Source organism: Parabacteroides sp. MSK.9.14 (genome assembly GCF_019041495.1).
Taxonomy (GTDB): domain Bacteria; phylum Bacteroidota; class Bacteroidia; order Bacteroidales; family Tannerellaceae; genus Parabacteroides; species Parabacteroides merdae.
In genome coordinates this window covers 1-57,671 of record NZ_JAHPXO010000020.1, presented here as the reverse complement: position 1 = coordinate 57,671, position 57,671 = coordinate 1, and the positions used below count along the sequence as shown (strand labels likewise).

At 46.9% G+C, this 57,671-nt stretch carries 51 protein-coding genes and 2 pseudogenes (1 of these 53 running past the window's edge); 24 read left to right on the top strand and 29 right to left on the bottom strand.

The genetic code is table 11. The features are described 5' to 3' along the window. Both KTG12_RS12040 and KTG12_RS12035 read right to left on the bottom strand, forming a co-directional pair. Nucleotides 1–138, bottom strand: partial view of a DUF4924 family protein gene (locus tag KTG12_RS12040; protein ID WP_005634068.1) — the 5' end (the start) only. Its footprint begins 411 nt before the window's first position; 138 of the gene's 549 nt are visible here — the first part of the coding sequence; its start codon is at nt 136–138; the stop codon falls past the left edge of the window. Beyond that, on the bottom strand, nt 135–1,061 hold the full coding sequence (locus tag KTG12_RS12035; RefSeq protein ID WP_022321598.1) for a Mur ligase family protein: 927 nt from the start codon (nt 1,059–1,061) through the stop codon (nt 135–137). The genes KTG12_RS12040 and KTG12_RS12035 overlap by 4 nt, the downstream gene beginning before the upstream one ends. Before the next feature lie 98 nt (nt 1,062–1,159). Here KTG12_RS12035 and KTG12_RS12030 point away from each other — a divergent pair, with 98 nt between their 5' ends. From KTG12_RS12030 to KTG12_RS12015, 4 genes are all read left to right on the top strand, one after another. After that, nucleotides 1,160–2,011 (top strand): MBL fold metallo-hydrolase, encoded by an 852-nt coding sequence (locus tag KTG12_RS12030; RefSeq protein WP_022321597.1) that lies wholly within the window; start codon nt 1,160–1,162, stop codon nt 2,009–2,011. Nucleotides 2,012–2,189: 178 nt separating this feature from the next. Next, on the top strand, nt 2,190–2,576 hold the full coding sequence (locus KTG12_RS12025; RefSeq protein WP_005634074.1) for a Dabb family protein: 387 nt from the start codon (nt 2,190–2,192) through the stop codon (nt 2,574–2,576). Between the two features lie 37 nt (nt 2,577–2,613). After that, a complete protein-coding gene (locus tag KTG12_RS12020; RefSeq protein ID WP_155143478.1) occupies nt 2,614–4,938 on the top strand; it encodes a glycoside hydrolase family 20 protein in 2,325 nt (774 codons plus the stop codon). A 119-nt stretch (nt 4,939–5,057) separates the two neighbouring features. After that, nucleotides 5,058–7,526 carry a prolyl oligopeptidase family serine peptidase gene (locus KTG12_RS12015; RefSeq protein WP_155143476.1) on the top strand — a complete coding sequence of 823 codons (2,469 nt, stop codon included), beginning with the start codon at nt 5,058–5,060 and terminating at the stop codon, nt 7,524–7,526. 255 nt (nt 7,527–7,781) lie between these two features. Here the strand turns inward: KTG12_RS12015 and KTG12_RS12010 are convergent, their stop codons facing one another. From KTG12_RS12010 to ahpC, 3 genes are all read right to left on the bottom strand, one after another. Then, nucleotides 7,782–12,053: a DUF6383 domain-containing protein gene (locus KTG12_RS12010; RefSeq protein ID WP_155143474.1), complete on the bottom strand. Its 4,272-nt coding sequence runs from the start codon at nt 12,051–12,053 to the stop codon at nt 7,782–7,784. A 1,523-nt stretch (nt 12,054–13,576) separates the two neighbouring features. Then, nucleotides 13,577–15,142, bottom strand: a complete 1,566-nt coding sequence (gene ahpF, locus KTG12_RS12005; protein ID WP_155143472.1) for an alkyl hydroperoxide reductase subunit F — start codon at nt 15,140–15,142, stop codon at nt 13,577–13,579. Between the two features lie 4 nt (nt 15,143–15,146). Beyond that, the gene (ahpC, locus tag KTG12_RS12000; protein WP_005634091.1) at nt 15,147–15,713 is read right to left on the bottom strand and encodes an alkyl hydroperoxide reductase subunit C; all 567 of its coding nucleotides are present in this window, start codon (nt 15,711–15,713) and stop codon (nt 15,147–15,149) included. Nucleotides 15,714–15,989: 276 nt separating this feature from the next. On the opposite strand from ahpC, the gene KTG12_RS11995 reads away from it, so the two are divergent. Next, on the top strand, nt 15,990–16,295 hold the full coding sequence (locus tag KTG12_RS11995; RefSeq protein WP_005644453.1) for a DUF4884 domain-containing protein: 306 nt from the start codon (nt 15,990–15,992) through the stop codon (nt 16,293–16,295). A 2-nt stretch (nt 16,296–16,297) separates the two neighbouring features. On the opposite strand, the gene pflA is transcribed toward KTG12_RS11995, so the two are convergent. From pflA to KTG12_RS11980, 3 genes are all read right to left on the bottom strand, one after another. After that, nucleotides 16,298–17,020, bottom strand: a complete 723-nt coding sequence (pflA, locus tag KTG12_RS11990; RefSeq protein ID WP_122205401.1) for a pyruvate formate-lyase-activating protein — start codon at nt 17,018–17,020, stop codon at nt 16,298–16,300. A gap of 16 nt (nt 17,021–17,036) precedes the next feature. Next, a complete protein-coding gene (gene pflB / locus KTG12_RS11985; protein ID WP_155143469.1) occupies nt 17,037–19,277 on the bottom strand; it encodes a formate C-acetyltransferase in 2,241 nt (746 codons plus the stop codon). A 427-nt stretch (nt 19,278–19,704) separates the two neighbouring features. Then, nucleotides 19,705–22,434 (bottom strand): DUF6383 domain-containing protein, encoded by a 2,730-nt coding sequence (locus tag KTG12_RS11980; protein WP_155143467.1) that lies wholly within the window; start codon nt 22,432–22,434, stop codon nt 19,705–19,707. 679 nt (nt 22,435–23,113) lie between these two features. Between KTG12_RS11980 and KTG12_RS11975 the strand changes: the two genes are divergently transcribed. The 10 genes from KTG12_RS11975 (at nt 23,114) to KTG12_RS11930 (ending at nt 34,082) form a co-directional block, all read left to right on the top strand. Then, a complete protein-coding gene (locus tag KTG12_RS11975; protein ID WP_036723900.1) occupies nt 23,114–23,548 on the top strand; it encodes a DUF6078 family protein in 435 nt (144 codons plus the stop codon). A 588-nt stretch (nt 23,549–24,136) separates the two neighbouring features. Further along, the gene (locus KTG12_RS11970) at nt 24,137–25,477 is read left to right on the top strand and encodes a hypothetical protein (RefSeq protein WP_005634113.1); all 1,341 of its coding nucleotides are present in this window, start codon (nt 24,137–24,139) and stop codon (nt 25,475–25,477) included. 36 nt (nt 25,478–25,513) lie between these two features. Further along, nucleotides 25,514–26,779, top strand: coding sequence for an imelysin family protein (locus KTG12_RS11965; RefSeq protein WP_005634115.1), 1,266 nt, complete (start codon nt 25,514–25,516; stop codon nt 26,777–26,779). Between the two features lie 146 nt (nt 26,780–26,925). Further along, entirely contained in the window at nt 26,926–28,359 is a 1,434-nt protein-coding gene (locus KTG12_RS11960; RefSeq protein WP_005634117.1) for a di-heme oxidoredictase family protein, read from the top strand. Nucleotides 28,360–28,381: 22 nt separating this feature from the next. Beyond that, nucleotides 28,382–29,596 carry a porin gene (locus KTG12_RS11955; protein WP_005634118.1) on the top strand — a complete coding sequence of 405 codons (1,215 nt, stop codon included), beginning with the start codon at nt 28,382–28,384 and terminating at the stop codon, nt 29,594–29,596. 10 nt (nt 29,597–29,606) lie between these two features. After that, nucleotides 29,607–30,317, top strand: a complete 711-nt coding sequence (locus KTG12_RS11950; protein WP_005634120.1) for a hypothetical protein — start codon at nt 29,607–29,609, stop codon at nt 30,315–30,317. Nucleotides 30,318–30,332: 15 nt separating this feature from the next. Continuing rightward, nucleotides 30,333–31,487: a Rid family hydrolase gene (locus KTG12_RS11945; RefSeq protein WP_022321405.1), complete on the top strand. Its 1,155-nt coding sequence runs from the start codon at nt 30,333–30,335 to the stop codon at nt 31,485–31,487. 15 nt (nt 31,488–31,502) lie between these two features. Next, nucleotides 31,503–32,207: a hemerythrin domain-containing protein gene (locus KTG12_RS11940; RefSeq protein WP_005644460.1), complete on the top strand. Its 705-nt coding sequence runs from the start codon at nt 31,503–31,505 to the stop codon at nt 32,205–32,207. Between the two features lie 11 nt (nt 32,208–32,218). Then, entirely contained in the window at nt 32,219–32,827 is a 609-nt protein-coding gene (locus KTG12_RS11935) for a response regulator transcription factor (protein ID WP_138272867.1), read from the top strand. A 109-nt stretch (nt 32,828–32,936) separates the two neighbouring features. Continuing rightward, entirely contained in the window at nt 32,937–34,082 is a 1,146-nt protein-coding gene (locus KTG12_RS11930; RefSeq protein WP_138272866.1) for a Rid family hydrolase, read from the top strand. A gap of 268 nt (nt 34,083–34,350) precedes the next feature. Here the strand turns inward: KTG12_RS11930 and KTG12_RS11925 are convergent, their stop codons facing one another. Then, nucleotides 34,351–37,623: a DUF6383 domain-containing protein gene (locus KTG12_RS11925; protein WP_155143465.1), complete on the bottom strand. Its 3,273-nt coding sequence runs from the start codon at nt 37,621–37,623 to the stop codon at nt 34,351–34,353. Between the two features lie 1,253 nt (nt 37,624–38,876). Here KTG12_RS11925 and KTG12_RS11920 point away from each other — a divergent pair. Genes KTG12_RS11920 through KTG12_RS11885 form a run of 8 tightly spaced genes read left to right on the top strand, consistent with a single transcriptional unit; the run spans nt 38,877 to nt 42,301 of the window. Beyond that, nucleotides 38,877–39,212 (top strand): hypothetical protein, encoded by a 336-nt coding sequence (locus KTG12_RS11920; RefSeq protein WP_005809162.1) that lies wholly within the window; start codon nt 38,877–38,879, stop codon nt 39,210–39,212. A 7-nt stretch (nt 39,213–39,219) separates the two neighbouring features. Beyond that, nucleotides 39,220–39,435 (top strand): hypothetical protein, encoded by a 216-nt coding sequence (locus KTG12_RS11915; RefSeq protein ID WP_005809164.1) that lies wholly within the window; start codon nt 39,220–39,222, stop codon nt 39,433–39,435. 16 nt (nt 39,436–39,451) lie between these two features. Further along, complete coding sequence (locus KTG12_RS11910; protein WP_005809166.1) at nt 39,452–39,880, top strand: PcfK-like family protein; 429 nt, start codon at nt 39,452–39,454, stop codon at nt 39,878–39,880. Further along, nucleotides 39,877–41,160: a PcfJ domain-containing protein gene (locus KTG12_RS11905; RefSeq protein WP_036872219.1), complete on the top strand. Its 1,284-nt coding sequence runs from the start codon at nt 39,877–39,879 to the stop codon at nt 41,158–41,160. The genes KTG12_RS11910 and KTG12_RS11905 overlap by 4 nt, the downstream gene beginning before the upstream one ends. A gap of 24 nt (nt 41,161–41,184) precedes the next feature. Further along, nucleotides 41,185–41,442: a hypothetical protein gene (locus KTG12_RS11900; protein WP_005809172.1), complete on the top strand. Its 258-nt coding sequence runs from the start codon at nt 41,185–41,187 to the stop codon at nt 41,440–41,442. A 21-nt stretch (nt 41,443–41,463) separates the two neighbouring features. Continuing rightward, entirely contained in the window at nt 41,464–41,694 is a 231-nt protein-coding gene (locus KTG12_RS11895) for a DUF3873 domain-containing protein (RefSeq protein ID WP_005809176.1), read from the top strand. Then, nucleotides 41,634–41,939 carry a hypothetical protein gene (locus KTG12_RS11890; protein ID WP_080594362.1) on the top strand — a complete coding sequence of 102 codons (306 nt, stop codon included), beginning with the start codon at nt 41,634–41,636 and terminating at the stop codon, nt 41,937–41,939. Before KTG12_RS11895 ends, KTG12_RS11890 begins: the two co-directional genes overlap by 61 nt. Nucleotides 41,940–41,992: 53 nt before the next feature. Continuing rightward, entirely contained in the window at nt 41,993–42,301 is a 309-nt protein-coding gene (locus tag KTG12_RS11885; RefSeq protein WP_008645427.1) for a hypothetical protein, read from the top strand. A 102-nt stretch (nt 42,302–42,403) separates the two neighbouring features. Here the strand turns inward: KTG12_RS11885 and metK are convergent, their stop codons facing one another. The 19 genes from metK to KTG12_RS11790 form a co-directional block, all read right to left on the bottom strand. Continuing rightward, complete coding sequence (gene metK, locus KTG12_RS11880; RefSeq protein WP_005809183.1) at nt 42,404–43,462, bottom strand: methionine adenosyltransferase; 1,059 nt, start codon at nt 43,460–43,462, stop codon at nt 42,404–42,406. Then, nucleotides 43,449–44,240 carry a hypothetical protein gene (locus tag KTG12_RS11875; RefSeq protein ID WP_005809185.1) on the bottom strand — a complete coding sequence of 264 codons (792 nt, stop codon included), beginning with the start codon at nt 44,238–44,240 and terminating at the stop codon, nt 43,449–43,451. The genes metK and KTG12_RS11875 overlap by 14 nt, the downstream gene beginning before the upstream one ends. 160 nt (nt 44,241–44,400) lie before the next feature. Next, nucleotides 44,401–44,928 (bottom strand): glycoside hydrolase family protein, encoded by a 528-nt coding sequence (locus tag KTG12_RS11870; protein WP_005809187.1) that lies wholly within the window; start codon nt 44,926–44,928, stop codon nt 44,401–44,403. Then, a complete protein-coding gene (locus KTG12_RS11865; protein WP_005809189.1) occupies nt 44,925–45,431 on the bottom strand; it encodes a DUF3872 domain-containing protein in 507 nt (168 codons plus the stop codon). Before KTG12_RS11865 ends, KTG12_RS11870 begins: the two co-directional genes overlap by 4 nt. A gap of 11 nt (nt 45,432–45,442) precedes the next feature. Continuing rightward, nucleotides 45,443–46,333: a toprim domain-containing protein gene (locus KTG12_RS11860; RefSeq protein ID WP_005809191.1), complete on the bottom strand. Its 891-nt coding sequence runs from the start codon at nt 46,331–46,333 to the stop codon at nt 45,443–45,445. 8 nt (nt 46,334–46,341) lie between these two features. Then, nucleotides 46,342–46,917 carry a conjugal transfer protein TraO gene (locus KTG12_RS11855; RefSeq protein WP_005809192.1) on the bottom strand — a complete coding sequence of 192 codons (576 nt, stop codon included), beginning with the start codon at nt 46,915–46,917 and terminating at the stop codon, nt 46,342–46,344. A 2-nt stretch (nt 46,918–46,919) separates the two neighbouring features. Further along, nucleotides 46,920–47,978, bottom strand: a complete 1,059-nt coding sequence (gene traN, locus KTG12_RS11850) for a conjugative transposon protein TraN (protein WP_005809194.1) — start codon at nt 47,976–47,978, stop codon at nt 46,920–46,922. A 54-nt stretch (nt 47,979–48,032) separates the two neighbouring features. Continuing rightward, nucleotides 48,033–49,451 (bottom strand): conjugative transposon protein TraM, encoded by a 1,419-nt coding sequence (traM, locus tag KTG12_RS11845; protein WP_005809196.1) that lies wholly within the window; start codon nt 49,449–49,451, stop codon nt 48,033–48,035. Next, nucleotides 49,432–49,740 carry a TraL conjugative transposon family protein gene (locus KTG12_RS11840; protein WP_005809197.1) on the bottom strand — a complete coding sequence of 103 codons (309 nt, stop codon included), beginning with the start codon at nt 49,738–49,740 and terminating at the stop codon, nt 49,432–49,434. The genes traM and KTG12_RS11840 overlap by 20 nt, the downstream gene beginning before the upstream one ends. A 6-nt stretch (nt 49,741–49,746) precedes the next feature. Next, a complete protein-coding gene (gene traK, locus KTG12_RS11835) occupies nt 49,747–50,370 on the bottom strand; it encodes a conjugative transposon protein TraK (RefSeq protein WP_004308925.1) in 624 nt (207 codons plus the stop codon). A 31-nt stretch (nt 50,371–50,401) separates the two neighbouring features. Then, the gene (traJ, locus tag KTG12_RS11830; protein WP_005809199.1) at nt 50,402–51,406 is read right to left on the bottom strand and encodes a conjugative transposon protein TraJ; all 1,005 of its coding nucleotides are present in this window, start codon (nt 51,404–51,406) and stop codon (nt 50,402–50,404) included. Nucleotides 51,407–51,409: 3 nt separating this feature from the next. After that, nucleotides 51,410–52,039, bottom strand: coding sequence for a DUF4141 domain-containing protein (locus KTG12_RS11825; RefSeq protein ID WP_005809201.1), 630 nt, complete (start codon nt 52,037–52,039; stop codon nt 51,410–51,412). Nucleotides 52,040–52,065: 26 nt separating this feature from the next. Next, nucleotides 52,066–52,449, bottom strand: a complete 384-nt coding sequence (locus KTG12_RS11820; RefSeq protein WP_005809203.1) for a DUF3876 domain-containing protein — start codon at nt 52,447–52,449, stop codon at nt 52,066–52,068. A gap of 33 nt (nt 52,450–52,482) precedes the next feature. Continuing rightward, the gene (locus KTG12_RS11815; protein WP_005809205.1) at nt 52,483–54,984 is read right to left on the bottom strand and encodes a TraG family conjugative transposon ATPase; all 2,502 of its coding nucleotides are present in this window, start codon (nt 54,982–54,984) and stop codon (nt 52,483–52,485) included. Continuing rightward, nucleotides 54,981–55,313 (bottom strand): DUF4133 domain-containing protein, encoded by a 333-nt coding sequence (locus tag KTG12_RS11810; RefSeq protein WP_005809208.1) that lies wholly within the window; start codon nt 55,311–55,313, stop codon nt 54,981–54,983. The genes KTG12_RS11815 and KTG12_RS11810 overlap by 4 nt, the downstream gene beginning before the upstream one ends. A 10-nt stretch (nt 55,314–55,323) precedes the next feature. Then, nucleotides 55,324–55,635, bottom strand: a complete 312-nt coding sequence (locus KTG12_RS11805; RefSeq protein ID WP_005809211.1) for a DUF4134 domain-containing protein — start codon at nt 55,633–55,635, stop codon at nt 55,324–55,326. Between the two features lie 200 nt (nt 55,636–55,835). Then, nucleotides 55,836–56,552 carry a hypothetical protein gene (locus KTG12_RS11800; protein ID WP_005809212.1) on the bottom strand — a complete coding sequence of 239 codons (717 nt, stop codon included), beginning with the start codon at nt 56,550–56,552 and terminating at the stop codon, nt 55,836–55,838. Next, nucleotides 56,549–56,830 (bottom strand): DUF3408 domain-containing protein, encoded by a 282-nt coding sequence (locus KTG12_RS11795; protein WP_255419346.1) that lies wholly within the window; start codon nt 56,828–56,830, stop codon nt 56,549–56,551. Before KTG12_RS11795 ends, KTG12_RS11800 begins: the two co-directional genes overlap by 4 nt. Continuing rightward, complete coding sequence (locus KTG12_RS11790; RefSeq protein ID WP_005809216.1) at nt 56,811–57,164, bottom strand: DUF3408 domain-containing protein; 354 nt, start codon at nt 57,162–57,164, stop codon at nt 56,811–56,813. Before KTG12_RS11790 ends, KTG12_RS11795 begins: the two co-directional genes overlap by 20 nt. A 216-nt stretch (nt 57,165–57,380) precedes the next feature. Between KTG12_RS11790 and KTG12_RS21750 the strand changes: the two are divergent. After that, nucleotides 57,381–57,488 (top strand): annotated as a pseudogene (locus tag KTG12_RS21750) (IS110 family transposase); the annotation flags it as partial. Between the two features lie 2 nt (nt 57,489–57,490). Here KTG12_RS21750 and KTG12_RS11785 read toward each other — a convergent pair. After that, nucleotides 57,491–57,634, bottom strand: a pseudogene (locus KTG12_RS11785) (DUF3408 domain-containing protein); the annotation flags it as partial. Nucleotides 57,635–57,671 lie beyond the last annotated feature (37 nt).

Sequence of the window (57,671 nt, the reverse complement as noted above, 5' to 3'; positions counted from 1 at the left end):
TTGGTCGTAACGATCTACAACCGTGCGGCGGATCGAATCCATATCGAAGTTATTGGCACGTATCAGGTCTTCCACCTGCCACATGTACAACAGATATTCGGCTATATTTTCTTTTCTTTTTCGTCTTGCAATAATCATGGTTGCAAAGATACACTATATTCGGATAATGCCTGATAAAAATCCGCATCTTTTACACCTAACTGGCGGCAGGCCAGGCGGGCAGCATTCAGGTTGATCAGGAAAAAGCGATCCGGAATATAGACGGGAAAGTCCCCGTAGCGAGTCTGCAAATAGGTCTTTCCCTCTTTCTCGACCACGACATGCTGGTCGTAAGGCATGGCTGTAATGTCTTCGCGAACCTCTTGCGCAAGCTGTTTGACAACCGGATCGCCGTCGAAATAAATCAGCTTTCCCCCGCGTTCGATAGAAGAGGCGAACGTACGGAAAGTCGTATGGTAGGCCTCCGGTGTGGCGTGGTCGGTAGCGGAAGTCCACATCAGATTGGTCAGAATAGCGATATGCGGACGATAGAACTCCAGCTGGAACCGTTTCTCCAAAGCAGACGTTACATGCTCATCACCTTCGATAATCGCGATCCGAGCTTCATAACTCAGATGCACACGGTCGGGCAACAAGGGGACTTCGCTGGTCAACGCATAGTCGAACGCCAGTTTCTGCCGCTTCAGGGCGCACACAATCATCGAGATGATTGTCTTCTTTCCCCGGCTACCGGCAACAACAACCCGCGTCTTCTCTTTCGTCCGCTGAAAGATGAATTCAGGTATCGAAAGCACTAATAATCCCAGTTCCTTTGCACGTATCAATTCGGGGTTATCCTGCCGGACTGCGGCCCCTAATACCACAAAATGTATATCTTTAGTTAATCTCTCCGGGAACCACCCGTCTCCATGACAAGTACACCCCTCTTTTTCCAGTCTGGCAAGGGTCGTATCAGTCAGTCCAACACCGGATACACTTACTTCATATCCTTTTTGGTGGATAGCCAGGGCTAAGTCAAACAACAGAGGCTCGGTTACGGAGATTAAATGAACTTTTCGCATCACTCAGATTTTGCCTGCAAATGTACACAATTTCATTCACGCTTCGCATGGGTTTGAAAGAAAAAACTTCCCTATCTTTGTTGGAAAAAGTATAATTTATGGATATTCAACTTATAGACACAGGCTTTTTCCATGCAGACGGAGGTGCCATGTTCGGTGCGATTCCCAAAACTGCTTGGAGCCGCCGTTATCCAAGCGATAAACAAAATGGATGCATCTTGGCTATGCGCAGCATGTTAGTCCGCGACGGGAACGGGAAGATCGTACTCGTCGACAACGGGGCGGGCAACAAACACCTAAAACAACTCAGCTATTACAACTTCTTCGACCTGGTCGATCTGAAGGATGAACTTCAAAGGCGGGATGTTGCCTGTGAGGATGTTACAGATGTCATACTCACACATCTCCACTTCGACCATTGCGGATATACGACACAAAAAGAAGAGCAGACCGGTGGAAAGCATCTCTTCAAAATGGCCTTCCCAAACGCCATCCACTGGGTAAGCCGTGCACAGTGGGAGAACTTCCTTCACCCGAACGCACTCGAAGCCGACTCCTATTTCATCGAAAACATGCAGGCCGTCTACGACAGCGGCAAGCTTCGCCTCATCGAAAATGACACGAATCTCTGCCCCGGCATCGACCTGCGGCTGTTCGACGGACATACGCCGGGGCAAATCGCACCTTATATCACGACACCTGAGCGCACTTATGTCTTCGCCGGCGATGTCATCCCGTTAGCGGCAAGCGTCTCGCCCCTCTGGATCTCGGCATACGACACCTATCCTGTCGTTTCCTACAACGAAAAAATGCGGATGCTGGAAGAAGCCGCCTCAGAGAAACAGGCAGTCATCTACTGTCACGACGCCTATACTCAGTGTACTACCGTGAAAAAGGTGAACGACTTTTTCAAGGCAGATCAAAAAGTTTCACTTTTTTCCATAGGGTGAAAATAAAGTCTCCCGCAGGTAAAAATAAAGTTTCATCGACAGGAAACTAAAGTTACCCTTACATGAAACTACAACAAGATTACTACCGGACTAAAGAAAAAGCCGGTTGTATTGTAGGGCAGTCTGCTATTTATCTTTATCTTTGTCTGATTATAATCATAAATTAATCCTGATCATCATGAAAAAGACAATCTTCGCTTCACTGACAATCCTGACATTCTCGGCCCTGATGTTCTGTTGCAGCAATGCTCCCAAGCAGGAGAAAGTGCTTCGCCACGTTGTCATGTTCGGTTTCAAGCCAGAAGTATCCGCCCAACAGATCAAGGAAGTCGAAGAAGCTTTCTGTGCACTTCCCTCCCAGATAGACCTGATCAAAGGGTACGAATGGGGAACGGATTGCAGTCCCGAAGGATTGCAACAGGGATTGACGCACTGTTTCTTCCTGACTTTCCATTCGGATGCCGACCGAGACGCCTACCTGATCCATCCGGCGCATAAGGCTTTCGGGAAAGTATTAGGAGACAAGGCTTCTGCCGTCACCGTCGTGGACTACTGGACCAAATAAGAATTATTATTTTTCTCACTTATAACATTTTAAACGCATGAACAAACTAACAAAGTATGCATGTATCCTGACAACCCTGGCCGGAGCCGTGGCTTGTTCGGGAGGTAAAAAAGCACAAGGAGACTATGCCATTATCCCGCTTCCTCAAGAAGTGGTGACACAAGGCAGCGCCCCGTTCCTGTTGAAACCGTCTACCCCGATCTCTTATCAGGAAGGTGATGCGGAAATGGAACAGACCGCCCGTTTCCTTGCCTCCTATGTCAAAGAGGCTACGGGATATGAACCGAAAGTGATTACCGGGAATGCGGACAAAGGCATTCATCTGTCAATCGCTTCCGACATCCGGAACCCGGAAGGCTACCGCCTGCTGGTCAGCGAGAACGGCATCGAGATCGCCGGAGCATCCAACGCCGGTATTTTCTATGGCGTGCAGACCTTGCGTAAGTCTATCCCCGCCGTGGCCGAAGGAATGGACATCGAGCTTCCGGCCGCCAGTATCAACGACTATCCGCGTTTCCCGTATCGCGGTATGCACCTCGATGTTTCCCGGCACTTCTTCCCGGTAGATTCGGTCAAGAAGTTCATCGATATTCTTGCCTTGCACAATATGAACCGCTTCCACTGGCACCTGACAGACGACCAGGGATGGCGCATCGAGATCAAGAAATATCCGGAACTGACCCAGATCGGGGCGCAACGCAAGGAAACCGTCATCGGCCGTAACTCCGGCAAATATGACGGCAAACCGTATGGCGAAGGCATGTTCTATACGCAAGACGAAATCCGCGACGTGATCGCTTACGCCCAAGAACGTTTCATCACGATCATCCCCGAAATAGACCTTCCGGGACACCAGTTGGCAGCTATCACGACTTATCCGGACCTGGGTTGTACGGGCGGACCGTATGAAGTATGGACCCAGTGGGGCGTATCGGACGATGTGATCTGTGCCGGCAATGAAAAGGCAATGACCTTCCTCGAAGACGTGCTCGGCGAGGTGATCGATCTTTTCCCGTCCGAATATATCCATGTAGGCGGTGACGAATGCCCGAAAGTGCGTTGGAAGAGTTGTCCGAAGTGCCAGGCACGTATCAAGGCGGAAGGCATCAAAGGAGACAGCAAGCATACGGCCGAAGAATACCTGCAAAGCTATGTCATTTCACGCATGGAGAAATTCGTCGAAAGCAAAGGGCGCCATATTATCGGCTGGGACGAAATCCTGGAAGGCGGACTAGCCCCGAACGCTACGGTGATGAGCTGGCGCGGCGTAGACGGAGGTATTGAAGCAGCCAAACAGAAACACAATGTAATCATGACACCCAACTCTTACCTGTATTTCGACTACTACCAGTCTACCGACACGGAACACGACCCGCTTGCCATCGGTGGTTACCTGCCGTTGGAACGCGTCTATTCGTTCGAACCGACTGCCGGAATCCCGGAAGAGTATAAGAAATATGTAACGGGAGTACAAGCAAATCTGTGGACAGAATATATCCCGACATTCAGCCAGGTCGAATATATGGTATTGCCGCGTATGGATGCATTGGCAGAAGTGCAATGGACAAACGCCCCGAAAGATTTTAAGGCGTTCCTGCCGCGCTTGGTCCGCATGACCGAACTTTACGACCGCTTGGGTTACAACTACGCCAAACATATCTTCGACATTCGCGCCTCCTTCGCTACCGATGGTGACAAAGGTGAAATCGTCGTGACACTCGAAACCGAAGGTTCCGCCGATATCCATTATACACTCGACGGCAGCGAACCGACGGCAACCAGTCCGAAATACGAAGCCCCTCTCCGCATCAAGCAAAATGCAGAAGTGAAAGCCGTGGCTGTCCGCCCGACCGGAAACAGCCGCATCTTCTCCGAAAAGATCGACTTCAACAAGGCGACAGCCAAGCCGGTCACATTGAAGGTGGCTCCCAGCAGAGGATATGACTTCAACGGCGGCCCGGAACTGACCGACGGCCTGAGCGGCAACGACAACTACAAGACCGGACGCTGGCTCGGCTTCCAGGGCAAGGACTTGGATGCCGTTATCGACCTGAAAGAACCGACCGAGTTCAGCAAAGTGTCCTTCAACACGAATGTTGTGAAAGGAGACTGGATCATGGGTGCGGCAGGCGTTACCGTAAAGGTTTCGGACGACGGACAGAACTTCAAGGAGGTAGCTTCCAAGGTTATCCCGTCTTTAGGCAAAGACGACAAAGACGGCCTTTACCCGCAGAAAATCTCCTTCGACCCGGTAAAAGCCCGCTATGTCGAAGTCATCATCAAGAGTGACAAACTCCCGACATGGCACGGAGGTGCAGGTAATCCGGCGTTCTTGTTTGTGGACGAAATCAATCTGCAATAAGTAAATATTTAGGCACAGATTACACAGATTTCACGGATTCTCTTTCTCATCTCCGTGTAATTCGTGAAATCCGTGCCTAAAAAATATAAAGAAGTTTTGCTATTCTAACATATTCCCCCATGAAAAGAGACATACTTATCCTTTCTGCCCTTTGTACCTGTTGCAACCTTTTTGCCGAAGAGATCACAGTCAAGTATCTCAGGTATGCAGGTCCTTATGAAATAAAAGGTCCGTTCATCGTCGACAGCCTTGACGTGAACAGCAAGAAATTTACAGATGCCGAGTTATTAAAAACCGCCATCCCCTTCAACAATGTCCGGGAAAGCAACCTGACACTGGATGCCGCCACTACAGCCGGACAAAGCAAAAACAGCTCCGTCAGCCTCGCCTCCTTCTATCTGAACAGCGACCGCTATACGGACGGGACTCTTCAGATCAGCGGACCGGAGCATTACGAAGTATATATCGACAACGAGAAACAGACACCCGCCAACGGCGAGCTCAAGCTCACACTCGAACCCCGCCGCTACGAAGTCGTAATCAAATATCTTACAGCCCCGGACGAAACGAACCGCATTCCGAAAGTCACCTTTAAGACGGACAGCAAAGCCGTTGTCACGGCGACAACCGATCCAGAGAAGCGTTACACTTTGAGCGATGTCTTCGATGGCACACGCATTCGTTCCGTCAACCTCTCCCCCAACGGCAAATACCTGCTGACCGCCTACCAGACGACTTATTCCGGTGGCGATACCGAATCCTTCCTGCAAGTGACCGACCGGGCCACAGGACAGGTTTTAATGGAAAGCAACAACCATCATTATAGCTGGATGCCCCGCAGCAACCGTCTTTACTATACCCGCAAAGGCATGCAGGGAAAGGAACTTGTCACGATCGACCCTGCAACCCAAGCAGAGGAAGTCCTTGCCCACAACCTTCCCGACGGTTGGTTCAGCTTTGCCCCGACAGAGGATTTCCTGCTGTTCAACATCATCGAGGAAGGACCGAAGAAAGGGGAAGACCTTCAGGAAATCCTTGTGCCTGACGACCGCCAGCCGGGATGGCGTACCCGTTCATTCATCCATAAGTACGACCTGGCAACCGGAGTGTTCCAACGCCTTACCTACGGGCACACTTCGACTTCCATCAACGATATTTCCGACGACGGCCGCTATCTGCTCTTCACTTGTAGCGAACGGGAGCTGACGAAACGTCCGTTTTCGACTACTTTGCTCTATCGGATGGATCTGCAAACACTGGATACGGAACTCCTTTTGAAAGATCCGTTCATCAGCTATGCCCAATTCTCGCCCGACGGCAAGATGCTGGCAATTGCCGCATCTGGAGAGGCTTTCAATAAAATAGGGCTGAAGATAGCACCGGGGCAGACTTCCAATATGGCCGACGGGCAGCTCTTCCTTTACGATCCGGCAAGCAAACAGGCAAATCCTGTCACCAAAGATTTTAATCCATCGGTTCAAAACTTCGTTTGGAACAAAGGTGATAAACAGATCTACCTGCAGGGAGAAGATAAGGATTGCGTACGCTTGTACGTCTTGAATCCGTCAACCGGGAAAATCCTCCCCATCCCGTTAAAAGAGGATATCCTCTCGGATTTTACGATTGCCGAAACAACTCCCGAACTGGTTTATTTCGGCGAAAGCGCCTCCAACTCGCAACGCCTCTATTCCGTCAACCTGAAAAAGAAAAGTTCTGTCTGTCTGAAAGATCTTTCCGCCGGCATCTTGAAAGATATCACCCTCGGCGAAGTGCACGATTGGAATTTCCGGGCAGCTGCCGGCGACACGATCTACGGTCGTTATTACCTGCCGCCCCATTTCGATCCTAACAAGAAATATCCGCTGATCGTGAACTACTACGGGGGAACCAGTCCGACGGAACGTTCACTCGAAAACCGGTATCCGTCGCACGTATATGCGGCATTGGGCTACATCGTTTATATCATCCAGCCCAGCGGAGCAACCGGCTTCGGCCAGGAGTTCTCCGCCCGCCACGTAAATGCATGGGGACAGCGTACAGGAGACGAGATCATCGAAGGAACAAAGAAATTCTGTGCCGAACACAACTTTGTCGACGCTAAAAAGATCGGTTGCATAGGGGCATCCTACGGTGGCTTCATGACACAATACCTGCAAACAAAAACGGATATCTTTGCCGCCGCCATCTCTCATGCCGGAATCAGCGACATCACCAGCTATTGGGGCGAAGGTTACTGGGGATACTCCTATAGTGCTTTGGCAAGCGCAAACAGCTATCCCTGGAACGCACGGGATATGTACACGTTGCAAAGCCCGCTGTTCAATGCCGACAAAATCAACACCCCGATCCTTTTCCTGCATGGCACGGTCGACACGAACGTCCCGGTAGGTGAAAGCATCCAGATGTTTACAGCCCTGAAACTGTTAGGCAAACCTACGGCCTTCGTACAAGTAGTAGGACAAAACCACCAGATACTGGACTATAAGAAGCGTGCTGAATGGAATAAAACCATCTACGCTTGGTTCGCCAAATGGCTCAAGAACCAACCGGAATGGTGGAATGCCATGTATCCGGAAAAGTCTTTGTAAAAAAGTTGAAAACAAAGCCCCGAAGACGAAACCGTCCCCGGGGCTTGTTTTTTTATCTGCCTTACACCTTCACAGGCTCACAGCAGAATGAACTTTATTTCAATACTTTAGTATTATTAATATTAAACCGCTTGTTCGCCTGTCACAGGGTAATTACCGTTTGCACGGCACGCGGCCAAACATTTTAGAATTATTTGATTATAAATTACTATATAGAGGGAGTGGCCGCTGCCACTCCAAACTATTCCTCTATTCTTATCTTACGATTGCCTTTACAGCTTCTTCACCTTCAACAGCTACTACGACTACGCCTTGAGGAGCAGCAATCACAGCATTGTCGGATGTCAGAACCTGAGTGGCTACTACCTGACCCAAGATGTTGCTTACAACAACCTTCTTGCCGGCAGCGTTAGCGATTGTAACATTGCCTTCGCCTGCGATAATCGTTACTTCAGAAGTCGTGATTTCGTCGTTGGCTGTTGCACCACCAGCGTTAGTGTCGACATTGTAGAGGTCAGACTGCATAGCTGCTTCGAAGTCATTGATGATGACAGGAACACCGTTCTGTACTTTCACCCAACCACCCAGATTAGCAGACGGAGCGATACCGCCATCAAACGCTGTCTTCTTTCCATAAGATTCAGATTCGATCAAGAAGTCGTTAGATCCTTCGTTAACCAAACGGAAAGAGAACTTAGCCTGATCATGAGCATTCAGCTTCAGAGCGACTTTATGAGTTGTACCATCCAGAACTAAGTTACCAGCTGTCATATAACCCGGCAAGAATGCAAGTCTCTTGTATTTACCTTCCCAAGTATATTTCTTAACAGCGGGAACTGAGTCGATCATGTTCACCAAGAAACGACCAAATGTCGTGTCAGCAGTTACTTTACTATGCGGGCATTTCAAAGCTTCTTCTATTGTTGCATGAGAGTGAGTAGTAGCGTCGCACAGAACTGTATCACCGACTACAAAGTTCACATCCTTGGCAATCAAGTACTGTGGCATCAATGTGTTTTCGACACCTGTCGGGATTACATTGAATGCTTCAGCTTTATCGTCACCCTTACCTTCTACGCAAAGCAGGTTGTCAGCTCCTTCATACAAGTAAGCCTTAGCAGTAGAGTTCACACGGTAGAACTTCATTGCGCCGTTTTCACCCAATTCGTCAGCTGTAAACTCACGATACAGAGCAGTCGTATCAGCAACCAATGCGAAAGCAGAAGTTGTAGATTCAGTAGCCACGTTTTCAGCCTTAATCAAGCCTGTTGCATCAATCACACCGGCTTTCTTGCCTTCTGTCAGCAATGCATAGTAATGAGTTCCGTCTACGCAGTTCACTTCTTTCAAAGTGAATACAGAACCATTTTCTGCACCTTCTGTTACTACCATCATTTCAGTACCACCAACTTCAGATACCTGAACATATTTCTGGTTGTTAGCGAACTTATACGGATCGTTTACACGGATCTGATAATAAGTCTGGAAGATCGTGTCTTTTTCGAAGATAGGGGTATTATAACTACTGCCCCATTTTACCAATTCGAACTTAGTAGCCTCATCGGCAGATACACGCAGGATCGTGTCATTACCTACGGTAGAGTTACCAATTGTAACACCCAAGTCATTGCCTACATTCAAGTAGTTCAAAGTATAGTTTACATTCTTGGCATCATCGTTAAAGAAGCCCAATCGGTTACTTACGGTCTTTGTCAATTTCAGCGTATCATTAGCCAACCAAGCTTCTTCGTTGTTATAATAATAGTTAATTACGATATTACCATCAGCCAATACTTTGTAAGAACCATTATTCAGAGTAGCTCCTGTTTCTTGGTTCCAAATTTCAGGATATCCACCGAATTCATTCGTATTCTGATTTACAACCCACTTAGCGGCCGGCATGTGTTCGAAGTTCATCACATCCCATTCAGCCGGAGCAACCTTAGTCAAGTTCCAGCCGTTCAAATCACCCATCAAGCGAGCACCGTTCTTCTGTGCATCAGCACCATTTACTACATCCATGAAATAGATGCCCGGTTCCAAAACGGCATTGTGAGCAGCAGGAGAGAGGCTCAAACCGATACGGTCGTTGTATGTATAGATACCTGTGCCTTTCAGCTCTTCGGAAGAACCGATAGTGGCTTCACGACGGGCACCACCTAATACGGCAATCTTAACCAGATTGTTTTCTTGGCCTTTTGCAGAAGTAGCAAAAATATCGATTTCACTATTTGTACGATCCTTCCAATACTTAGTCGTTACGTTCTTCACGTTGTAACCATCTGCTTCAATACGCAAAGAGTCCTGAGTCGGCCAGTAGAAGAAACGGAAGTTGAAGCGACCGTTGATATCGCGAGCTGCCAAGTTGTTGACAGATTTGAAATCAGCTTCATGTTCACGAGTAGCGAATCCTAAATGCTGGATACCTGCAATTTCTTCACCGGCTGAGCCGTTCAGATAAGCTGTGTCGACCATTAAATAAGTATCCTGGCCCTTGGCATTCTTGCCGGCTTTCAGAGATAACCAGTTAAATGACTTTTCAAGACGAATGTTTTCAAACACTTCTGAAGCCTTGATAGCAGCACGTTCAGCATCCTTATGCGCATAACGAGCGTCTACCCATGTCCAATAAGCTGCCCCCTTTTCACCATCTAAAGCCATCAACTGTTCATTCAAACTTGCAATTTGTTGCGTATAGTTGAAAATAGCAGTTTCTAGCTCGACCTTCTTAGCACTAACTTCTTTCAGTTCAGCTTGAACAGAGGCCAATTCTTCTTCAAGTTCTTTCAACTCTTTCTCTGCTTCTTCAAGAGCTTGACTGTGAACTCCATAAGCTTTAAACATTTCGTCATAAGCTGTGCTGGCAGCCTTCTCAGCTTGCTTTTTCTCCTCTGCTACACCAATAGCAACATCTAAATCTTTAGAGATTGAAGCTATTGCACCTTCTGAAGCGATAACAGCTTCTGCAGCTTTTTCAAAGGTTTCATTTTCTTCAGTATTAAGAGCATTGACACCATTTGTAAAAGCCTTATCGTTTTGGTTCTTATAAGCTGAAGCAGACATTGATATATCTACACCATTATTTGCTTCTTTCAAGATAGCATACAAACGATGTCCATATTCTACAAAGGCTTCCTTCTCTGCTTCATCAGTTACCTTAGCTGCATCGAAATAAGAATTCCATGCTTGTGGTTTATCATTAGGGGCATAGCCCATATCTGAGACATAATGTACATCACTTGTTTCGTTGAAATACTTCCTCATCGCTCTTCCCCACTCTGCATATCTACTTTTCTGATCGAATGCTTTATTTTTAACATCCAGAGCAACATTCCATGCATCCGTGGCATTATTGATAGAATTTTGAAGAGCGGTCTGGGCAGCAACTGCATCTTTATATTCATTTTGAGCTGCCTCTAATTTTTCAGCCAATTCTGCAAGTTGTTTCTTGGCCTCTTCGTTTAGAGCAGAACTTGTTGCGATAGATTGTTTTTTCTGTAAAATCGCTTGTTTTGTAGCATCTTCACTTTCATTCAAAAAGTTGTAAATCCAACTTTGATTCACAAGTTCTCTACCTTTTTCAACCTTTTCAGACTCTACATTCTGGATCTTCTGAGCCAAAACATTATATTCTGATTCAGCATCAGCCAGAGCTTTCACGGCTGCTTCTACTTTTTTTTCAGCTTCATTGGCAGCAAGCATAGCCGCATCCTTTTCAGCAGCAGCATCAGCAACAGCACCATATGACAAAGTGCTTTCGCCTACAGCATCAACAGCCTCATAAGCATGGCCTTTACCTGCAGACCACAAGTTTGCCAAACCTTCTGTCACATCTTTTTCAAAAGAGAAAGATGTTTTACCATTTGTTGCATCTTGTGTCTGCAACATGCTGTTCAAATCGTTCTTTCCTAACCAAACAGGACCAGCAACAGCCGGACGAATGTTCAACTGTGCAAGCTTGTCAGTCTCACGAACATCATACTTGACAGCAGCAACCGTACCATCTGCATTCGGAATCAAAGTCATCACAGAGTCTGTCTTGAAATAGGCTTCCGGAGTTTTACCTACATTTAAGCCCTCACCGGCTTCACTTCTCATCCAAGCCCAAGCGACTGCTTCACCAGCCAAATAAGAACCTTCATAAGTCTTTCCCGGTTTATAATCCTGAATCTTTGCCGGATCAAAAGAGATAGGATAATTATAAGCCAAGTTCATAAATTTAAAGGCCACACCATTTTCCTTATTGTCTTTATCAACCGTCACATACCACAAGGATTCCCCTATATTGGCTGCGTAATAAGGGACATACTTCAAGATGAAACGATCACCTTTTTCTGTCGAAACCTTCTGCATTACCAACACATTCCAACCGTCTGTCAACTGATAGCATTTTCCGTCGGCCACACTCTCTACCCTAACATTTGTAGGTAGAGCTGACTTTGTGAACTCTAGGTTCTGTGCAGAAACTGTTCCGACTGTCGTTGCCAGTAACATACTGGCGACAAGAGTAGAAAACTTTTTGTTCATAACTTAAATTAATTTGTTAGTAAATAATGTATTAAGAATAATTTCTTCTTTTATATATTTAATGTACGCAAGACTATCTGTTAACTTTTGTACTTTGATAGCGAAAACGTTCGTTTTTTTTAGTCATTTTGGGCGGTCTTCGAAAGAGTTTGTATCGGAAAGGCGGTTTTTCGTACTCCTTAAGCTATCTGATTGATAAGAAAGAATATAGAAAAAGAAAAAATATTTGTGGAAAGGATTGCAGGTTCAAAAAGTAGTTGTATTTTTGTGCAGTAAAAATGACGAATTAAAACGAACGTTTTTTTAGTCATTTTGTTTCTGACTACTATCTTTTTTATTCCCAATAAGTTACAAGTAAAAACAAGTAACTTTCACCCCTTGAAAACGGGCTTTTTTACTGTTCTTCACGAACACACATATCATCCTTATTTATAATCACTTATAAATTTTTACTCAAGTAATCCTGCAGTAACAAACTGCCATTTTGAGAAGAAGGCTGGGGAAATGGAGTTAAAAACGGCCTTTAGGTGGCAAAAAGAAGAAAAATTATCCATAAAATAAAAGAAAGTGTGTCGTAATGAACGATACGCCATTTTGCAGGGCAACTGCACTAAAATTCAGAAATCGTATAAAATATACCAAAGAAAAAAATAGGGCCTTATCATACAAGTTTTTCCCATTTCCTCTGTCACTGTATCACTGATTTCTTTTTTATCGATTGATATTCAATCTGTTTCGTTAGTGATATATGCCCGTTTTCTCTATCACTACGGTATCACTACCCTATCACTGGCAATTTAGATGGGAAACAGGAATTACGCTTATACACATCTGTAGATTAGCGTATTATAAATAACACAAACAATAAACACCCAATTTCCATCCCTATAAATCACTCGATTATTTTATGTAAAAACGGCTATAAAATAGGTAAAGCCGGGTGGTTTTTATTGTCCGGCAAGGCACTTTTGTTGCCGGACACCCCCATGTTGCCCCCTTTTACACCCGGGTGTACCAGTTCTCTACACCCGGATGTTAAGGATGGCAACATGGGGGTGTTTACGAAATTATGTGCTTGTCTTTGCTAAAAAAAGAGAGGGCTTTTGTGGAATGAAGAACCGTATTTCGTCAATTTAACACCTATTGCATTCGTTTTTACATTTGTTTATTCGATTATTTTATATGCTTTTTCAAAGGCAAAAGAAAGCAATATATTGGTTTCCAATCATATGATAAAAACGTCCTGTTAGAGGAGTGATAGAGGCAGTGATACAGGATGTTTTCCTCTATCACTCCTCTAACGCTTGAATATTAATAGCTACAACCTTCGTAGTGATAGAGTGATAGAGGATTTGTAGAAAACTTCGTATGGAGATCACAACCTTGGAAAATTTTGATGCGGTTGCCCTGTTGGTGAAAGTCGGGGTTTTGTGCGTAAAAAAAAGAAAAGGTGTGCAATTTTGAACACACATTCATGCAGTTCAATATTGCACACCTTCGTCATTCATAACAAATACTAAATATTAACCGATTAAACCTCTCATACGGTCTTCAAAAGCAGACAGAGCTGCTTTCGCTCCTTCTCCCATTGCTATGATTATCTGTTTGTAGGGTACGGTCGATACGTCGCCAGCCGCATAGATGCCGGGAACATTCGTCCGACAATGCGCATCGATTACAATCTCACCCGGTTTGTTCGTTTCGACAACGTCGCGGAAAACGCCACTATTGGCAGCCAAGCCGATTTGGACAAAGATTCCGTCCAGGTCGATCACCCGCTCCGCATCCGTCTTACGATCTTTTACACGAAGACCTGTCACCTTATCGCCATTACCGAGCACTTCCAAAGATTGGGAATGCAAGAAAACTTCCACATTCGGCAAGCTCTTTGCTTTTTCCTGCAACACTTGGTCGGCTTTTAGCTCGTCCATAAATTCCAGAACCGTCACTTTCGAACAAATGCCAGCCAAATCTATAGCCGCTTCGATACCCGAATTTCCACCGCCGACAACCGCTACGTGCTTACCTTTATAGAACGGACCATCGCAGTGAGGGCAAAAAGCGACACCTTTTCCGATATAGTCCGCTTCGCCCGGAACATTCAACTTGCGCCAGCTTGCACCTGTCGCCACGATAAGGGCAGGAGCAGAAAAACGTTCACCGGTAGAAGTGGTCAGAAGTTTCGCCGATCCATCCAGTTCGACTTTATCCACACGGCGATGCTCCAGTATATCGACCGGATAGTCGTTGATATGTGTCAGAAGGTCGTTCGCCAACTGCTGTCCGGTAGTCTGAGGAACGGAAATCAGGTTCTCGATACCGACCGTTTCTTTGACCTGTCCTCCGATACGTTCGGCTATCACTGCGACATTCAAGCCTTTACGTGCCGAGTAGATGGCAGAAGCTGCACCGGCAGGTCCACCCCCCACTATTAACACATCATAGTTCTTAACAGGTTTTTCAACAGAGTTATCAACACCCCCTTCATTAATTCCGTATTGGGCTTCGAGTTTGGAAAGCAATTCTCCCAAATCACTACGCCCCACATTGATCAGTTTGCCATCGGCAAAAACAGAAGGGACTCCCTGTACTTTCATGGCCTCAACTTCTTTTTGGTTGATAGCGCCATCCACCGTTTCGTGGGTGATCCGGCTATTGAGAGTAGCCATGACATTGAGTGCCTGCACTACATCCGGACAATTGGTGCAAGTAAGAGAAACATAAGTCGTCAGCTTGATCGGACCATTCAAGGCTCTGATACGGGCACAGATACTTTCGTCCGGTATATTTTTACCTTTTCCATCACTATTCAGGACAGCTAACAACAAGGATGTAAACTCATGTCCGTTAGGTACTGCACGAAACCGGATACCGGTAGGCATACCGTCTTTTACAATTGTAAACTGAAGTCCTTCGCCATCCGCAACGCTGCATGACAAATGATCCGAGCATGATGCCACATCACCAAGCAGGTCTATTAGCTCCTGACGGCTTTCGTGATCGGGAGCGACTTGTATATCAAATACATATTGGGATACCAGTCCGGAGAAAATACCCGAAAGCTGGTCTTTCATTGCTGAGTCTAACATAACTTTAGATCTTACCAACCAAGTCGATACTCGGCTTCAAGGTTGCTTCGCCTTTTTTCCACTTTGCAGGACAAACTTCGTTCGGGTGAGAAGCAACGAACTGGGCAGCTTCAACTTTACGAAGCAATTCGTCTGCATTACGGCCGATACCGTTATCGTGGATTTCGGCAATCTTGATCTTTCCCTCGGGATTTACCAGGAACGTACCGCGATAAGCCATACCCTCTTCTTCAATCATCACACCGAATGCACGGCTTAAAGCCCCTGTCGGGTCTGCCAGCATCGGATATTTGATCTTACGGATCGTTTCGGAAGCATCATGCCATGCTTTGTGTACAAAGTGCGAGTCTGTACTTACGGAATATACTTCGACACCCATCTCCTGAAATTTGCCGTACTTGTCAGCCATATCGACCAATTCGGTCGGACATACGAACGTAAAGTCGGCAGGATAGAAGAAAAAGATGGCCCATTTGCCCTTGATATCTTCGCTACTTACTGTCTTGAAACTACCATTCTGAAAAGCTTGAACTTTGAATTCGGGTACTTGTGAATTGATAATTGGTTCCATGATTTTTACTATTTAATTTGTTACTACTATTTTTTGTTTACCCTACAAAGGTAAATCGTAAGATACTGATTGAAAGAATTTTTCAAATTGATAATTTTTATCTGCCGATAGACGGATTTCTATCTGCAAGCATACTTATCTACTATGACAATAGGAAGCAAAGTAATGTTTTCCGGAACAATAAAAATATACCTAATTGTAGGTAAAATACCTTTCGATCATACCATGTGATTCTTTAATTGTTAACTTTGGATGTTAACTTAAAAATATTCGAAGATGAGAAGAGCTAGTTTGTATAATACATTTTCAGCAAGTCTATTGCTCGTTTGCAACGCATGTCTTTCTTCATGTGTCTCACAAATACCCCTTACAAAGGAAAAACCGGTAAACAATTCCACTTATCAAGTCGAATATCTGTTCGAACACGAAGGGTGTAAGGTCTATCGTTTCATGGATATGGGACATTACATCTATTTCACCAACTGCGAGGGAGATGTTACCAGTATTGAAAGCGACAGTGTCCGCACAGTCAACCGGATCAGCCGTAAACCGATCATCATCAAAGAGCAGACACTCGATTAGGCTTATACGGTTATCCCGTGTTTCATAAAGATCGCTTTCGCATTGGCCAGACGCTCTGCTGAAAGCGGTTCCACACCTTTCAGCTTATAGTCCAGGCCTTGTGCCTCATATTTGTAAGCTCCCATTGTATGATAAGGCAGAAGTTCGGCTTTCTGGACCACGTTATATGAACTGATATATTCGGCCAGCTTGCTCAAGGCTTCATCATCGTCCGTCAGGCCGGGCACGATCACGTGGCGAATCCATACAGGGATGCCGCGTTTCTCCAGTTCATCAAGAAAGCGTAAAGTATTATCGAGTTTTACGGCCGTCAAACGGGGATGAAGACCGGCGTCGATCGTCTTGATATCTAACAGAACCAGATCGACCTGTTCGAGCACCTCCAATGCTTTACCGGAACAGATATAGCCGGAAGTGTCCAACGCCGTATGAATACCGTTCTCACGGCAAAGGCGGAAAAACTCTTTAAGGAATTCAGGTTGTAACAAAGGCTCGCCACCGGTCACGGTAACACCACCTTTAGCGATAAAATTCTTATAGCGCAGCACTTCGGCAAGCAACGCTTCAGGTTCCAGCAGATAAGGCGTTTCACGCTTTACCTCCCAAGTATCCGGATTGTGGCAATACAGACAACGAAGCGGACATCCCTGCATAAAAACGACAAAGCGAATTCCGGGACCGTCAACGGTCCCGAAACTCTCTAAAGAATGTATACGCCCCAACATATTAATCAATGGACAATTATAAACTGTTGTTGATGGTGCGCGAGATAACGTCGAGTTGCTGTTCGCGTGTCAGCTTAACGAAGTTGACGGCATAGCCCGAAACACGGATCGTAAGCTGCGGGTATTTCTCCGGATGTTCCATCGCATCTAACAGCAAGTCTTTATCGAATACGTTCACATTCAGATGCTGGCCGCCATCGGGCGTGAAATAACCATCTAAGAGGCTCACTAAGTTGTTCACCTGGATATCGCGTTCCTTACCCAACGTTGCAGGAGAAACGGCGAATGTATAGGAAATACCGTCATGCGCATGCTGAAAAGGCAGTTTGGCTACAGAAGCCAAAGCGGCGACAGCCCCTTTCGTATCGCGTCCGTTCATCGGGTTGGCTCCCGGAGCAAACGGCGTACCGCCCGGACGGCCGTCGGGAGTCGTTCCGGTTTTCTTTCCGTAGACCACGTTTGATGTGATCGTCAGGATAGATTGTGTCGGAGTTGCCTTGCGGTATGTCTGATGCTGGCGCAGATATTCCATAAACTTCTCGGTAATGTCGACAGCAATACTGTCCGTGCGGTCGTCATTGTTTCCGAAAGGTACATATTCGCCTTCGCGTTCGAAGTCGACAGCCAAACCACGTTCGTCACGGATCACTTTCACTTTCGTATCACGGATGGCAGCCAGCGAGTCGGCGACGATAGAAAGGCCGGCGATACCGGTTGCGCGAATACGTTCCACATCTCCGTCATGAAGCCCCATCTCGAATGCTTCATACGCATATTTGTCGTGCATGTAGTGAATGATCTTCAGTGCATTGACATAGACTTTTGCCAACCAGCGCATCATCTGCTCGTATTTCTCCATCACTTCGTTGTAATCCAGATACTCGCTGGTGATCGGTTCGAAACGGGGAGCCACCTGCACACCCGATTTCTCGTCACGTCCGCCATTGATCGCATACAACAAGCATTTTGCCAGGTTGGCACGAGCTCCGAAATACTGCATCTGCTTGCCGATTTTCATCGGAGACACACAGCAGGCGATACCGTAATCGTCGCCATAGTCCGGACGCATCAGATCGTCGTTCTCGTACTGGATGGCAGAGGTATCGATCGATACTTTTGCGCAGAAGTTTTTCCAGTTATCCGGAGCATTGTTGAACCAAAGCACCGTCAGGTTGGGTTCGGGTGCCGGGCCGAGGTTATACAAGGTATGCAGATAACGGTAAGATGTCTTTGTCACCAGCGAACGGCCGTCAACACCTTGTCCGCCCAGCGATTCAGTCACCCAAACAGGGTCGCCGGAGAACAGGTCGTTGTATTCCGGAGTACGCAGGAAACGGACAATACGCAGTTTGATAATAAACTGGTCGATCAATTCCTGTGCCTCTTCTTCCGTCAGCTTACCTTCGCAAATATCTTTTTCGATATAGATATCGAGGAAAGTAGAAGTACGTCCGAGAGACATGGCTGCTCCATCCTGATCCTTTACGGCTGCCAGGTAAGCCAGATACAAGAACTGCACGGCTTCGCGGGCATCCTTTGCCGGACGTGTCACATCGAAACCATAACCGGCACACATTCTCTCAAATGCTTTCAGCGCTTTGATCTGCTCCGTTATCTCCTCGCGGCTCTGAATGATTTCTTCTGTCAGTTCCTGTATATCGAGACGTTTCTGGAAACGTTTCTTTTCTTCGATCAGGATCTGGGTTCCGTACAGAGGTACACGACGGTAATCACCGATGATACGTCCGCGTCCGTAGGCATCAGGCAACCCGGTAATGATGGCGGAACGACGTGCCGCAATCATCTCGTCTGTATAGGCTGAAAAAACGCCTTCGTTGTGCGTCTTTCTGTATTTGGTGAAGATTTCTTTTGTCATCGGATCCAGATGATAGCCATAGGCTTCCAGACTGTTTTCGACCATGCGGATACCGCCTTTCGGGAAGATACCGCGCTTCAACGGGGCGTCTGTCTGCAAGCCGACGATTACTTCGTTTTCCTTATCGATGTAACCGGGTCCGTATGTGTCAATCCCCTGGGGAAGCTTCGTTTCGGCATCATATACTCCTTTCTCCCTTTCAACCTTAAACATCTCGGTTAGTTTGTTCCACACTTTCTTCGTTTTCTCCGAAGAGGGTACGAGGAACGTATCGTCTCCGTTATAAGGTTTGTAATTGTTCTGGATAAAGTCTCTTACATTGATCTCCTTTTTCCAGGTTTCTCCTTTGAACTGCGCCCAGTTCTCGTTTTCAAACTTCATAAGCTTATCTTGTCTATTTCGGTTTAGGCACGCAAAGATACGTCTTTTCCCCCTATCTGAAAAGGATTGTAAAGGACGAGGAATGTTAAACCGGAGAAAATACCTACAAATAGGGATAAGGGGAATAAAAACGAAGCCCCGGCAGTACGAATACCGCCGGGGCCTGTTTTTTGTCTGCCATCCGGTCTTCACAGAGGGAAAAGCAGTAGAACTTTTAATTTCATTACTTTAGTATTATTAATATTAAATCCAACCGCTTGTTCGCCTGTCGCAGGGTAATTGAAACCATAGATCAAGAAAACCTCTTACATACGGTTTCACGCAGGTTGTCTAGAATTATTTGATTATAAAATGTCATTGTGCCTGTGTAAGGGTGGTTCACTAACCACCCTTACGATAGACAGTATTGTTTTTTTAGTATCAATCGTTACTTAACGATAGCTTTTACAGCAGCTTCGCCTTCAACAGCTACAACTACTACGCCTGCCGGAGCAGCGATAGTTGCGTTGTCAGAAGAAACGACAGTGTTAGCTACTACCTGACCTAAGATGTTGCTGATAACAACTTTCTTACCGGCAGCGCCTGCGATTGTTACGTTACCTTCGCCAGCGATCACTTTCACTTCAGATGTTGCGATGCCTTCGTTGGCTGTAGGAGCAGAAGTTACTTCGATTACAAATGCTTCAGCTTCCTTAGCATCTGTACCGTAAACCAAGTTACCGTTGATTACATATACATAGTTACCATTAGCTTTCAGTACATAGTCACCGTCTTCGTTTTCAGTAACTTTGAACTTGAAGTCTTCGATATCCTTGCCAGTATACTTTTCATCGGCGATAACCAAAGTGTCTTCACCAGACAGACGTTCAGCGTCTACAAATTTGATACGTTCTACACTCTTGTAGTAAAGATTTTCATCAGCAGTAAGTTCTGCATATTCTTTCTTGCTGATTTCATCATTAGCATAAGCCTTATCAACAATTTCTTTAAACTTCTTAGCAGTTGTCATCATCTTGCCAGCGTAAGAAATGAAGAACTTCGGAGTTGCATAACCTTCAGCATTTACAGAGTCAACCCACAAAGCAGCTGTTTCTTTAGCCAATACTGCGTTGTTATTTTCGTCAGAAGCGATGAAGCCAATGCTATTAGTAGCTTCGAATGTCATGTGCTTGCTGTCAGCAGCCAAAGAAGGAGCAGCATCCAAGTCTATGATTTCGAACGGAGTAGAGTTAGTAAAGTCAGTTGTTTCTGCTACTAATTCCTCAGAACCATTGATTACACCGTATTCTTTTACTTCATCAGCAGTAGCGCCATATACGATAGCGTATGTACCTTTACCATTTTCTTTCAAGAAGAACTCGATGTCATCCTTAGCCATCTTCCAAGCTGTTCCCAAACCTAATTCATCAGCATTGATTGCATATGAATAAGCCAGACGAACTGTATCAGCCGGCAGGATACCTTTTTCTTCATTACCTTTGCCATTCAGTTCAACCCATTTTTCACCGTCATAATATTTGTAGTTGGCAGTAACAGCCTGTGCTTTTTCGTTACGGATCAATTCCCATTCAGAACCAGCATGAGGAACAACAGTTACAACATCTCCTTCTACACCAGCTTTCAAATACAGATCTGAACCGGCTTCTTCGTTAGCATATTCACCTGTTGTTACAAAGGCGAACTTCTGATTGATGTCAGACAATGTACTGTAGTAGCCGTTCAGCTTGTCATAATCTTCAACTTTCGTCAAAGTGATTGTTTCAAGACCAGACAAACCTAAATCAGAAGCAAATACTGTGTAAGTATTTTCACCTTCTGCTTCATATAGACGGATATTGTCTTGTACAAAACCCGGTTTCTGAACATTGATCAACTTAATTGTGTTAGCAGCTGAACCCGCAGCAACCAACCACTGCCCCTGTGGCTGATCGAAGTCAGCTTCAGAAACTTTATCATACCAACGTGCGCCAGTGAAATCATTCTTCAACCCCAGTGCAGAAGAATTCTTCTTGTCTGCAACTTTGGCAGTTACATTTACAATCAACATTCTTTCGTTGGCAACTTCAGTATTAGCGACACGTGTACCCTTGCCTACTGTAACCCCCATGAAAGTAGAATGGCAGTCATATTCGACAGAAGCCAACTGACGAGTTGTTTCATCATTTGTCACTTTACCGAAAGTCACATCTTTGTTGTCCAGGTCACCAACTTTTACTTTCTGAACTAATGCATATTTACCATCTCCGATGTTTGTTTCGTTCTCTTCAGCATAGAATACAGTGTTCTTGTCGTCAATTTTCTTGTCTTTAATCGCTTTAGCAGTCATTTTTGCATAGCGATAACCGATTGCGTTGGCAGCCAACTCTGAGTTGGAAACACGTTCGTTTGCTAAAACTACATATTCATCGTCTTTTGTATCTTTTGTGCCTTTGTTGTCAACCAACTTGAAACCCAAATTATCATTGGCGATTTTTTCTACGCTTACATTTTCAAACACATCCATGTCATCCAATGTTTCCGGGAACTCGATTGTGAAGTTTTCGCCAAACTTGCTCGCAAAAGCTTCTGCTGTAATTTGGTCGTTGTAGATTTCGTAGAGAGCTACCTTCTTCTTGATAACGGAAGTAGATCCATCCGTATGATGCTCAGAACTTTGTAATAAAGCCAATGACCAATCTGCTGTGCCATCGTTCTTCAGTCCTAAAAAATACGGTTCTTTTTCATCAGAAAGCACAGCTTGCAAATTGCCGTTTGCTGCAACAGTAAACCAACGAAACGACTTTGTTTCATCGTTTGCCTCTTTTTTGGCAGCTAAAGCATAAGCTCCATCTTTCTTTTCAAAAGCCAGATACTGTTCTCCTTCAATATTTTTGAAAGCATAATGTGTAACAGTTCCAACCTTTTTAGTTTCAACAGTCCATTGTGCAGCAGCAACAGGATTTGCAGCCGTAATATCAGCACCATTCACTAATCCTTGCAAAGAAAAAGCCTGCAAGTAATCTGTCGGACTCACAAAATGCACCCCTGCCAAATAATAAGCGCGGCTTGCTTGTGCATCCTTCCATTCAACATTACGCCCCTCCAACTGTGCGAAAGCTGAACTAAAAGAACCGGCTACCAAAGCGGCAGCCAAAAGAGTAGAAAATCTCTTGTTCATAATCTAAAATGTTTAATTAATAATAATATGTATATTGAATATCGTTCTTACTTCCTGTTTAACAGGTTTTTACCAAATTCCTGTATTTTGACGAGAGAAAACGTACGTTTTTTTTAGTCATTTTTGAGGGGCTTTCGGGAGGGTTTGTGTTGGAAAGCTGGTTTTTCGTACTTGTTAAGCTATCTGATTGATAAGAAAGAATATAGAAAAGGAAAAATAATTGGAAGAAAGGATTGCAGGTTCAAAAAGTAGTTGTATTTTTGTGCAGTGAAAATGGCGAAAGAAAACGTACGTTTTTTCGCTATTTTTCTTCTTATACCCATATACTTCTTATTAGCAATGACTTACATTGAAAAAAGTGCCTAAAGCCATATAAAAAAAGAGCTGTTTTCAACCGCTCGCCAAACTTTTTTACATCTTCATCAAAACAAAGATAATCAATCACCTATAAGATTAACTCCCTTTATTCACATTGGAGGGGAAAAACGGCAAAAACAGCAGGTTTCGTAATTTCATCTTGGAAAAGCTCCCCCTTCTGTTAAAGATATACAAAATACGGAGTATTGGTTGCTTAGCTCAATAACAGCTTCAAGACTTGCAAAACCTTACATTATTATGTATCTTTACATCAACGTCCGTCACAGACGGATCAAACAACTATAATACATTAATGGAATATATGAAAGAAAAAATCGACTCCTCCGACATCCCCACCTCCTATCTGCTCTGCATGAAACAAGATTGCCCCAAAGCCACTACTTGCTTGAGGAGAATCGCAGAACAACAGATCGGCGACGAAGTCAAACTGTGGCACGTCATCAGCCCTAAATACCAAGAGAAGCAAACCGACCGATGTGCTTATTTCCGCCCTGCCGATAAACTGACCTATGCGCTCGGTTTCATCGGGATGCTGGACCGGATGCCCTACAAACTGATGCAGGAAGCCATTTGCAAGCTGATGAGACGGTTCGGACGCAGGACTTACTACCGCGTGCGAAAAGGCGAACGCCCGCTCTCGCCGGACGAACAAAAAAGCATGTTGAACATACTGAAACAGTGCGGTATCAACGATCCCGGAAAGTTCGATGCCTACTTCGAGGCATACGACTGGTAAGTTCACATGACGCTACTTGCCTACGTATTGGTTGTGCCATACCTATGTAACGACCGTTTCCTCGGCATGAAACGGTTGTGCCAAGCTTATGTAACAGGCGTTTCCTACTCAGGAAACAGTTGTGCCAAGCCGATGTAATTGTTTTGGCACAGCCGGAGCAGCAAACATACCCTTGCGGGAACAAGTCCAAGACTCGACGCCGAACAGATTCCGGACAGAAGCGAATGGGAAACGGAAACATAAAAAAGAAGCCTCTCTTCACAGAGAGGCTTCTTTTTTATACCGAAAATAACCAATAAAAACTTTTCGATATAGTTAATCATCTTATATGCTTACATAATTGACAAAAGGTTTTGATATAGCGATTATACTAATAGTGTTACTTTCTTAATGACATTGCAAAGATACGGGTACTTCCCACCTCCTACAATACCTATATGTGAGTAAAAAAACGTCTTTTACTACCTAATCAAGGTGATATTCAGGCGCAATACCTACAAATGGGTAACATCGGAACCTTTTTACCTACTAATTGCGATTGCACACCGTTGACAGCCCCTCTAATTTTGCCAAAAATTAAAAAACGCAATGAAAAGGTTAACTAATTTATTAGCAATCACTCTACTCACCTCTTGTGTAACGGCATTTGCACAGGAACAAGAAGAAACAACGACAGAAAAATCCGCAGTGGAACAATCCGCAGACATTTATGCAGCCGGATATAACAAGTTCCGCTTCGGCGGATATGGGGAGATCCTCGCAAACTTTATGGACTACGGCATCAACCGTTTCCGGGGTACGGACAACGGAAGCAAGAAAGACCATCGCAATTCGATCTCCATACCCCGTTTTGTCTTGGCCTTCGATTACAAATTCAATTCCCAATGGGTATTAGGAGCAGAAATAGAATTTGAGGCTGGAGGTACGGGAAGTGCCTATGAGATAGAAAACACAGAAAACGGAGAATACGAAATGGAAGTTGAAAAAGGCGGTGAAGTTGCTTTGGAACAATTCCACATCACACGTCTTATCCATCCGGCCTTCAATGTCCGTGCCGGTCATTTGATCGTCCCGGTCGGTTTGACCAACGAGCATCACGAGCCGATCAACTTCTTCGGAACTTCTCGTCCGGAAGGCGAAACGACCATCCTTCCTTCTACCTGGCACGAAAACGGTATCGAAGTGTTCGGTACGTTCGGCCGAGGCTACACACGTTTCAACTACCAGGCTTTGGTCGTTGCCGGATTGAACGCCAACGGGTTCGACCGCAATACATGGGTTGCCGGCGGCAAGCAGGGACTATTCGAAACAGACAACTTCACCTCACCGGGCTATGTGGCCCGCCTGAACTATTTAGGAGTACCGGGATTGAAAATAGGCGGTTCCTTCTACTATTGCCACAATACGGGAGCCAATTCCGACAAACCGGAAACATACGTCAAATATGGAAACATACCTTTGCGCATCTATACGGCTGACCTGCAATACAAAAACAAATATGTCACCGCACGCGCAAACATGATATACGGCAACCTGAGCAAAGCCGACGACCTCAGCAGTGTCAACAACCACCAAAGCGGCGGTTCTCCTTATACACAGACAACCCCGATCGCCAAACGTGCGGTCAGCTACGGTGGTGAAGTGGGGTTCAACCTGCGTGCGGTTTGTAAAGACAATATGAGCGTACCCGTAATCTATCCGTTCGTCCGCTACGAATACTACAACCCACAGGAAAAAGGCGAAGGCAAGCACACGATGGATTTACGCAACAAAGTAAGCATGTGGACAGCCGGAGCCAATTGGTATGCTTTACCTAATCTTGTCGTGAAAGCAGACTATACAACACGCAAAATCGGAGGCGGCAAATATAACAGCGAAAACGAATTCAGCTTGGCTATCGCCTATATCGGCTGGTTCCTCAGCAAATAAAAACAATATAAACAAATTAATAACTTATCAATAAAAATGAAAAAGAAAAATTATTTCTATCTGGCAGCCTTATCGCTCGCCATGACATTCTCGATGGGAGCATGTAGCGACAACAACGACCCCAATCCGGATGGTGGCGGAAAAGATCCGGTCAACCTGGATTACAGTTCTGAAAACGCCAGTGCATGGGGTAACTATATGTATAACGTTGCAATGTTGCTGAACGACGATGCAACCATGCTCTACAATTCTTGGGTAACCGACTACGTCGATGAGCAGGGTTCACACGGCCCATATGCCACGATTTTCAAAGACCAGACTGCCGGAGCTTACCAAAGCCCGCTCTCGTGTATCGAGGAAATGATCGAAAGCGGTATGTGGAACATCGCCAACGAAGTAGGTGACGCCAAGATCAAGGACCCGTATACCAAATATACCAGCGGTGACAAGGAAGGCGGTCTCTATGCCGTCGAATCATGGTATAGCTGGCATTCGCGCGACGACTATACGAACAATATCTTCTCCATCCGTAACACATACTACGGCCGCATCGACGACAACGACGTGTCCAAAGTAGACGGAAACCTGAGTGCATTCAACTCTTACAAAGATTTCGACGATGAAGGAGACATCGCAGAACACTCGCTTTCAAAACTGATCGCTTCAACCAACCCGGCTCTCGACGAAGAAATCAAAACGCTGATTTTCGCTTCTGCAAAGGCGATCCAGGCTATTCCGCAACCGTTCCGCAACAACATCGACAGCGAAGAGTCCGTTGCCGCAATGAACACTTGCATGGAACTGGCCAACCTGTTGTTAAATGAAGTAAAACCGTATGTAAACCAAACATTCGGCGATCCTGAATACGACGATGACCTTGATGCAATAGCCGAACAGTTTGTCGATGCGGTCGTTCTTCCTACTTATAAAGACTTGCAGGAAAAGAACAAGCTTTTGCTGGATGCGGTAAACCAGTTCAGACAAAACCCAAGCAACGACAACTTCGAAAAGGCCTGCAATTTATGGATCACGGCACGCGAACCGTGGGAAAAGAGCGAAGCTTTCCTTATCGGTCCGGTCGCCAACTTAGGTCTGGACCCCAACATGGACAGCTGGCCTTTGGACCAGAACGGTATCGTACAGGTATTGAATTCACAAAACTGGGATGACCTGGAATGGAGCGGAAACTTTGACGAAGAAGATGAAGCCATCGGAGCCGCACAGAGCGTACGTGGTTACCATACATTGGAATATCTCCTATTCAAAGACGGGCAGCCCCGCACTGTCGATGGAGCAAAATAAACATGCCTCTGAGACATAAAACTTGATAATAGATCATGACAAACCTTGAAACAGCAGACAAATGCCCGCTGTTTCAGGGTTTCAGAGTAATTACACAATGCGACTCGCGTTATTCGGAAATAAATTCAGAAAACCAATAAAATGATATGAAGCAATCTTACCTGTTAACATCCTCGCTATTCCTGCTCTTTGCATGCGCAGCTTGTGAAGAGGACGATAAAATGGATATGGATAAAATAGATGTCCCGAACGGATATGCGCTGTCAGCAGGGACTTCAACGATTTTCCTAAACTCATCGGTCGCCTACGATACGAACGCCGACTGGATAACAGGAGCCAACTCGATCCGTTTCAACAACGGCGACGGTCTCTACGACGATGTACGCACCAGCAACAATGGCGACGGAGGCGGTCTCGGACCTGTTTATGCCGGCTATTCCTGCGGCAGTTGCCATCGCAACGCAGGAAGGACCAAACCGACATTGTGGGAAAATGGCGGATCGGGCAACTACGGTTTCTCTTCCATGCTGGTCTATATCTCCCGCCGCAACGGTGCTTTCTTCCGCGACTACGGACGTGTATTGCACGACCAAGCCATCTACGGCGTCAAACCGGAAGGTAAGTTGTCCGTCACATACGACAAGCAGACTTTTTCCTTCCCCGACGGAGAGACTTACGAACTATGCAAACCCAATTACACGATAACCGAATGGTATAAAGACAGTATCGCCCCGGAAGATTTGTTCTGCACCGTACGCATCCCGTTACGCCACGTCGGTATGGGACAGATGATGGCAATCGACCGCAGGGAAATCGAAGCGCTCGCTGCCAAAAGCAATTATCCGGAATATGGTATCAGCGGACGTTGCAACTATATCACCGAGAAGGGTGTCACCGGTGTCGGCCTTTCAGGAAACAAGGCACAGCATCTTGACCTGACCGTCGAACTGGGCTTTTCAAGCGATATGGGCGTGACAAACAGCCGCTATCCGGAAGAGATTTGCGAAGGGCAGGCTCAGATCAACCAAGGCAGCATGATGGGACTCTCGTACGACCAGCTCGACATATCGACCGCCGATATGGAAGATGTGGACCTTTACATGCAAAGCCTCGGCGTACCGGCACGGCGCAACATAAACGACCCTCAGGTCATCTTAGGAGAACAAAAGTTTTACGAAGCGAAATGCCATCTCTGCCACGTCACTACGCTGCACACGCAAGCGGGCGGTTCCACACTGCTCAACGGCACACGTTTGCCATGGCTCGGCGGACAGACCATACATCCTTATTCTGATTTCCTACTGCATGACATGGGGTCGGAGATCATGGGAGTCGGGTTGAACGACAATTATGTCAGCGGCCTGGCACGAGGAAACGAATGGCGTACTACGCCGCTTTGGGGTATCGGGCTGCAGGAGAAAGTCAACGGTCATACCTATTTCCTTCATGACGGACGCGCCCGCAACCTGACCGAAGCCATCATGTGGCATGGAGGCGAAGGGGAAGCCTCCAAAAATTTATTCAAACAAATGAGCAAGGAAGAGCGTGAGGCAGTGATCGCATTCCTCAACTCCTTATAATTTATCCATAAGACAAACTAAAATGAAACAACTGATAATCACAATTGCAGCATTATTACTATTGCCGTTGGCCGTCATGGCCCAATATGAGGAAGATACGGAAAACGGTGTCGTATCACTAAACGGCAAAGAAGGTTTTACAATCGCTACCAAGAAGGGGGATTTCGTTTTCAAACCTTATATGTTGGTACAGACCAGTGCTAACATCAACTACTACGACGATGAAGGGCTGGACCCGGCCTACAATCAGGACAATATACACAACAGCGGTTTCTCGATCCCTTATGCCATCCTCGGTTTCACGGGCAAGGCATTCGACCGGGTGACATTCAACCTCTCCATCAATGCTGCCGGAAACGGAGGAAACATCCTTCAACAGGCTTGGTTCGACGTAGAGATAAAAAAGAGTTTTGCCATACGTGTTGGCAAGTTCAAGACTCCGTTCTCGCACGCTTACCTGACTACGCTGGGCGAGACGTTAATGCCGACACTGCCGACATCGCTCACCTCATCCGTTATCCTGCCTTATTCTCTTAATGCCGTGACACCGAACATCGGCATGGGATTCGACCTCGGAGTGGAAGTGCACGGATTGGTAAAGGATAAGTTCGGCTACGAAGTTGGGATTTTCAACGGAACGGGAAGCTCCGTCAACGTGGCATCCAAAACGTTCAGCGACGACTGGCATATCCCGTCATTGTTGTATGCCGGCCGCATCACGTACATGCCGAAAGGAGTTATGCCGTCCAACCAGGGCAGCCCGAACCGTTTGAAGGAAGATAAGATGCTGTTCGGTCTTTCCACTTCATTGAATGTGGAGAGCGAAAGCGAAAGTACGAACGATTTCCGGGCAGGAGCAGAATTCGCCATGTTGAAGAATCGCCTGTATCTCGGCGCTGAAATCTATTATATGAATGTAGGGTTTACCAAACGGCAGAAAATTGACGAGAGCTATAACTATTTAGGGGGGTACGTGCAAGGCGGTTATTTCGTTACCAACAAACTACAAGCGACAGCCCGTTATGACTTCTTCAACCGCAACGGATTGGACACAAACGGTTTTCTGAATATGCCGGCCGTCGGATTTAACTATTTCTTCACCAGCTGCAACTTGAAACTGCAAGCCATGTATCAGTTCATCGGACGTACCGGACATGACACGCAGCTTGACCGCGACAACGACGACTTAGGATTAGCCATGCATTCCGGAACCGTCTTACTTCAGTACACTTTCTAATCGTAACGTCATGAAAAGAGAAGTTTATTCATTCATCTCCGGGCTATTGCTCTTTTCCTGTCTTGCCATCTCCTGCGACGATGGCAAGATATATGATGAAAACAATCAGACGGAAAGGGAAGGAGGAACAGTGAAGTTAACCGCCCAAATCAACGGGATAGATTCCTGGCCAGGCGGTTACAGCGTCGTACTGGCCGGATTCACCCCTGACAATGCTTTCGCACAAACGGCAAAAGGGATTAGCCAGACAGCCGACGGGACGATAAACATGGTCTTGGCCGGTATTCCCAGTGAAGTCACACAGATCGAAGTTTGTGTCATCAACAAACTACGCAAAAGGATTGCCAGTTTCTATACCGCCGACTACACGGAACAGGCGGATACCATACGGCTGGATGCCGGAAAGTTGGATGCCGGCATGTTCAACAGTATCCAAACCGAAATTTTCAATCGTTCCTGTACGGCTTGCCATGGAGGAAGTACGGAACCTGCTGCCGGACTGTACCTCACGGAAGGCAAAAGTTACAAAGCCTTAGTCGATGTCGTAGCTGATAAAAGCGAGGAAGGGCTGAAACTGGTCAAGCCGGGAAGCGCGGAGGAAAGTTTCCTGCACGTCATCTTGCACGAGAACATTGTCAAGTACGATCATACCAACGTCATCACGACATCCAGCACTCTGACGTTGCTCGACGATTGGATCAATAACGGAGCTAAAGAATAAGAAAGCACATATTACATGGATTATATCAAAAAGACATACACAGACAAAGCTATCGAAGTTCAAATTTCTTCCTTTGCCGGGAAAGGTGGGGTTACCGAATATCACGTTCTACTCACTATTACAGACCGGACATTGCCGTTTTCCGGACAACTACAGAACATCCAACGGGCCTATGTGGCAGTTATCCAAGAGGTGTTACCTGACGATGCGACTGCCGTCTTCCGGCGCTATTTCCTGAGCGACGCTGCCAACCAGGCCGACTTGGTGATGGTTTGGGAATGCGAAAATTCCTATTGCCCTCTTTCCATCGTGGAGCAAGCTCCACTAAACGGGAGCAAAATAGCCATGTGGACTTGGTTTCAGACCGGTATCACTGTCGAAACGACCAAAAACGGAATGTCGAAAGCCAAACACAACCGTTATACACAATACTGGACCGGGGGCTCTTGCAATAGGGCTTCCAACTCCGAGTACCAGACACGGCTTTTGCTGAACGATTACGTCTTGCAACTGACCGAGCAAGGATGCAAGTTGGCAAACGATTGCATCCGTACCTGGTTCTTCGTTCAAAACGTGGATGTCAACTATGCCGGCGTCGTCAAGGCCCGCAAAGAGGTTTTCATCACGCAAGACCTGACGGAAAAGACCCATTATATTTCCAGTACGGGAATAGAAGGACGCCATGCCGATCCGAACGTTTTTGTCCAGATGGATACTTATGCCGTAAAAGGCTTGCAGACCGGACAAATCCAGTTCCTCTATGCTCCCACCCACCTGAATCCGACATACGAATACGGAGTGACTTTCGAGCGGGGGACAGCTGTAACCTATGGCGACCGGAAACAAATCTTCATTTCCGGAACCGCGAGTATCGACAATCAAGGCGAGATCATGTATCCGGGGGATATCCTGAAGCAGACGGAACGCATGCTGGAAAACATCGACACCTTGCTACAGGAGGCGGGAGGCGGATTGCAAGACATCATGCAGGCAATCGTCTACTTGCGCGACCCGGCCGACTATGTCGTGGTCAAGCAATATATCGAAAGCCGGTATCCGTCGTTTCTCCACCTGATCGTACATGCTCCCGTATGTCGTCCGGGCTGGCTGATCGAAACGGAATGCATAGCTGTCATACCGGCGGATGCACCTCAATATGCATACTTATAATAATCTACTATACAAATGATAAAAGATATGGGAAACATGAAGAACGGAAAATACAGGGAAACAAGCAAGATGAGTGACCTGATATGCGAGAATTATCCGATGGTCCTTGTGATGAGCCGCTTCGGTATCGACCTGGGGTTCGGAGAGAAAAACATCGGGGAAGTATGCCGGCAGAATAAGATCGACACATATACATTCCTGACTGTCGTCAACTTTCTGACGGAAACGGAGACAATCCCGGCAGCGGAGGTCCATAAAGATATCTCCATCTCTTCGCTTATCACTTATCTGCATAATGCACACGACTATTTCCTGAACTTCCGTCTTCCCCATATCCGCCACAAACTGACAGAGGCGATCGTGAGCTGCCCGAAAGATGTGGCCTTCGTGATCCGCCGCTTTTTCGACGAATATGCCGAAGAGGTACACAAACATATGTCGTACGAAGAGAAAACCGTCTTCCCGTATGTCCGCAATTTGCTGGAAGGAAAGAAAGACCCGAAATATAACATCACCATCTTCCGCAAACGGCATGACCAGATCGAGATGAAAATCACGGAACTGAAGAACCTGATCCTGAAGTATTATCCGGGACCGGACAGTAACTTGCTCAACAGCGTCCTGTTCGATATTTTCGCAACAGAACAAGACCTTGCCTCTCATAACCGGGTAGAAGACTACATCTTCGTACCTGCTATTCTGTCTTTAGAAAAACAATAAAACCACTTGCCATGTCCACTAACATTAAAATAACGATAGCCGAATCATCCTCCATCATCCGGTGCGGACTGGAAACACTGCTGAAACGCTTACCTGGATTCCGTATCCAGATATCCGAAATAACAGCAGCAGACTGTCTGACAGAGGGCTTACGCATTTATAAGCCGGACATCCTGATCGTAAATCCTTCCATTCCGGGAAACTTCAACCTACAACATCTGAAAGACGAATGCGGCTGCCCGGATATGAAATGTTTTGCCCTTCAATATAATATAAACGACCCGTTTCTGCTTCGCTCCTATGACGATCAGATATCAATATACGATAATGCCGATGAGTTGAAAAATAAATTGGAACGCCTCAACACCGAAGAAGTTCCGTCCGAAGAAGGGGAAAACGAGGACCAGCAGACACTGAGTAGCAGGGAAAAAGAGATTGTCGTCTGTGTGGTAAAAGGCATGACAAACCGAGAGATTGCAGACAGGTTATACCTATCCACCCACACCGTTATTACCCACCGCCGGAACATCGCCCGAAAATTGCAAGTACACAGTGCCAGCGGCTTGACTGTCTATGCCATCGTAAACAAATTGATAGAGTTGAAGGACTTGAACGGCTAACAAACAGTACCGTTCCTTACTTTATTAAGTAATTTTCAACTCTCAATTTTCTGATTTCAATTAAATAGCCTTATTTTTACGATCTATACTACAAAAACACAATATAAATATGAACCTGATAAGGAAAACATACGACACGACGGAGGTGCAAATCACCTCCTTTCAATCCACCAAAGGCATAACGGAATACCATATCTTCTTCCAACAGACGAACTGCCTGGAGGATTTTCACACTCAGTTACAGCACATACAAGATGTTTACGCCCGTTCAGTGGAAGAGCTGCCGGGTAATCCGGTCGCTATTTTCCGGCGTTATTTTCTGAGTGACGTAACCAACCAGACAGATGAACTGATGAAACGGGAACGGCTTTCCCCCTATTGCGCACTATCAATCGTACAGCAGGCTCCGATGAACGGCACGAAGATTGCATTGTGGGCTTGGCTGCAGACTGGTGTACAGACACAGGTGTTGTCAAATGGGTTGTTTGAGGCGCGTCACGGTGCATATGGCCAGCTTTTAGGTGCCAACCAGTGCAACAGGGCGGCCAATTCGGAATACCAGACCCGCCTGATCTTCCGCGATTATATCCTGCAACTGACGGAAGCCAATTGTACACTGGCGGCCAACTGCCTGCGCACGTGGATTTTCGTACAGAATGTAGACGTGAATTATCCGGGTGTGGTAAAAGCCCGCAAAGAAGTGTTCGCGACACAAAACCTGACAGAAGAAACTCATTTCATCGCCAGTACGGGAATCGAGGGACGCTATTTCGACCCGATGGTATTCGTGACAATGGACACATATGCTGTTTCCGGTATCTGCCCCGGACAAATCCGCTATCTATATGCACCAGAACACCTGAACCGCACATATGAATACGGCGTTACGTTCGAACGAGGCACAGCTGTCACATACGGCGACCGCCGCCATGTCTTTATCTCCGGCACGGCAAGCATCGACCGATACGGAGAAATCGTGCATGCTGGCGATGTCATAAAACAAACTTCCCGCATGATTGAGAATATCGAAGCCCTGCTGAAAGAAGCGGACGCCACTTTGAATGACATCATGCAAGCTGTAATCTATATCCGCGATACGGCGGATTATGCGCGGGTCAAACGTTATATAGACGAACATCATCCCAGCCTCCCTTATATCATCGTACGTGCTCCGGTTTGCCGAACCGGCTGGCTGGTCGAAATGGAATGTACAGCGGTGACAGCCAAAGGAGATGAACGGTTTGCGGCACTTTAGCCATTTGGGCAGAATCCTTTTATCATAATAACAACGAAGCCCCGACGGAATTACTCTGTCGGGGCTTGTTTTGTGTCTGCTCTCTTTCCTCACGGAAGTACAGGCAGCATTGTTATTTTTTACTTTAGTATTAATGTACCACTTGTTCGCCCTCGCGGGGTAATTGACTGGTCGGAAAGACCGGACACATGGTCATTATTTGATTATAAAATCTTTATTTCAATATAGTAGAGACACTGTTTCATAGTGTCTCTACGGGAGATCATTATTACTTAACGATCGCTTTAACAGCTTCTTCACCTTCAACAGCTACTACAACTACGCCCTGAGGAGCAGCAATTGTTGCATCGCTTGAAGTGATAACTGTGTTAGCAACTGTCTGGCCCAAGATGTTAGTGATAACAACTTTCTTACCTTCAGCGTTAGCTACACGTACAGCACCCTGCAAAGCGATTACTGTAACTTCAGATGTTGCAATTTCTTCGTTGTCTGTTGCCAGCTGATCGTCAACCTTATTTTCAACATTGAAGATCAAAGCTCCGTCGCCACCTGTTGCAGCATGTGAGAATGTAGATGATTTGTCTGTCAAAACCACACAACCATTCTGAATCTTCAACCATGCAGCATTTTCAGGTGCAATAATCTTATTGTCATAGTTGTTCGATTCGAACAAGAACTGATTTTCTACGCCTTCTTCCGTTACATTACCTGCATTTTCCGGATGTACATAACGGAATGACCAAGTGTAATTCTTATGTTCGTTACCGTCAAGTCTATTCTTGATCAAATATGATTTAGAAGCAAGATTTTTCACAGAATCATTATAAGCTTCCAAAGCATCGAAGCTAATCTTATCGTTAGCCAAAGCTACGAATTCTGCCGGCAGGATCCACAACGTATCGGCAACACGGATACCTTCAACGAAACCTACGCGAGTATAACCACCCTTGATATCTGCATAAGGTTTGTCCTGACCGTAAACATCTACAGAATCCTGGAAACTTACCAAATATTTAGCTCTTTCGAAGCCAGGGATAGCCGGAGTAGCGTGAACACAATGTTCTGCGTCTGTAATATTACCGTCTTTGTCTACGTGAGGACCATCTTCCGTACAAGGTTTACCCGGAGTTCCAGCAAAATCGTTATGTGCAACCGAAATCAAGTATTGCGGTTTGATATAACCAGCACCACGATTAACCCAAGCAGTATCGATCTGGAATGACAAACCTGTTGCTTTGTCAGCTGTCCACATACCCAGATAGTCAACATTAGCATCAGTCAAGTTACTATTGTTTTCATCCATCAAGTATTCCTTACGGATAGTTTCGAAGAATCTCAAGCTGTCACGGCCGTCCGTTGCGCTTTCACTCAGTGCAACGTTGTTGAAACGACGATACAACGGAGTTGTAGAAGGTTCAACAGTGAAAGCAGAAGTTCTTGTTTCATTCAGCAACTGAACTTTCAGACCAGCACTCATACCGTCATCAGCGATACCGACTTTCTTCGTAACACCTGTATTTTGAATTTCAGTAGCATGAGCAGTTCTATTATAATTAGATTCGACGATAGCATAGAAGTCTTTACCATCATAGTGGTTGTTTTCTTTAAAGAAGAATGTATCAACAACCATATTAGAACCATAGTTTGCTACACCCATTGAATACTTGCTTCCATAAGCTTCAACCAAACGATCCTGTTCGTCTTTAGCAATGACATAATTCGTTCTTTCCAACTGAGCCAGTCCCGGAATCTTTTTCAAAAGAGCGGCATCAACATCGATACCATATTCGTATGTAGAACCTTCAACCAAAGCATAATCGCCGGCATCCTGCTTAACATAGATCAAAGAATCTTTACCTGTACCGTTAGCAATCCAATATTCCATTGAGAACGGGTTCAGATAATTGAATTTATATCTGTTGACCAACAAATCATTTGAGTCGATATGTTTGTAACCTAACTTCTTATCTTTGATGATTGCAGAGTCTTTGATCTGAACAAACGTTACGTTGTTCAACATATCAGCACCCGTTGTAAGTGTATAGATTTCACCATCTTCATTCAAACGGAACTGAACGTTATCCCAATCTTTCGCATTCGGGAATTCACGGTTTACAATTTTAACCGGAGAAACCGGTTGAGATACCTCTGCATTCAATGTTTTTGTAATAACCCACTGGTATGCAGGCATGTGCAACGGTTCCTGTTCGTCCAATGTCACCCATTCGATTGCATATTGTTTATTACCACCTTCTGCATTTTTATGAATAGGAGCAGCCAATACCTGACCCTTTGCATTCTTGATGATATACAAACCGTTGTCAACAGAAGTCTTATCGCTAGTTACGAAACAGCCTTTCAGACCGAAACCGATCTTTGTATTAATAGGTTGTTCTCCAATTGTAGCAATACGATCCGCAACAGTAAAGTTCTGCAACTTAACATGCAATTTAGCAGCAACAGCATTACCTTCAGTCTTAAACGGATCTACAAACTTATCACCATAATTATAAATTTTTCCTTTCGATGTACCATCAATTTCGCTCCAATACTTTTCAGCATTCTTATCTGATTTGTAACGAGCCTGTTTAACCTGGATACGCAGTTGATCCAAAGAAGGACGATAAGTAAATAAGAACTTGTGCTGATTTACTAACAATGAGTTATCAAAATCTTTTTCTTTAGCCATATCAGTCCAGCCAAACTTCAAGAATTGAATACCAACACCATTAGCAGCAGTATCCACTTTCAAATAAGCATTTGCATCGGATTTAGAAGTCACATATACGAAGTTATGATCAGTATCTGCTGCAACTCCTTTAGCGACAAAAGCAGTCGTTGAGAACGGATTGACATCTGCATTTGCATCCGGAGTAAATGTAAGCACATTCTTATTATCTTTCAAATAAGCATTAATTTCAGCCGCACTCAAAACGTAAGTACCTGCATCATAAAGAGTAAATTGAGCTCCTCCTGTCGAATTCGATCGGGCTTCAGATGCTTTTACTTTTTTTGCCTTAATGCCTCCTTTATCACCTTTTACTAATAAAAGAACATTATCAGCTTCTTGATAAGTATATAAAGGCATATTTCCTTTTAAATTTTCCTTGTATTCCGGAGAAAATGCCCAACCACCAAAAGTTTCGCCGACAGACAACTCAGCATCCGTTGTTCCTCCTACCTGTAAACCAACAACATCTTCTTCTGAAATAGCTAAAAATTCACCAGTTGCTTTATTTACAAAGTCATAGATCGGTTCTTTGCCTTGACCTTCTTCCGTCACTTGAACACACCACAGAGAAGCCTGTAAATCAAAACTATCATTTACGTTCTTTAATACATACTTGCCATCTTCTATAACAAGCACCTGAGTACCAACTCTCAACTGATACACTCCACTCAAAGCCGCCTTATCCAACTTAGCAACAGCTGTAGCATCAACTCCCACAGCTGCACCAGTGAGGTCAACCGCATTTACAGCTGAGAAAGCTGAAGAGAACAGTAAGCTAGCACACAAAAGAGTAGAAAACTTTTTGTTCATAATTCTAAATTTAATATTAATACTAATGTTTATAAAAGTTCAGTTCTTATCGTACGTTTGTTAACTATTGTATCTTGAAATCGAATACGTACGTTTTTTTTCGTCATTTTTTGGGAGCATTCAGTAAGTTCGTGAGCAAAAGAAGGTTTTTTGTACATATTAAGCTATCTGATTGATAAGAAAGAATATAGAAAAGAAAAAAACTTTGAAGAAAGAATTGCAGGTTTAAAAAGTATATGTATTTTTGTAGCTGGAAGTTACGAAAATAGTGTATTTTATTGGAAATGAGCATATGTTAATCGCTCATGATAGTAATAGGTTACGATTTAGTTAGTTATCTGCTGCATTATTCTTCTGCGCGTTGCGTAACCTTCAAAGAACTCTTCGTATGCAAAAGTAACAATAAAACGGGAGATTTTGATATGAATCTCCCTGATTTTTTTCTATCTCATACAAGTTTTTCCGTAAAAGCGGCTTTATTCGTCGGCACACCATCGCCCAAAAGGATTTTGAACGAACGTGTGCCGACTACTGCATAAGCGGAGAAAAGAGCTTTGCCTCACGCCTAAACGACAGTTTAGACTGATGAGGCAAGGCCCATTTCTTTTGTGCTTATGCCGAAGAGGTGCTTTTACGGTTTTTCAGATGATTTTTCTTTTTCGCTGTTCTTTTGAGCCGGAAGCGGAAAGCCGTGTATGACCGTTTGCCCATAAATGGAACAAGCCGTCACCCACAGCTGGCAAACCGGGAAGAATGATTTTATCTGCCCGCCCCGACACGTCCGGCCAGACAGATAAAACCATACTTCCTTGCAGGTGGTTTGCCCGGTTTCACGCTACCGACTATGTCCTTTTTTGGGGGGACTTCCTTTTTTCACGGATTTCTCTTTTGAAGTTTTCTGTCTAATCTGCCTCTACTTCCGTTTACCTCCATTTTCGCGCCTTTCAGTGAGTCGCATCAGGCAGTCATTTCCGTTCTGGGCGCAAAGGTAACTCCGGGATTTGACGGGAAAGCAAGGTCAAGCCTCCTGTTTTCGGGAAAAATCTCCAGCCCTTCGGGTAGTATTTTTCCCGAAAAAACTTGCATTCCCTAATCCCTACCTTTTTAAGCACCCGAAACGAAAACGACCGATGCGACAGAAAGACGCATAAAAAAAATGTCGGATAAACGAGAGGCAGATAAGATAGTTTGAAACTCAACTCCCTCAGCTCTTGAATCCGCATTAAAAACAAAAAATCAAAAACAGAACGGATATGGGAACAACAATGGCAACAAAATTCGTGGCTTGGGAAGTGCCAACATTGGAAGCACTAAAAGGCAGTAAGGTTTACATTCTTCGTGAGAAACTGAACAACGGAGGACAGATGAACCGAGAGGAAAAGGATTGGCTTACACGCAACGTGAACAGCAACACCTATTTCAAGAGCGCAATACTCCTGCAAGGCTGGAGGTTTGACTTCTCCGATGTACTCCGCACGTTTATCGTGTGCCAATACGGACATTGGACGGAATACAAGGCAACAGACAAGACCGGACTTCGCAGATACCTATACGGCAGGATAGACAACATTGTAGAACTTGAAAAATAGCGAGGATATGACAGCAACGGCAGACTTCAAACAAGTGGCGCAATACATAGGGCTTGCGATATGCACCCTAATCATGCGCATCGTCCTTTGGGTATCCGGCATCCTTTGGGGCATCGTCAGAGAGATAGTAAACGGAGTGTTCCGAGTGGCGATAGGCATAATCGTGGCTATCCTCTCCACAATCGCCTTATTCGGCTTCATCCTTTGGTTATTCACCCTTTAATCTTACCGACAGCGATATGAAAACGACAGACCATTTCAAGAGAACGATACAGATGTATTTGGAGCAACGTGCAGCGGAAGATGCGCTCTTTGCGAAGAACTACCGCAACCCTGCCAAGAACATAGATGACTGCGTGACCTACATTCTGAACTATGTGCAGAAAAGCGGTTGCAACGGCTTCACGGACGGGGAGATATACGGACAAGCCGTACACTACTATGACGAGAACGAGATAGAGGTGGGCAAGCCTATCCAGTGTCAGATAGCCGTGAACCACGTGGTGGAACTCACCACAGAGGAAAAGGCGGAGGCACGTCAGAAGGCTCTCCGACAATATCAAGAGGAGGAAGTCCGCAAGTTGCAGAACCGCAACAAGCCGAGAACCGCCACCAAAGCGACCACCCAAGAAGTACAACAACCCTCATTATTTGATTTAGGCTTATGAAACCGAGAACACAGATACAGCAGGAAGTCGCACGGCTGAGCAAGCGACTACCGAGATTGACCGCCACGCAAAAGGCATACGCTTTCCGCCATTGCTTCAAGCATTACGCAATCAAGAGAGCGGACGGCACGAACATCTGCACTGAGTGCGGACATTCGTGGAAGAGCGACCACGACCTTGCGGACACCCTTTGCGGATGTACCTGCCCCCATTGCGGTATGTCATTGGAAGCGTTGCGCACCCGAAAGAGCGTTTTCAGCGAAAACGAATACTTCTCCATCGTCACCACCAGCAAGCAATACCAAGTGATACGCTTCTTCTTCGTCAAGTCCCGATACAAGGCAGGGCAGGCAGCCGAGTATTCCATTTATGAAGTGGTGCAGAGGTGGATTTCGCCCGATGGAAAGACAACGACCGTTGCCCGACTGCGTGGAATGTCAATGTTGTATTATGACCAATGGTCTGAATACAGCGACATGGAGGTACGCAAGAACAACAGGCTTCACGCATACGATATAGCACCTATGTGTACCTATCCCCGACAGCGTTTCATCCCCGAACTGAAACGCAACGGCTTCAATGGGGACTATCACAACACACTGCCGTATGACCTTTTCACGGCTATCCTTTCCGACAGCCGAGCCGAAACACTCTTGAAAGCAGGGCAATATGCCATGTTGCGGCATTATATCCGTAGTTCCTTTGATATGGGACGGTATTGGGCATCCGTCAAGATTTGCATCCGCAACGGTTACACCATTTCGGACGGCTCCGTATGGTGCGACACCATTGACCTCCTGCGTCATTTTGGCAAGGACACGAACAGCCCGAAATACGTCTGCCCTGCCGACCTCAAAGCGGAACACGATAAGTTGGTGAGAAAACGCAACCTGCAAAGGGAGCGTGAGCGGACGGAACAGCAACGGCAAAAGGCGATTGAAGACGAGAAGAACTATCTGAAAGCCAAAGGCATCTTCTTCGGACTTGTGTTCTCTGACAGCCTTATCTGCATCAAGGTCATAGAGAGCGTTGAGGAAATGGTAGAGGAAGGACGGATGATGCACCATTGTGTGGGCGGTTATCATAACAAGGCAAACTCCCTTATCCTATCCGCCACCATTGACGGCAAACGGATTGAAACGATAGAAGTGTCACTGAAAACGCTGAAAGTGGTACAGAGCAGAGGGGTATGCAATTCCAATACCGAGTACCATGACCGCATCATCCGGCTTGTGGAGGACAATACCGAACTTATCCGTCAGCGGATGAACGCAGCATAACATTAACCTATAATACAGAACAATATGGAAGTAAGATTTGAAAGTATGGTTTGCTTGTGGGACGATAAAATTCCCACGATGTTCCTTGAGTTTATGAACCTCCTCACTTTTTGTCAAAGTGAGGAGCAGTTAAGGGCAAGTGTCAAGGACTTTGCCGAGAAGCACGAACTTGACAAGTTCTTCCTTTACGGCTTCGGCTCACACCATTTCTACATGCACCAACGCTACACAAGCAATCCCGAAATGGTGATGCAGAACAGAGTTTTGTCAGTACATTTCTAACCATCTAAAAAAACAACGATTATGAGTACACGGATGACCATCAACGGAGTAAGCACCTGCACGAAAGCAGGGACAGAGAAATACGAGAAGTTCCAAACAGGCATCGGCAGACGCAAGCGGACACTTGTGCAATACGACTACCGCCACACGGACGGGGAATTGTTCTCTTGTGTGAAACCCACGTTGGACGAGTGCCGAGCCACACGGGACAAGTGGCTGACGGCAAAAAGAGGAAAGGAGGACAAGCAATGAACGAAGCAGGCTACCAAACGCTGATAGTCAAGTTCGGCAAGCCTATCACGGAATTGGACGGCATCTTTGACGATGCCGAAGCGTGGGGAGTGGAAACCCTTAAAGGGTGGATAGAGGACTATGAGAGCAGTCGGTTTACCGCCATTGACAGCCACACGGCAGTCATAACGAGCGAGTACAATATGGAGTGTGTGAAAACATGGTTGGAACGGAACACACCAATAGCCGAGAAAACAGAATTTTGAGCGTTTAGGCGGTGTCCGCACCGCCCGAACATAACACCCAAAGAAGAATGAATATGATAGCAAAGACGATTTTGGAGCAGATAGGTGGCAGACGCTTTGCCGCCATGACGGGAAGCAAAGACTTCATAGACATGGGCAACGGCTTACGCATGAGCCTTGCGAGGAACAAGACGAGTGCCAACCGCCTTGACATCATCTATGATGCAGGGGCAGACCTCTACAATATGCGCTTCTACCGCAGGACGTTCAGTAAAAAGACATTCGAGTGTAAGACGAAGGACATTGAAACGCACGAGGGGATATATTGCGATATGCTGGAGGAAATGTTCACGATGGTGACGGGGCTTTACACCCGTTTTTGAGAGGTGGGCGGCGAAAGCCGCCCTACTTTCTTTCAGTGAGCATGATGGCGGACAAAGAAAGTAGCAAAGAAACCTCTGTGCCAATCTTCGATAAAACCAGTCTTATAAAGATATGATTTGTTCCCAATTGTAATTAGGATTAGAGAAATGTCCGTATATAGAAGTTGGTTGATATATAGGATTCTTTAATTTTAACAACTCAATTATTGCATTAGGTCTAAAATCGAATTTTGATAGAATAAATTGTTTCAATTTTGTAGAATTGGATTCTTTGTCTGTGGAAACATTTAGCATGGTAGGCTGTTCTTCTCCAAACAAATAAGCCACTGCTATTTTGCATTCTTTTTCTAATCCGTTTGCGACTATGTTTTTTGCAACAAATCGAGCCATGTAAGCAGCACTTCTATCTATTTTGCTCGGATCCTTTCCAGAAAAAGCACCTCCGCCATGTGTTACCAAACCGCCATAAGTGTCTATCATTATTTTACGACCAGTTAATCCTGTATCGTTAACAAACCCACCTTTATAAAATTTTGATTTCCTATTTATCTGAATATCTACATTTATACAATCAATCAGTTGAGTTAAAACCTTCTGTTTTATTTCATTTTCAATGAAATCTGGATGAATATTCTCCTTATGCTGTACATTGATTATCAATTGTTCAAGATTATTTTCGCTAATTGTGACTTGTACTTTCCCATCAGGGAGGAGATAATCTACGCTCTTTCTATACGTATCAATCTCTTTGGCTATTAAATTAGATAAATATACACCATACGGAAGATAATTATATTGATTGTTTATAGCATAACCATACACAATACCTTGGTCGCCAGCTCCACCGTTCATAACAGCATCATTTAGTTGTCTTGATTGTGAAGTCAAAAAGTTCAGTATGTTTAATTTTTCACAATAGCCTATGGATTGATATACATCATTGACAATTTTCTCAATATCAACCCTTTTATTTTGAGTACTAATTTCTCCAGCAACAATTAAATTATTACCACTTCCCAAGCATTCTATTGCTGTATGGGCATTACAATCTTGCATCAAGAAAGCATCCAAAAGAGCATCACTTATTTGGTCGCATATTTTATCGGGATGTCCTTGTAATACACTTTCTGTTGTATATTTGTCTAAATTATCGAATATCATAATTCTGTTTTATACAGCTCCATTCTTCTGTTAATTTATTGTTTAGTTTTTTGTACACAGAATTACTATTCGGAGATTTATTATATGCCAATGTCGTTTCATATTCAAGTACCATATATATAGCATCCTGAATAGTTTTATTTTTAGTTGATTTAGGTGTGCTAAAAATTTGTTTGAATTTATCACACAAATTCTTTAATCTAAAAAAGAATGCTATGTGGTATATCAGTTCTATTAAGAACAATGACGATAAAAATAGTTGCAAGAATGGTATGGCAACGACGTTATCTTTTATTCCGTAGTATGCAAATATCAAAAGCAAACCAAATAGTATTGTGTTCTTTATTGCCATTTTAGGCAACATCACTTTAATGATATTATATGTAAAAAAACAATTCTCATAACAATTAACCAACATTTTATATGGTCCTTTCTCAATAGAATCATTATCGTAATAATTCAAAACTGGCTTTTCCAGCAATTTCGTGCCTAATGAATTGTCGATAAATCCTTTCCGTCTTTCATTAGCAGCCATAGGTTGCATTATAATTTCTACGATTATATATAATATACCATACCCTATAATAGAAATATAATTCAAAACATTAAACAAATTAGCAATCCATTTTATAGAATCTAATGAATGGCTTATACAATTTATTTGGAACGTTTGGAGTAATATTGAACATATGAATGTACTCCAGAGGAATCCATTTTCGATATTGCGCCAAAAAGCAATCGTCTTGTAGCTTATCTCATACGGTAATTGTCTATCCATATCCTTTATTTTTTGCAAAGTTACATGAAAAAAGCGAAACTACTTGAATGAGTCACTTGTAAAATCAAGTACTGACCATCAATTAAAATATTGATATAACATAAACTCCGATAAAGCATCCCCAACTTCATCGGAGTTTATGTTGTCGGACACTTACTTTTTATGGTACATACAGTAGCGCAAACTCCGCCTTTCTCCGTTTGAGCAGCATGGCATGACGTTTACCCTTGTAGTTGCAGAAAGCGATATACTCCCGATAGATGTTCCTATCGCCTGCCTCCAACTTTCGGATCAGCGTGCTTTTGGGTATCTTTCCGCTTCCCAACAGACGGTACGGACCGACATTGTAGGCGAGCGTGGCAAGCAAGAGCGAATCCTTCCCGAACTGCCGGAACATCGCGCAGAACTTCCGCAGGTCTTTCCGCAGAAGCGCGTCCGCCTGCCGCTTCGTCATGGTGCGTGCCGAATACCTTTCGCCCGGCTGCAACCGATGTCCATATCCTACATACGGGTGATGTTTTTCCGAATGCCAGCCCTCAAAATACTTCGTGCATCGTACTGCCCTCTCGAATGGTGGCAGCCGGTAGATAGCCGCCTGCCCGTCCGTTCCCTCATGGCGGCTGTCCCGTGCGGACACGGAACAGACCGTCAGAAGCGAACAGAGGATAGCCATGAATACACGCATCATCGTGTAAGGGGCTTGAAGTTCCCGATGGGGACAACAGTGATAACCCCGTCATCCTTCACGTTTCGGTTGTTGAAGTCAAATTCCAACTCATAGGAGTTGCCGAAATTGTCCTCCACTACCACGATGAAGTTGTGCGCCTCCTCACCATCCGCCGTGTAGTACAGCCGGAACTTCTCGTTTTCGAGCAGGTAGCGGTCATTGGGCAGGAACGTGATACCGTTGTCCATTTTCAGCGTTCCTTCTCCCTCGAACTGGAAATACCGGATAGTATAGAGGGTATTGGCGAAGTCGCCCGTCTTTTTCAGCTCACAGCGTATTTCAACCGTCTGTCCCTTCGTCACTTTGTTCGGCACAGGCATAGTTTCCACCGTGAAAGGATAGGATTGCTGGATGTCCATATCGTCGTCACACGAAATAAGCGTGAGCGACACGGCGGCGAACAGGCAGAGTGCCAACGCCTTGAAGATTGATATTCTCTTGTTCTTGTTGTTCAGTATGTTCATTGTCTTTTGATTTATAAGTTATTGTTCATTTCTTTTTTCGTTGTCAGTTGCAGATACTCGTTCAAGTCCTTGCAACCGTCATAGAGGGCGGAACGGTCACAGACACGTTCCCCATAGTGTCCTTTCAGCATTTCCAACGTCCGCCGTCCGGCTTCGTCACGGTCGAGGTAACAGTCTATGCGCCCGTAACCGTCCAGATACCTCATAGCCTTTTCCACATTGGCGACGGAGTTCAGCACAAGGCAGTCGCCCGTTTCCAATCCGAGCGTGACGGCGGAAAGAAAGTCCATGAAGCCCTCGAACACGCTGCACACATCAGCCTGAGAACTTTCCATTTTGACCAGCGACACATCCTTCGGAGGCACGCTGCCTTTGAAAAAACGGCTGCGGATTTCAAAGCCGCCCGCTACGTTCGGAAAACCGACGGCGAAATACCGCTTGCCACGCACTCTATAATTCAGTCGGCAACAATACCGGGATGCAATGCCGTAAGGGATGCCACGTTCCGCCAGATAGTCCGTCAGTGGAGAATGAAGCAGTGGGGCGGTTTCCATACCCTCAAAGGCAGGTTCTGACCGTTTAGGCAGGAAAGTCGGTTTACTCACTTCGGGAACAGGCATAGGCATATTGGCGGTTTCCGCTATGAACTTCACTTGTTCCATGAAGTCGTTGCTTCCGATAAACTCCCCGGCAAGCGTGAAGATGTCACCGCCCTTGCCCGTTCCGAAGTCGTACCAAAGCTGTTTTGCCACGTTCACACGGAAAGAGGGCGTGCGCTCATTGCGGTATGGCGCACGATACCACAACTCGTTGCCGCTTCTTCGGACAGGCTCATGTCCTAACCGTGCGAGGAAGTCCGCAAGGGGTATCTGCCTCATGGCGTCGATTTCCGTCCGTTCCATGCAGTGCGTTAGTTAATGATAAACTTGATGCCCACGCCCCACTGCGTATGAAACTTCCTCGTGTCGCCACCCCACAGGCAACGCTCCCGGAGATTGGCAAGCAGAGCAATACGGTCAGCCACGTAAAGCTCCATATCGAGCGTCAGCGCACCACCGTAGATGAAGGCGTCCCGGTCATGGAGCGTGGAGCCGTCATGCAGCACCTTCTCGCCCCAGTTCACTGATTCATATCCGGCAAGAGCCGAAGCCCCTGCATAGACGAACACGATTTTTCGGGCATCGGAAAGTATTTTGAAGTAGTATCCGCCCTCCGCCGTGAACTGCGCCACGGGTATTTTCCCGTCCTTGTAAGGGTTGTTCTTCAACAGGTATTCGCCACCGAACACCCATTTGTTCCCCTTTTTCGTGTAGGTGGAAAGAGCCGCCCCGAAACTGTATCCGCCGTCGTTGCCGCCGGGATTGAAGCCGTCCGCCATATTCGCCCTGACCTCGATGCCCTGCATCTTCGGCAGGCATCGCTGGGCGTGCGCTTGCCCCGTACACAGGGCAAGCGACGCGATGATTATTGCGATGTACTTTCTCATGGTCAGCGCACTTGAAGTTCGTTGATGGTATTGGCACGTACCAAGTCCTCGTTTTCAATCACGAAAGACTGGTGGCGACCTCCGTTCTTCTCGTTGAGTTCCACCACGATGCATTTGTCATCGGGGATGGTGAACTTCGCCATCGTGAATACCGTGCGCTCGCTCTTCTTGCCCGGCACGAGCGTGGCGTAATTCTGCGCACGGAGCGGCAAGATGATCTGCTCCTGCACGGCGGTACGCTTCGCCACCTTCTTGTCCACGATTTTCCATGTGACGTAGTCCACATCGAAAGGCACGTTGCTCTGGTTCTTTATCTCCGTATGGAAATAGAGCAAACCGTTATGCGTGTAGATACCTTTAAGCAGGTACTGGATGCCGAATCGCTTGCAGCCGATGTGCTTCACCTCGCGCTTGTTCTGCTTGTGGATGGACTTCATGATAAGGCGCACCAGCATCGGGCTTTCGCTACCCAGTTCCTTCAGATAGATTTCCTGCGCGTTGTTCGGGCGGTTTACCTTCTCGCCGTCATGGATGAAGTCGCACATCTCCACGTTGAGCAGCAGCGGTTCGGCTGCATATTTCACGTTGAAGGTATAGAAACTACCGTCCTCCGTTATAACGGACATATTGGTTTCGTTCGGGAAGTTCCTCACGGTAGCTTTCACGCGGATGACGTTCTCCGCTCCGTCGGCTTTGCCCGCAATCAGGTCGGGCGAGCCTAAATCGACATAACGCACTTCCGAGGGGAAAATGACGTGGACGGTCTTGTCGTAGGTCACTTCCAAACCGTGCGGGGGAACCATGCGGTCGAAGGTCAGCTTCTTTGTCAGCCCGTGATACAGGTCGCCGTCCGCCTCCTTCTGCGGATAGACCTCCTTTGTCAAGGTCGGTTGTTGGCTTTGCCTTCCTCCTCCTTGCAAGGCATAGTCAAGCGAGCTTGCCTCTGCTCTCGCTTCGTTCGTCGGTTCACTTCCATTGTCCGTTCCAACGGTTACGTTCTCCTGCGCGTTGGCAGTTACGATGCCCATAGCGAGGGCAAACATGATGATTACTTTTCTCATTACTTTGGATTTTAGTGGTAAATAAAAATTGGATTGTTGTTGCTTTTTCTGTTTTCAATTTCTGTCCTGATAGAGCATGACCTTGTACCCGGCTTTCAGATGCACTTTGACGGTACGCATCTTCTTGGCGATATACTGGCTCGTGCCTTGTATCAGCCCCTTGCCCAAGTCGGAGGCGAGCTGTGCCCCTGCGTTGGTGGATATATTGATGCTGCTGCCCAGCGATCCGCCCATGTTGGCGGCAACCTCCCTAACGGCATTCATTTCCATAGAGTTCGGAATGAAGATACCGGGCTGCCCGTCCGTGTCATACACCTCCAGCTCTACCGGGATAATCGTACCAGCATATTCCAGCGACGTGATTTCAATATCAAGCCGTTCGCCCTGAATCTTTGCCGTGCCTACCACCACCGCATTACGGGGGATGATTTTGTCCGCTACCGCCATCGGCTCCAACAGACGGAGCTTGACAGCCTGCCCGTCCGTCACACTCTGCGCCCCATAAACGCACGCCGATATGGTGTTTTTGTCCGATACGGTCGTGACGCCCACCGCCGTATTGAAACTGCGGTTACGCTCTTGCGAGAAGGAGGCGACAAACTCGGCGTTGCTCATCGGCTGTGAGAGCGAGGATACAACCTGATGCGCCACCAGCCTGACAGGTGCAGCCGTGTTCTTTCCGGTTTTCTGCACGGGGCAAGGCTCTGCCGCCTGTCCGACAGGTGGCTGTGTGCCGTTCTGTCCGCCCATGTACTTTGCCGCCAGTTCATAGGACTTCTCCATGAGTGCCACTTGGTCATCCATAGCGGACACCTTGCCTTTCTCGCTTTCCAATTCCGATTCCAGCGAGGCGATACGCTCCAACAGTTCATCCATTTCCGCATTGTCGTTCTTCGGTTGCTCATAGAAGTTGCCGAGCGTGGCATTGAGGTCGCGGTAGGCGGCTGCGGAGGATTGGATGGTCTTCGGTGCGGACTTCACGTTCTCTTCCGTTCCTCCGGGATTGGCAAGGTCGAAGTCCCTGCCGCTGTCCGTTTCCGCCACCTCGCGGTCGAACATATCGCCCAGTTCCTGCATGGCGCGGCTGCGGTTCTCCTGCCGTTCCTCCATCGCCCCCTGTTCGTATGCTTTCGCCTTGTCGCCGATAATCTGACGGTTCGCCTTGTCTGCGTCGGGCATTTCGATGTTGTAACCTCCCGTCCCCGGTTGCTGCTCCTTGTCGGAAGATGGGGCGAATATCAGCCACATCGCCCCGATGAATACCAGCACCATAGCGGGCAGCACTATCATTTTCTGACGTTTCAGCCTTTGGGCTTCGGTCAGCGGCTTGCGCTCCTTGGCTTTGCCTTCCTCCTTCGCGCCTTGGCCATTCAAGCAGGCTTGATGGCTCTCGGCTTGGCGTCGGTTCTTCGGTTTCCCGTTGTCGGGAGCCGCCTTGTTCTCGTTTTTAGGTTCATTCTTCGTCTGTTCCATATAAATAAAGTATTACATTATGATTGTTGTCCGGCTTTACGGACAGTTCCACCTGTCCGGCATGGTCTGTTGCTATCCGGCTGCCGTCATTCCTGCCGATGTCATAGACGGCTTTGCCGAAGGTGTAGAGGGCAAGCACCGCGAAAGCGGCGAGCATCGCCAGCACGATGCGTTTGCGTGTCTTCGGGGGCAAACCGTCCAGATAGCCTTTGAGCCTTGCCACCAGCATTTTCTTTTTGTCGTGGATCCTCCAGTACGCACGCCAAAATGATTTTCTGATTTTCTTCATATCCGTTTACCTTTTGATGGTTTGTAAATCCTTGTTCTCGATGATGGTGAATCCCTCGATGGTGAAACCGTTGGGATTGTCGTCCGAACGGGACGAGTTCAAGAGGCGGCACGTGGTCACGAGGCTGCGCTCGGTGACGTTGCTTTGCCGGATGATCTTCTGTGTGGCGTAGGTCACGGCACGGTAGGGATAGCCGTTGAAGTCGCATACCACGCTGTCCACCTTCAGCACCTGATTGATGTTTCCGGCGATGATGCGGTTGTAGTATCCCTTCTCGGCGAAGTCCGAATAGTAGTTGTACACGCTTTTGTCTGCCAGCAGCAGGGCGCGTTTCACGTTATGCTCTATCGCGCTCTTTTCGGGTGAGAGTGTGAAGAAAAGCTCGTGGAAGCGGCGCACGTGTTCCCTTGCCTCCGCCGGACGATTCTGCGACAAGTCCTGCGAGAGAGCCAGCATCAGCGACTTGCCGTTGTCCAGCACGTAAATCTTTTCCCGTTGCCGTTCCGCAAAGCGGTAGGAACTCCACACGCTCCATACCGTTATCACGGCGCACAGCGAGAGGAAGACGATACCGAACAGGCGTATCTGCCTGAACGATGATTCGATGTTTTTAAGTGACTTAAATTCCATTGTTATTTATTCGTTTTTAATTGTCAGTTGATTATTTCAGCAGTTTCCCGGCACGTCCGACCACGTTTCCTGCGGTTGCACCCGCCACGCTGCCCGCCATGCTTCCGGCTCGTCCTGCCGTCTGGTTCACGTTGCGACCGTAGCTTCCCATGCCTCCGGCTTGGATAATCCAGCCTGCTACCGTGGGGATGGTGAAATAGCCGATGATTCCTATGATCATGAAGACGATATACACACCGTCGCTCGAATCCAGCGAGAAGTTCGGGTCAGCCTGCATGCGCTCGATGTCGCTTTGCAGCATCAGCACCTGAATCTTCGCCAGTATGGTGCTGAACATATCCGACACGGGCAGCCACAGATAAACCTGTATGTAGCGGCATATCCACTGTGTGAGTGTACTTTGAAAGCCGTCCCATACCGATATGGCGAAGGCTATCGGACCGAGTATCGCCAGCACCACGAGAAAAAAGGTGCGGATGGTGTCTATCACGAGGGCGGCGGCTTGGAACATCAGTTCCAGTATCTCGCGGAAGAAATCGCGGATGCCTTTCTTCATGTTGTACATCCCACGTTCGATATACATTCCCGCCATCGTTACCATGTCGCCGGGCGACCAGCCCAGTTCCTCCAGCTGTTTGTCAAACTCCTCGTTTGACACAAGGTAGGCGGTTTCGGGGTTGCGCATCATCGCCTCGTATTCCAGTTTGTCTTTCTGCTCACGGTACTGGTTCATGTCCAGCGTTTCCGCCTCCAGCATCTTTGCCGTGCCCTGCACAACGGGCGACATGATACTGTTTATCGTGCCTAATACCACCGTCGGGAAGAACATGATGCACAAGCCTATCGCAAAGGGGCGGAGCATGGGGAACACGTCTATCGGTTCGGCTCTCGCCAGCGACTGCCACACCCGGTAGGCGACGTAGAACAGCGCACCCAGCCCGGCGATGCCTTTCGCCACGCCCGCCATGTCCCCGCATAGCGGCATCATCTGCTCGTAGAGCGAGCGCAGAATCTGGTGAAGGTTGTCGAAATTCATAGGCTACCAGTATCTTTCGTTCATGTTCCCGTACAGCCCCATGATGCGGTCGAGGTCGTTCTTCTTCTTCGCCCGCAGGTAGCTCACGCTGATGTTCTTGTTGGTGTAGTAGCTCACGAGGTTGCGGTAATGCTTCATCTTGGAGTAGCAGCGTTCCACCACATCCATGCGCTCCTTGTCCGTCATGGAGAGCGTGGTGATGTTCACCACGTTCCTCAGCTCCGTCAGCACGTCGTTGGATTCCTCCAACAGCTTGGTGTAGCCAAAGGCGATGGCTCCCAGTTCCTCCACCGTGAAGTTGTCGTCACGCATCATCCTCTGGAAGCTGGTCACATAGGTGTCGGTGATGTCACCCACCATCAGGATGGTCTGCTGCACCTTCCGGGCGTCCTTTACCAGATTGTTCACGGATTTGAGTGCGTCGTAATACTTCTTGCCCTGCTCGTAAATCTTCACCGTCTCTTGAAAATTTTTTATCATATTCTGGGCGGTCGTGGAAGTGTGTACCACGTTCTTGGAAGTGTTCACGATGCTCTGCGCGATGTTGGACGGGTCTATCACCGCCCACTGTGCGCTTGCCCTGCCGACTGCAAACAGGCACAGGCAGATAATAAATGTTATTCTTGTTCTCATGTTACTTTGGATTTTAGTGGTTATCGTTATTGCTCGCTTATCGGATGGTCCGGTTTCGGATTCACACGCACGTAGTCCCCGTTCGGCGAGAAGGTCAGGATGTCCGTCGCTTCGTTGTAGGACACGTCGATACGGAAGCCGGTGTTCATGAACAGGTTGCCGTTCTCCTCCTGCAAGAGATAGGTTTCCGGCTTTAGTTTGCGGCGGATGCCGCTCCGCTTGAATACCGTCACCTTATAGGCTTCGCCCTCCTTGTAGATAAGCACGTCGGGCTTGCCTTCCACACTTTCCCAGTTCCCGCAAAGCAGATCACGGCGATTGTCCGCTACATCGCAGGATTGCAGCATCATGACCGCCAGCCCGATTAAACACTTGCTGACTTGCAGCATTTTCGTTCTTGATATACTCATACGCATTTTCTTTTTTAGTTGATGAATCTGTTTTTACTTATTCCTTCGTCTTTCGGCAAGCTGCCGGATGGCGGCTTCGATGTCGCCGCCCAGCTGCTCCGCCAGACGGTAAACCTCCACCTTCTCCGTTTCTTCAGTGGTGTACGCCAGATACTCTTCAGCACTAACTTCGGTGGCATAGACCGCCGACTGCGTGCCGCCCAGTCCGATCCAGACTTCCTTGTAGAGCCTTGACGGGTTGTTCGCCATGTTGATGGAGAGTATCTGCGACTTCTCCTTCTCCGTCAGCCCCAACAGGGACTGTATGGCATCAAACTTGTTCATGTACTTCCGCTGGTCGAGGAGTATCTTGCAGTCGGAATTATTGATGATGCTCTCCTTGACGACGGGCGAGGAAATGATGTCGTCCACCTCCTGCGTCACCACGATTGCCTCCCCGTAATACTTGCGCACGGTCTTGTACATATAGCGCAGGTACTCAGCCATGTTCGCCGAAGAGAGAGCCTTCCAAGCCTCTTCCACTATCAGCTGTTTGCGCACGCCTTTCAGACGGCGCATCTTGTTGATGAAGGCTTCCATGATGATGATTGTTACCACAGGGAAAAGTTCGCGATTTTCCTTAATACTGTCAATTTCGAAGACAATGAACCGCTTGCCGAGCAGGTCGATGTTCTCCGTGGAGTTGAGCAGGAAGTCGTAGCGTCCTCCCCGGTAATACTGCCGCATGGTGGTGAGCATATTGTCGATGTTGAAATCGGACTTCTCCACCTTTATCTCACGTTCTGCCAGTTCGCGGCGGTAGTCGTCACGCATATACTCGTAGAAGGTGTTGAACGAGGGGATGATGCTCCTGTCAGCCCTGATACACTCGATATAGGCGTTCACCGCACTGCCCAGTTCGCCGCTCTCCGTCTTCGTCACTTTGTCGTCCTCCGACTTCCAGAGCGTCAGCAGCAATGTCTTGATACTGTCCTTCTTCTCCACGTCGAACACGTAATCATCGGTGTAGAACGGGTTGAACGAAATCGGTTTCTCCTCCGTGTAGGTGAAGTACACGCCGTCCGCCCCGTTTGTTTTGCGCCGGATCATCTCGCACAAGCCCTGATAGGAGTTTCCCGTGTCCACCAGCACTACGTGCGTACCCTGCTCGTAGTATTGCCTCACGAGGTGGTTCATAAAGAAGGATTTGCCGCTGCCCGAAGGACCTAATACGAACTTGTTGCGGTTGGTGGTGATGCCCCGCTTCATCGGCAGGTCAGAGATGTCGAGGTGCAGCGGCTTTCCCGTTAGCCTGTCCACCATCTTGATACCGAAGGGCGATAGCGAACTGCGGTAGTTAGTTTCCTCCGTAAAGAGGCACACAGCCTGCTCGATGAAGGTGTGGAAACTCTCTTCCGCCGGGAAGTCCGCCGCGTTGCCGGGCATCGCCGCCCAGTAGAGCGTCGGGCAGTCGATGGTGTTGTGGCGCGGCACGCACTCCATGCTCGCCAGCTGGCTGCCCACGTCGTTCTTGATATGTTTCAGTTCCTCCGTGTCATCGCTCCACGCCATGACGTTGAAGTGCGCCCGTACCGATGTCAGCCCGTAGGAATGGGCTTCGTTCAGGTACTGGTCTATCCACTCGCGGTTGATGCTGTTGCTCCGGCTGTATCGGGATAGCGACTGCATATTCCTCGCGGACTTCTCGAACTTCTGTAAATTTTCCTCGCTGTTGTCGATAATCACATACTGGTTGTAGATGTGGTTGCAGGAGAGCAGCAGCCCCACGGGTGAGGCGAAGGAGAGACGGCAGTCCGAGCGGTCGGTGGAGAGTTTCTCGTAGCGGATGTCGGTAGCCACCTTTCCGGGCATATCCTCCGCGTCGGAGAGGGTGTGCAGGCACAGGCGGTTGTCGCCGATGCGCATTTCCTTTGCCGAGAGGTCGATGTCCTGCAAGGTCGTGTCGCCTTCAGGCATGAGCGAGAAGTAACGCTCTATCAGCCCGGCGGACTTCTCCGTCCCGACAATCTCATCGATGGAGAGGCGGCGGAGTCTCACGAAGCCGCTGTCGTTCATGATGCGCTCGAACTGTTCAGCGGCCTCCATGAACTTCCCGGCGGTTTCCTTGTCCAGCTCCTTCGGGATGATATGCCCACGGCACAGCGTGCTGAAATTGCTCTGCATCCGGTTACGCTCCTTTGTCGTCTTGGTCAGGTAGAGGTAGCAGGAGTGTTTCAGGTACGGACGCTCGTTGAAGTGTCGTTCAAATGAACGGCTCAAGAAACTCATGTCGTCTTTCTGTAACTCCGGCTTGTAGCGTTCCTTGATGAACCAGTCCTGCTTATGCACGACGCAGAAGTCCGGCAGTACCTTGATAGCCTTGCACCAGCAGCCGTGTATCGCCTCGTACTCCGCGCCCGTCACGGTATAAAGCTCCGGCAGTTCCACCTCAAAAGCCACCGTGATGTCGGCGTCTTTGGAAATGATGCAGCCATGTTCCACAGCCAGCAGGGGGAACTTGTTTTCCAGTGTTGTCATTTTGGATGTATTTCTCATGTCGTTTCTTCCTTTCGTTGCCGTTTGAATAATCGGGTGATCCGCCGCCGGTTGATAAGGTATCGGGGATGGCTCCTTATAGCTCCTAATTTCATAAGCCCGTGTTCGCCGTACCGGGCGTTCAGCGCGAAGGTCTGCCATACGAGGACGGAAGACGATGCCGCGCCGAAGCCGATACATATCCACTGGTCGATGCCGACCATATAGAGGATGACGAACAGGATGAAGAGTGCCAGCAGGCCTCCGCAGAAGATGAAGAGGTACTGAGCCTTTAGACCCTTGAACTCGACCGGACGACCGATACCCTTGTTTATCGGGTATTCAGCCATACATTGTTTATTAAAGGAAGAATGAGCGCAGGATAGTCGCAGCTACAATTAAAAAAATACATGCGCCGAACCACGAGGCTGCGGTTTTCGAGGTATCCGGGTCGCCGGATGAAAACTTGCCATAGACTTTTACGCCTCCGATAAGACCGACCACCGCGCCGATGGCATAGATAAGTTTCGTGCCGGGGTCAAAATACGAACTCACCATAGAGGTGGCTTCGTTGATGCCTGCGATGCCGTTTCCCTGCGCAAATGCGGAGGCGGTTGCGGCAATCATAAGTGCCGCAGAGATGATGAACTTTTGTCTGATGTTCTTATTCATAAACTGTTCTTTTTGTGCCGTCCAAAGGGTGGATAGTCCTTTTTCGGGCGGTTGATACTTGATTACTTTACTTTGGTTTAGTGGTTGCCCGTTTGTTTCCACGGACTTGGGTGTGTCCGTTGCGGGTTGGCTGTACCTTGTACTGCCGTGCGCATGGTGTGATGCCGTCTTACGTTTTCATTTCCACTCTTTTTTAGCCGTTATACATAGTCCCGGATATTGAACTCGTCAATGTTGTCGGGTACGGTAAATTCCTTTTTCGGCTTCTTCAGCCGGACTTCGATAAGCCCCTTGATACGGATGCTCAGTTCCGTCGAGCCGGACATCAGTTTCTCGTACAGTTCCGTTCCTTCCATATCGGAGAAGACCTTTGCCGCACGTTCCCGTTCTGCCGTTGTCGCTTCCGGGTTCTTGGCTGCCCTGACCGCATCGTCTATCTCGTCAAAACTGCTTCCCGTAGCTCTCGGTGTGTCGGGCGTTCCGTCCTCCGGTTCATCCTCCCCGAACTCCAGTTCCGAAGGCGGGATGCTCGTGAAGGTTTCATCGAGTTTTTCCTCCGGGACTTGTGCCGGGTGGGACACGGTTTCCGTGTTTCCATCGTCAAAAGTAGCCTCTTCCTCCGACAGCTCAATGCCTTTTTTCGAAGTGGCGGCTTCTTGCGTCAGTATGGCAGCGGTTGTCCGGGTTGATGCCATCTTGAAATGGCTCCTGCCGATGATGTCCGATGTTTCTCCGGGAGGTGTTTCCCGTGCCGTTTCCTGCTTCACCTCCGTGCCGCCCAATGACCGCCAAAACCCGGCAATGCCTTTAAGGAAGCGGACGAATCTCGTTTCCATGATGCGGTCGTAGAGCAGCAGGAACAGGAACCACAGGTTGCAGCCGACCGATACGGTCAGGAGAATGTCAGTCATGTTCATAATTCTACTCTGGGGACTGCGTTTAACATACGGTTCAGTTCGTCACGGTGTGTACGGAGAAACTCGCTTACCACGTTCTCAGTGAAGTCGGCCATTGTGACTTCACCATCACCCAGCCAGCGGACAATCATGGCAACCTTGTCATGGGTCTCTTTGCTGATGGACACTTGTTTCCCTTCCCTTGCCTTGAAACCTGATTTTTTCAGGAAGGCACGATAATCATTCTTTTTTCTTCTCATTTCTTTTTCTTTTTGATGATTAAAATACTGCGTCGTAATTCCGGGCGTAAAGGCTCTTTATCGCCTCTTCGCACTGGTTGAAGTGGTGTGTAAGCACATGGTCGATGTAGGCGGACAGCGAAAGCCTGTCATGCCCGATTACACGGGTTATGCGCATGATGCGGTCGTGATACTCCGGGCGCACGTATGCCATCTTCCCCTCGCGTGCCTTTACTTCGGGTTCACGGATGAAAAGCCGTTCATAGTCCTTTTCTCTGCATTTGCCGCCTACCGGCACGGGCGACAGGATTTCCACACTCGCCTGCACTTGGGCAAGCAAACCTCCGCCGTCATGGTGCGGACTTCTGTTTTTCTGATTCTTTTCCTGATTCATATCCATTGTATATTATTTACTCTTTATACTTTTGCATAAACATTCAACATCAAAGTGTGGAATAAGACCGAGTATCCATTAGTCAAAAAGACCGTAGAATATGTTCTGCCCCCACACTTTTACATCAGAAACCGGATAGTTCAATGGGCTTTTGACCCCGCATTCGCAATGGTGGTTCAAGATGTATAGATGTTGTCTCAATAAATTGTTAAGACTATGACCTACGTTGGAATTGATGTCAGTAAGGCTACTTTCGTCGTGGCTTATTCTTCTGCCAAGAACAGTAAGACCAAGACTTTCAAGAACACGACCAAAGGTGTTCATATTCAAATTAAGTCTTCACGTTGTTTCTTGTACAGTTCGTTTATTTTCTCCTTGTGCTGTTCCAGATGTTGGCGCAGCACGGTGTCCACGTAGCCGCCTACCGAGATTTCCCGTCCGGCGATGTCATTCATTATCAGAACTTTCTTATTTTTTTGTTTGACATTCTAAATATATTGAAATTCA

Coding starts and splice junctions, on each gene's coding strand:
- KTG12_RS12035 (WP_022321598.1), bottom strand. CDS start 1,061: ATGCGAAAAGTTCATTTAATCTCCGTAACCGAGCCTCTGTTGTTTGAC.
- KTG12_RS12030 (WP_022321597.1), top strand. CDS start 1,160: ATGGATATTCAACTTATAGACACAGGCTTTTTCCATGCAGACGGAGGT.
- KTG12_RS12025 (WP_005634074.1), top strand. CDS start 2,190: ATGAAAAAGACAATCTTCGCTTCACTGACAATCCTGACATTCTCGGCC.
- KTG12_RS12020 (WP_155143478.1), top strand. CDS start 2,614: ATGAACAAACTAACAAAGTATGCATGTATCCTGACAACCCTGGCCGGA.
- KTG12_RS12015 (WP_155143476.1), top strand. CDS start 5,058: ATGAAAAGAGACATACTTATCCTTTCTGCCCTTTGTACCTGTTGCAAC.
- KTG12_RS12010 (WP_155143474.1), bottom strand. CDS start 12,053: ATGAACAAAAAGTTTTCTACTCTTGTCGCCAGTATGTTACTGGCAACG.
- ahpF (WP_155143472.1), bottom strand. CDS start 15,142: ATGTTAGACTCAGCAATGAAAGACCAGCTTTCGGGTATTTTCTCCGGA.
- ahpC (WP_005634091.1), bottom strand. CDS start 15,713: ATGGAACCAATTATCAATTCACAAGTACCCGAATTCAAAGTTCAAGCT.
- KTG12_RS11995 (WP_005644453.1), top strand. CDS start 15,990: ATGAGAAGAGCTAGTTTGTATAATACATTTTCAGCAAGTCTATTGCTC.
- pflA (WP_122205401.1), bottom strand. CDS start 17,020: ATGTTGGGGCGTATACATTCTTTAGAGAGTTTCGGGACCGTTGACGGT.
- pflB (WP_155143469.1), bottom strand. CDS start 19,277: ATGAAGTTTGAAAACGAGAACTGGGCGCAGTTCAAAGGAGAAACCTGG.
- KTG12_RS11980 (WP_155143467.1), bottom strand. CDS start 22,434: ATGAACAAGAGATTTTCTACTCTTTTGGCTGCCGCTTTGGTAGCCGGT.
- KTG12_RS11975 (WP_036723900.1), top strand. CDS start 23,114: ATGAAAGAAAAAATCGACTCCTCCGACATCCCCACCTCCTATCTGCTC.
- KTG12_RS11970 (WP_005634113.1), top strand. CDS start 24,137: ATGAAAAGGTTAACTAATTTATTAGCAATCACTCTACTCACCTCTTGT.
- KTG12_RS11965 (WP_005634115.1), top strand. CDS start 25,514: ATGAAAAAGAAAAATTATTTCTATCTGGCAGCCTTATCGCTCGCCATG.
- KTG12_RS11960 (WP_005634117.1), top strand. CDS start 26,926: ATGAAGCAATCTTACCTGTTAACATCCTCGCTATTCCTGCTCTTTGCA.
- KTG12_RS11955 (WP_005634118.1), top strand. CDS start 28,382: ATGAAACAACTGATAATCACAATTGCAGCATTATTACTATTGCCGTTG.
- KTG12_RS11950 (WP_005634120.1), top strand. CDS start 29,607: ATGAAAAGAGAAGTTTATTCATTCATCTCCGGGCTATTGCTCTTTTCC.
- KTG12_RS11945 (WP_022321405.1), top strand. CDS start 30,333: ATGGATTATATCAAAAAGACATACACAGACAAAGCTATCGAAGTTCAA.
- KTG12_RS11940 (WP_005644460.1), top strand. CDS start 31,503: ATGATAAAAGATATGGGAAACATGAAGAACGGAAAATACAGGGAAACA.
- KTG12_RS11935 (WP_138272867.1), top strand. CDS start 32,219: ATGTCCACTAACATTAAAATAACGATAGCCGAATCATCCTCCATCATC.
- KTG12_RS11930 (WP_138272866.1), top strand. CDS start 32,937: ATGAACCTGATAAGGAAAACATACGACACGACGGAGGTGCAAATCACC.
- KTG12_RS11925 (WP_155143465.1), bottom strand. CDS start 37,623: ATGAACAAAAAGTTTTCTACTCTTTTGTGTGCTAGCTTACTGTTCTCT.
- KTG12_RS11920 (WP_005809162.1), top strand. CDS start 38,877: ATGGGAACAACAATGGCAACAAAATTCGTGGCTTGGGAAGTGCCAACA.
- KTG12_RS11915 (WP_005809164.1), top strand. CDS start 39,220: ATGACAGCAACGGCAGACTTCAAACAAGTGGCGCAATACATAGGGCTT.
- KTG12_RS11910 (WP_005809166.1), top strand. CDS start 39,452: ATGAAAACGACAGACCATTTCAAGAGAACGATACAGATGTATTTGGAG.
- KTG12_RS11905 (WP_036872219.1), top strand. CDS start 39,877: ATGAAACCGAGAACACAGATACAGCAGGAAGTCGCACGGCTGAGCAAG.
- KTG12_RS11900 (WP_005809172.1), top strand. CDS start 41,185: ATGGAAGTAAGATTTGAAAGTATGGTTTGCTTGTGGGACGATAAAATT.
- KTG12_RS11895 (WP_005809176.1), top strand. CDS start 41,464: ATGAGTACACGGATGACCATCAACGGAGTAAGCACCTGCACGAAAGCA.
- KTG12_RS11885 (WP_008645427.1), top strand. CDS start 41,993: ATGATAGCAAAGACGATTTTGGAGCAGATAGGTGGCAGACGCTTTGCC.
- metK (WP_005809183.1), bottom strand. CDS start 43,462: ATGATATTCGATAATTTAGACAAATATACAACAGAAAGTGTATTACAA.
- KTG12_RS11875 (WP_005809185.1), bottom strand. CDS start 44,240: ATGGATAGACAATTACCGTATGAGATAAGCTACAAGACGATTGCTTTT.
- KTG12_RS11870 (WP_005809187.1), bottom strand. CDS start 44,928: ATGATGCGTGTATTCATGGCTATCCTCTGTTCGCTTCTGACGGTCTGT.
- KTG12_RS11865 (WP_005809189.1), bottom strand. CDS start 45,431: ATGAACATACTGAACAACAAGAACAAGAGAATATCAATCTTCAAGGCG.
- KTG12_RS11860 (WP_005809191.1), bottom strand. CDS start 46,333: ATGGAACGGACGGAAATCGACGCCATGAGGCAGATACCCCTTGCGGAC.
- KTG12_RS11855 (WP_005809192.1), bottom strand. CDS start 46,917: ATGAGAAAGTACATCGCAATAATCATCGCGTCGCTTGCCCTGTGTACG.
- traN (WP_005809194.1), bottom strand. CDS start 47,978: ATGAGAAAAGTAATCATCATGTTTGCCCTCGCTATGGGCATCGTAACT.
- traM (WP_005809196.1), bottom strand. CDS start 49,451: ATGGAACAGACGAAGAATGAACCTAAAAACGAGAACAAGGCGGCTCCC.
- KTG12_RS11840 (WP_005809197.1), bottom strand. CDS start 49,740: ATGAAGAAAATCAGAAAATCATTTTGGCGTGCGTACTGGAGGATCCAC.
- traK (WP_004308925.1), bottom strand. CDS start 50,370: ATGGAATTTAAGTCACTTAAAAACATCGAATCATCGTTCAGGCAGATA.
- traJ (WP_005809199.1), bottom strand. CDS start 51,406: ATGAATTTCGACAACCTTCACCAGATTCTGCGCTCGCTCTACGAGCAG.
- KTG12_RS11825 (WP_005809201.1), bottom strand. CDS start 52,039: ATGAGAACAAGAATAACATTTATTATCTGCCTGTGCCTGTTTGCAGTC.
- KTG12_RS11820 (WP_005809203.1), bottom strand. CDS start 52,449: ATGAGTATATCAAGAACGAAAATGCTGCAAGTCAGCAAGTGTTTAATC.
- KTG12_RS11815 (WP_005809205.1), bottom strand. CDS start 54,984: ATGAGAAATACATCCAAAATGACAACACTGGAAAACAAGTTCCCCCTG.
- KTG12_RS11810 (WP_005809208.1), bottom strand. CDS start 55,313: ATGGCTGAATACCCGATAAACAAGGGTATCGGTCGTCCGGTCGAGTTC.
- KTG12_RS11805 (WP_005809211.1), bottom strand. CDS start 55,635: ATGAATAAGAACATCAGACAAAAGTTCATCATCTCTGCGGCACTTATG.
- KTG12_RS11800 (WP_005809212.1), bottom strand. CDS start 56,552: ATGAACATGACTGACATTCTCCTGACCGTATCGGTCGGCTGCAACCTG.
- KTG12_RS11790 (WP_005809216.1), bottom strand. CDS start 57,164: ATGAATCAGGAAAAGAATCAGAAAAACAGAAGTCCGCACCATGACGGC.